Annotated in this window: 49 protein-coding genes (2 of these 49 running past the window's edge); 24 read left to right on the top strand and 25 right to left on the bottom strand. The window is 67.6% G+C overall.

Annotation, left to right across the window (positions count from 1 at the left end; genetic code table 11):
* Positions 1-1,170, top strand: the 3' portion of a protein-coding gene (fhuE, locus tag ABD104_RS13025) for a ferric-rhodotorulic acid/ferric-coprogen receptor FhuE (RefSeq protein ID WP_087841177.1). The gene continues 1,026 nt to the left of window position 1, outside the view; 1,170 of the gene's 2,196 nt are visible here — the last part of the coding sequence; its start codon lies beyond the left edge, outside the window; the stop codon is at positions 1,168-1,170.
* Positions 1,171-1,179: 9 nt separating this feature from the next.
* On the opposite strand, the gene ABD104_RS13020 is transcribed toward fhuE, so the two are convergent.
* From ABD104_RS13020 to ABD104_RS12990, 7 genes are all read right to left on the bottom strand, one after another.
* Positions 1,180-2,586: a GntP family permease gene (locus tag ABD104_RS13020; protein WP_087841176.1), complete on the bottom strand. Its 1,407-nt coding sequence runs from the start codon at positions 2,584-2,586 to the stop codon at positions 1,180-1,182.
* An 86-nt stretch (positions 2,587-2,672) separates the two neighbouring features.
* Positions 2,673-3,317, bottom strand: coding sequence for an isochorismatase family protein (locus ABD104_RS13015; RefSeq protein WP_254914675.1), 645 nt, complete (start codon positions 3,315-3,317; stop codon positions 2,673-2,675).
* 130 nt (positions 3,318-3,447) lie between these two features.
* Positions 3,448-4,572 carry a porin gene (locus tag ABD104_RS13010; protein ID WP_343927640.1) on the bottom strand — a complete coding sequence of 375 codons (1,125 nt, stop codon included), beginning with the start codon at positions 4,570-4,572 and terminating at the stop codon, positions 3,448-3,450.
* A gap of 65 nt (positions 4,573-4,637) precedes the next feature.
* Positions 4,638-5,675, bottom strand: a complete 1,038-nt coding sequence (locus ABD104_RS13005; RefSeq protein ID WP_130359116.1) for an aromatic ring-hydroxylating dioxygenase subunit alpha — start codon at positions 5,673-5,675, stop codon at positions 4,638-4,640.
* Between the two features lie 10 nt (positions 5,676-5,685).
* Positions 5,686-6,672: an ABC transporter substrate-binding protein gene (locus ABD104_RS13000; protein WP_087841172.1), complete on the bottom strand. Its 987-nt coding sequence runs from the start codon at positions 6,670-6,672 to the stop codon at positions 5,686-5,688.
* A 25-nt stretch (positions 6,673-6,697) separates the two neighbouring features.
* Positions 6,698-6,997 carry a recombinase-like helix-turn-helix domain-containing protein gene (locus tag ABD104_RS12995; RefSeq protein WP_087841171.1) on the bottom strand — a complete coding sequence of 100 codons (300 nt, stop codon included), beginning with the start codon at positions 6,995-6,997 and terminating at the stop codon, positions 6,698-6,700.
* A gap of 130 nt (positions 6,998-7,127) precedes the next feature.
* Entirely contained in the window at positions 7,128-7,793 is a 666-nt protein-coding gene (locus ABD104_RS12990) for a TetR/AcrR family transcriptional regulator (protein WP_087841170.1), read from the bottom strand.
* 158 nt (positions 7,794-7,951) lie between these two features.
* Here ABD104_RS12990 and ABD104_RS12985 point away from each other — a divergent pair, with 158 nt between their 5' ends.
* Positions 7,952-8,434 carry a carboxymuconolactone decarboxylase family protein gene (locus ABD104_RS12985; protein WP_087841169.1) on the top strand — a complete coding sequence of 161 codons (483 nt, stop codon included), beginning with the start codon at positions 7,952-7,954 and terminating at the stop codon, positions 8,432-8,434.
* 17 nt (positions 8,435-8,451) lie between these two features.
* On the opposite strand, the gene ABD104_RS12980 is transcribed toward ABD104_RS12985, so the two are convergent.
* Both ABD104_RS12980 and ABD104_RS12975 read right to left on the bottom strand, forming a co-directional pair.
* Positions 8,452-9,471, bottom strand: a complete 1,020-nt coding sequence (locus ABD104_RS12980; RefSeq protein WP_338618720.1) for a LysR family transcriptional regulator — start codon at positions 9,469-9,471, stop codon at positions 8,452-8,454.
* Between the two features lie 49 nt (positions 9,472-9,520).
* On the bottom strand, positions 9,521-10,408 hold the full coding sequence (locus tag ABD104_RS12975) for a LysR family transcriptional regulator (RefSeq protein WP_087841167.1): 888 nt from the start codon (positions 10,406-10,408) through the stop codon (positions 9,521-9,523).
* A 116-nt stretch (positions 10,409-10,524) separates the two neighbouring features.
* On the opposite strand from ABD104_RS12975, the gene ABD104_RS12970 reads away from it, so the two are divergent.
* A complete protein-coding gene (locus ABD104_RS12970) occupies positions 10,525-11,337 on the top strand; it encodes an amidohydrolase family protein (RefSeq protein WP_338618718.1) in 813 nt (270 codons plus the stop codon).
* Between the two features lie 9 nt (positions 11,338-11,346).
* Positions 11,347-12,303, top strand: coding sequence for a tripartite tricarboxylate transporter substrate binding protein (locus tag ABD104_RS12965; RefSeq protein ID WP_087841165.1), 957 nt, complete (start codon positions 11,347-11,349; stop codon positions 12,301-12,303).
* 21 nt (positions 12,304-12,324) lie between these two features.
* Here the strand turns inward: ABD104_RS12965 and ABD104_RS12960 are convergent, their stop codons facing one another.
* Entirely contained in the window at positions 12,325-13,689 is a 1,365-nt protein-coding gene (locus tag ABD104_RS12960) for a 3-deoxy-D-arabino-heptulosonate 7-phosphate synthase (protein ID WP_343927639.1), read from the bottom strand.
* 77 nt (positions 13,690-13,766) lie between these two features.
* On the opposite strand from ABD104_RS12960, the gene ABD104_RS12955 reads away from it, so the two are divergent.
* The 6 genes from ABD104_RS12955 (at position 13,767) to ABD104_RS12930 (ending at position 20,887) form a co-directional block, all read left to right on the top strand.
* Positions 13,767-14,621, top strand: coding sequence for an IclR family transcriptional regulator (locus tag ABD104_RS12955; protein WP_343927638.1), 855 nt, complete (start codon positions 13,767-13,769; stop codon positions 14,619-14,621).
* 86 nt (positions 14,622-14,707) lie between these two features.
* On the top strand, positions 14,708-16,057 hold the full coding sequence (locus ABD104_RS12950; protein WP_343927637.1) for an FAD-dependent oxidoreductase: 1,350 nt from the start codon (positions 14,708-14,710) through the stop codon (positions 16,055-16,057).
* A 19-nt stretch (positions 16,058-16,076) separates the two neighbouring features.
* A complete protein-coding gene (locus tag ABD104_RS12945) occupies positions 16,077-17,042 on the top strand; it encodes a Bug family tripartite tricarboxylate transporter substrate binding protein (RefSeq protein WP_176400840.1) in 966 nt (321 codons plus the stop codon).
* Positions 17,043-17,060: 18 nt separating this feature from the next.
* Positions 17,061-18,479: an FAD-dependent oxidoreductase gene (locus tag ABD104_RS12940; protein WP_343927636.1), complete on the top strand. Its 1,419-nt coding sequence runs from the start codon at positions 17,061-17,063 to the stop codon at positions 18,477-18,479.
* Positions 18,480-18,497: 18 nt separating this feature from the next.
* The gene (locus tag ABD104_RS12935) at positions 18,498-19,877 is read left to right on the top strand and encodes an FAD-dependent oxidoreductase (RefSeq protein WP_343927635.1); all 1,380 of its coding nucleotides are present in this window, start codon (positions 18,498-18,500) and stop codon (positions 19,875-19,877) included.
* A gap of 23 nt (positions 19,878-19,900) precedes the next feature.
* Complete coding sequence (locus ABD104_RS12930; RefSeq protein WP_132980337.1) at positions 19,901-20,887, top strand: Bug family tripartite tricarboxylate transporter substrate binding protein; 987 nt, start codon at positions 19,901-19,903, stop codon at positions 20,885-20,887.
* A 10-nt stretch (positions 20,888-20,897) separates the two neighbouring features.
* Here the strand turns inward: ABD104_RS12930 and ABD104_RS12925 are convergent, their stop codons facing one another.
* Positions 20,898-21,590, bottom strand: coding sequence for a phytanoyl-CoA dioxygenase family protein (locus ABD104_RS12925; RefSeq protein ID WP_343927634.1), 693 nt, complete (start codon positions 21,588-21,590; stop codon positions 20,898-20,900).
* Between the two features lie 165 nt (positions 21,591-21,755).
* Positions 21,756-22,715 (bottom strand): LysR family transcriptional regulator, encoded by a 960-nt coding sequence (locus tag ABD104_RS12920; protein ID WP_087841156.1) that lies wholly within the window; start codon positions 22,713-22,715, stop codon positions 21,756-21,758.
* 131 nt (positions 22,716-22,846) lie between these two features.
* On the opposite strand from ABD104_RS12920, the gene ABD104_RS12915 reads away from it, so the two are divergent.
* Positions 22,847-23,560 (top strand): SDR family NAD(P)-dependent oxidoreductase, encoded by a 714-nt coding sequence (locus tag ABD104_RS12915; RefSeq protein WP_132980340.1) that lies wholly within the window; start codon positions 22,847-22,849, stop codon positions 23,558-23,560.
* Positions 23,561-23,657: 97 nt separating this feature from the next.
* Here ABD104_RS12915 and lpdA read toward each other — a convergent pair whose 3' ends face one another.
* The 3 genes from lpdA to aceE all read right to left on the bottom strand — a co-directional run bounded on the left by lpdA (position 23,658) and on the right by aceE (position 29,980).
* Positions 23,658-25,475 carry a dihydrolipoyl dehydrogenase gene (gene lpdA, locus ABD104_RS12910; protein ID WP_132980341.1) on the bottom strand — a complete coding sequence of 606 codons (1,818 nt, stop codon included), beginning with the start codon at positions 25,473-25,475 and terminating at the stop codon, positions 23,658-23,660.
* 10 nt (positions 25,476-25,485) lie between these two features.
* Positions 25,486-27,153, bottom strand: coding sequence for a dihydrolipoyllysine-residue acetyltransferase (gene aceF, locus ABD104_RS12905; RefSeq protein ID WP_343927633.1), 1,668 nt, complete (start codon positions 27,151-27,153; stop codon positions 25,486-25,488).
* A 112-nt stretch (positions 27,154-27,265) separates the two neighbouring features.
* Positions 27,266-29,980 (bottom strand): pyruvate dehydrogenase (acetyl-transferring), homodimeric type, encoded by a 2,715-nt coding sequence (aceE, locus tag ABD104_RS12900; RefSeq protein ID WP_087839518.1) that lies wholly within the window; start codon positions 29,978-29,980, stop codon positions 27,266-27,268.
* 270 nt (positions 29,981-30,250) lie between these two features.
* Here aceE and ABD104_RS12895 point away from each other — a divergent pair, with 270 nt between their 5' ends.
* The 5 genes from ABD104_RS12895 to ABD104_RS12875 all read left to right on the top strand — a co-directional run bounded on the left by ABD104_RS12895 (position 30,251) and on the right by ABD104_RS12875 (position 37,067).
* Positions 30,251-32,629 (top strand): PAS domain S-box protein, encoded by a 2,379-nt coding sequence (locus tag ABD104_RS12895; RefSeq protein WP_132980343.1) that lies wholly within the window; start codon positions 30,251-30,253, stop codon positions 32,627-32,629.
* Positions 32,629-33,252, top strand: a complete 624-nt coding sequence (locus tag ABD104_RS12890) for a response regulator transcription factor (protein ID WP_087839517.1) — start codon at positions 32,629-32,631, stop codon at positions 33,250-33,252. The genes ABD104_RS12895 and ABD104_RS12890 overlap by 1 nt, the downstream gene beginning before the upstream one ends.
* A gap of 99 nt (positions 33,253-33,351) precedes the next feature.
* A complete protein-coding gene (locus ABD104_RS12885) occupies positions 33,352-33,801 on the top strand; it encodes an FMN-binding negative transcriptional regulator (RefSeq protein WP_343927643.1) in 450 nt (149 codons plus the stop codon).
* A gap of 78 nt (positions 33,802-33,879) precedes the next feature.
* A complete protein-coding gene (gene folD, locus ABD104_RS12880; protein WP_132980344.1) occupies positions 33,880-34,722 on the top strand; it encodes a bifunctional methylenetetrahydrofolate dehydrogenase/methenyltetrahydrofolate cyclohydrolase FolD in 843 nt (280 codons plus the stop codon).
* A 200-nt stretch (positions 34,723-34,922) separates the two neighbouring features.
* Entirely contained in the window at positions 34,923-37,067 is a 2,145-nt protein-coding gene (locus ABD104_RS12875) for a M3 family metallopeptidase (protein ID WP_087839514.1), read from the top strand.
* Here the strand turns inward: ABD104_RS12875 and ABD104_RS12870 are convergent.
* Positions 37,037-37,363: a hypothetical protein gene (locus ABD104_RS12870; protein ID WP_132980345.1), complete on the bottom strand. Its 327-nt coding sequence runs from the start codon at positions 37,361-37,363 to the stop codon at positions 37,037-37,039. The genes ABD104_RS12875 and ABD104_RS12870 overlap by 31 nt on opposite strands.
* 148 nt (positions 37,364-37,511) lie before the next feature.
* On the opposite strand from ABD104_RS12870, the gene ABD104_RS12865 reads away from it, so the two are divergent.
* On the top strand, positions 37,512-37,916 hold the full coding sequence (locus ABD104_RS12865; RefSeq protein WP_087839512.1) for a helix-turn-helix domain-containing protein: 405 nt from the start codon (positions 37,512-37,514) through the stop codon (positions 37,914-37,916).
* A gap of 83 nt (positions 37,917-37,999) precedes the next feature.
* Here ABD104_RS12865 and ilvD read toward each other — a convergent pair whose 3' ends face one another.
* Positions 38,000-39,889, bottom strand: coding sequence for a dihydroxy-acid dehydratase (gene ilvD / locus ABD104_RS12860; RefSeq protein WP_132980346.1), 1,890 nt, complete (start codon positions 39,887-39,889; stop codon positions 38,000-38,002).
* A 152-nt stretch (positions 39,890-40,041) separates the two neighbouring features.
* Between ilvD and ABD104_RS12855 the strand changes: the two genes are divergently transcribed.
* The 3 genes from ABD104_RS12855 to ABD104_RS12845 all read left to right on the top strand — a co-directional run bounded on the left by ABD104_RS12855 (position 40,042) and on the right by ABD104_RS12845 (position 43,042).
* On the top strand, positions 40,042-41,073 hold the full coding sequence (locus ABD104_RS12855) for a hemin-degrading factor (protein ID WP_132980347.1): 1,032 nt from the start codon (positions 40,042-40,044) through the stop codon (positions 41,071-41,073).
* Positions 41,070-41,972 (top strand): ChaN family lipoprotein, encoded by a 903-nt coding sequence (locus ABD104_RS12850; RefSeq protein WP_343927632.1) that lies wholly within the window; start codon positions 41,070-41,072, stop codon positions 41,970-41,972. Before ABD104_RS12855 ends, ABD104_RS12850 begins: the two co-directional genes overlap by 4 nt.
* Positions 41,973-42,064: 92 nt before the next feature.
* Positions 42,065-43,042 carry a Gfo/Idh/MocA family oxidoreductase gene (locus ABD104_RS12845; RefSeq protein ID WP_132980349.1) on the top strand — a complete coding sequence of 326 codons (978 nt, stop codon included), beginning with the start codon at positions 42,065-42,067 and terminating at the stop codon, positions 43,040-43,042.
* Positions 43,043-43,070: 28 nt separating this feature from the next.
* Here the strand turns inward: ABD104_RS12845 and ABD104_RS12840 are convergent, their stop codons facing one another.
* From ABD104_RS12840 to ABD104_RS12805, 8 genes are all read right to left on the bottom strand, one after another.
* Positions 43,071-44,477, bottom strand: coding sequence for a heavy metal sensor histidine kinase (locus ABD104_RS12840; protein WP_343927631.1), 1,407 nt, complete (start codon positions 44,475-44,477; stop codon positions 43,071-43,073).
* Positions 44,477-45,163: a heavy metal response regulator transcription factor gene (locus tag ABD104_RS12835; protein WP_087839507.1), complete on the bottom strand. Its 687-nt coding sequence runs from the start codon at positions 45,161-45,163 to the stop codon at positions 44,477-44,479. Before ABD104_RS12835 ends, ABD104_RS12840 begins: the two co-directional genes overlap by 1 nt.
* A gap of 19 nt (positions 45,164-45,182) precedes the next feature.
* The gene (locus ABD104_RS12830; protein ID WP_087839552.1) at positions 45,183-45,647 is read right to left on the bottom strand and encodes a DUF411 domain-containing protein; all 465 of its coding nucleotides are present in this window, start codon (positions 45,645-45,647) and stop codon (positions 45,183-45,185) included.
* A gap of 98 nt (positions 45,648-45,745) precedes the next feature.
* A complete protein-coding gene (gene copC, locus ABD104_RS12825) occupies positions 45,746-46,129 on the bottom strand; it encodes a copper homeostasis periplasmic binding protein CopC (protein WP_343927630.1) in 384 nt (127 codons plus the stop codon).
* A 41-nt stretch (positions 46,130-46,170) separates the two neighbouring features.
* Positions 46,171-47,136, bottom strand: coding sequence for a copper resistance protein B (locus tag ABD104_RS12820; RefSeq protein WP_343927629.1), 966 nt, complete (start codon positions 47,134-47,136; stop codon positions 46,171-46,173).
* A gap of 10 nt (positions 47,137-47,146) precedes the next feature.
* Positions 47,147-48,862, bottom strand: coding sequence for a copper resistance system multicopper oxidase (locus tag ABD104_RS12815; protein ID WP_343927628.1), 1,716 nt, complete (start codon positions 48,860-48,862; stop codon positions 47,147-47,149).
* A gap of 100 nt (positions 48,863-48,962) precedes the next feature.
* Positions 48,963-51,383 carry a heavy metal translocating P-type ATPase gene (locus ABD104_RS12810; protein WP_343927627.1) on the bottom strand — a complete coding sequence of 807 codons (2,421 nt, stop codon included), beginning with the start codon at positions 51,381-51,383 and terminating at the stop codon, positions 48,963-48,965.
* A gap of 95 nt (positions 51,384-51,478) precedes the next feature.
* A complete protein-coding gene (locus ABD104_RS12805) occupies positions 51,479-53,752 on the bottom strand; it encodes a DUF6351 family protein (protein WP_087839503.1) in 2,274 nt (757 codons plus the stop codon).
* Between the two features lie 107 nt (positions 53,753-53,859).
* On the opposite strand from ABD104_RS12805, the gene ABD104_RS12800 reads away from it, so the two are divergent.
* The 4 genes from ABD104_RS12800 to ABD104_RS12785 form a co-directional block, all read left to right on the top strand.
* Entirely contained in the window at positions 53,860-54,816 is a 957-nt protein-coding gene (locus ABD104_RS12800) for a LysR family transcriptional regulator (protein ID WP_243724616.1), read from the top strand.
* 123 nt (positions 54,817-54,939) lie between these two features.
* Complete coding sequence (locus ABD104_RS12795; RefSeq protein WP_087839502.1) at positions 54,940-56,325, top strand: acyclic terpene utilization AtuA family protein; 1,386 nt, start codon at positions 54,940-54,942, stop codon at positions 56,323-56,325.
* An 8-nt stretch (positions 56,326-56,333) separates the two neighbouring features.
* Positions 56,334-56,675, top strand: coding sequence for an AtuA-related protein (locus ABD104_RS12790; RefSeq protein ID WP_087839501.1), 342 nt, complete (start codon positions 56,334-56,336; stop codon positions 56,673-56,675).
* Positions 56,672-57,313 carry the 5' portion of a Bug family tripartite tricarboxylate transporter substrate binding protein gene (locus tag ABD104_RS12785; RefSeq protein WP_087839500.1) on the top strand. 327 nt of this gene lie beyond the right edge of the window, so the window shows 642 of its 969 coding nt (coding positions 1-642); it begins with the start codon at positions 56,672-56,674; the stop codon falls past the right edge of the window. Before ABD104_RS12790 ends, ABD104_RS12785 begins: the two co-directional genes overlap by 4 nt.

Here is a 57,313-nt window from a genome sequence, read left to right as displayed (position 1 = left end):
CTCTACCTGTCGGGCGCGCCCGACCGGACGACCGGGCTGGGCATGACCACCTTCGCCGGCTCCTATGACGTCAAGACGACGCAGGACGACGTGGCGGTGCAGGCCGACGGTCCGTTCGAGCTGCTGGGACGCAAGCATCAGCTGGCCTTCGGCTACGTCTACGCCAACCAGAAGTTCAACGCCGATGCCCGCGCGGCCAATCCAGCGGGCGGCCTCGCACCGGACTTCAACGCCTGGAACGGCACCTTCCCGGAACCCAGCTGGGGCGCTCCCACCTTCTACGAGAACGGCACCACCACCCAGCAGGCCATCTACGGCGTCGCGCGCTTCAATGTGACCGATCCGCTCAAGGTGATCCTTGGCGCCCGGATGACGAACTACCGGAAGAAAGGCGACGTGGCCTACAGCGGCGCCTACGAGGTCAAGAGCGACAACGAGCTGACGCCCTACGCCGGCGTGATCTACGACCTGAACGACCAGTACTCGCTCTACGCCAGCTACACCGACATCTTCCTGCCCCAGAACGCGCGCGACGTGACCGGCCGCTACCTCGACCCGGTCAAGGGCAAGGCCATGGAAACGGGCATCAAGGGCGAGTTCCTGGATGGCCGGGTGAATGCCTCCGCGTCGGTGTTCCACATCAAGCAGAACAACCTGGCGCAGCAGACCACCGACACCGTGCCCGGGACCAACCCGCCCGAGACCGCCTATCGCGCCGTGGATGGCGCGACCAGCAAGGGCTTCGAACTGGAAGTCGCGGGCGAACTGGCCCCCAACTGGAACCTGAGCGCCGGCTACACGCACTTCCGGGCCAAGGCCGCCGACGGCACGGACGTGAACAGCCTGTACCCGCGCCGGCTGTTCCGCCTGTTCACCACCTACCGCCTGCCGGGCGCATGGAGCGGGCTGACGCTGGGCGGCGGCCTGAGCTGGCAGGGCAAGACCTACACGCACGCGACGAACCCGCTGGGCACGGTCGAGAAGGTCGAGCAGAAGGACTACGCCCTGGTCGGCCTGATGGCGCGCTACGAGATCAACAAGCAGATGACCGCGCAGTTGAACATCAACAACCTGTTCGACAAGCGGTACTACGGCATGTTCGCGGCCTACAGCCAGCTCACCTACGGCGCGCCGCGCAACGTCACGGTCAGCCTGAAGTACAAGTTCTGAGCCCCCGCCTCAGAACCCGCCGAACATCGTCCCCAGCGCGATGACCAGCACCAGCGCCGGCAGCGGAAAAAGGATCGTCACCGCGGCGATGTCTCCATACGACTGCCGGTGCGTCAGCTTGCAGATGGCCAGGAGCGTGATGATGGCGCCGCAGTGCGGCAAGGTGTCCATGCCGCCGGCGGCCATCACGGCCACGCGGTGCATCAGCTCGGCGCTGATGCCCGCCTCGTGGGCCATGCGCAGGTAGTCCTGTCCCAGCGTCTGCAAGGCGATGCTCAAGCCGCCCGAGGACGAACCGGTGATGCCCGCCAGCACGTTCATCGCCACCGCCTCGGAGATCAGCGGATTGCCCGGCGCCACGTTCAGCACCGCGTCGCGGATGATGGCGAACCCCGCCAGGCCCGCGATGATCGCGCCGTAGCCGACCTCGGATGCCGTGTTGAACAATGGCAGCATGAACCCGAACACGCCCTGGTTGATGGTGTTCTTCAGGTTGCTCCAATGCTTGAGCCGCAGCAGCACCAGCGCCGTGCAGGCCGTGGCCAGCGCGATGATCAGCGCCCACAGGCCGACGATCTTCTGCGGCGCCAGATCGGGAAAGCGCTGGGCCAGGAACGAGAAATCCACCGCTGGGAACACCACGTAGGTGAACAAGGCGTTGATCCCCACCACCAGCAGCAGCGGCAGCAAGGCCAGCGGCACGGGCATGACCGACCACCGGGCGTCCTGCTCCGCCTCCGCCGGCGTGCCCTCCCGCGCGTCGTCGTGGTCGCCGTAGCCTTCCCCCGCGGCATGGGCGGCCGCGGCGCGGCGCCGCAGCCACCAGGAGCCGCCGCCGAACATGATCGCGGCCGCGATGATGCCCAGGCCGGGCGCGGCGAAGACGTTGGTGCCGAAGTACGGGATGGGAATGGCGTTCTGGATGGCGGGCGTGCCGGGCAAGGCGGTCATGGTGAAGGTGAAGGCGCCCAGCGCGATCGTGGCGGGGATCAGCCGCTTGGGTATCCGCGCCGCCCTGAACAGGTCGACCGCGACCGGGTAGATCGCGAAGGCCACCACGAACAGGGACACGCCGCCATAGGTCAGCAGCGCGCAGGCCAGCACCACGGTGACGATGGCGTGCTTCTCGCCCACGCTGGCGACGATCCAGCGCGACAGCGTATTGGCGGCCCCCGAGTCGGCCATCAGTTGGCCAAACAGCGAGCCCAGCAGGAAAATGGGCAGGAACTGCAGCACGTAGCCGCTCAGGGCGGTCATGAACGTGCCGGTATAGATGGGCAGCAGCAATGCCGCGTCCCCGGACAGCACCACCGCCAGCGCGCCCATCAGCGGCGCCAGCAGCAGCACGGTCACGCCGCGATAGGCCAGGTACATCAACAACGCCAGGGAAACGACGATGGCGAGCGTGCTGGTCATGGGATTCCTTCGGGCAAGGCCTGACAAAGCCCGATCATCTCATACCGACGCGACAGTCTCCGGTCCGGGCCCCAGGCGCCGCCCTTCTAGGCCAGCCCCCGCAGGTAGGCCAGCGTTTCCTCCAGGCCGACCACGTCGCCGTATTTGGTGTCGAGATCGAACAGGCTTTGCGCGTGCGCCGCGGCCGAGCGGTCGCCCACGCCTTCCTGCACCACCATGGGGCGGAACCCCAGTTGGCAGGCGTCCACGGCGGTGGCGCGCACGCAGCCGCTGGTGGACGTGCCCGTCAGGATCAGCGTATCGACACCCAGGTTCTGCAACCGGGACGCGAGATCGGTGCCGAAGAAACACGACGCGTATTTCTTGACCAACACGATGTCGTGCTCCCGGCGATGCAGCCGCGCATCGACGTGGTGGCCGTCGCCCTCGGCCGCCAGGGACATCGTTCCCTTCTGCTTGATCGCCCACAGCCCCGCGTCGCGCATCTGCGGATCGTCGTAGCGCACGCAGGTGAAGATGACCGGCACGCCCTTCCCGGCGGCGACGTCAAGCAAGGCGTTGGTGGCGGCGACCTGGGCCGAGAGATCGGCGCCCAGCGGACGCGACGGATCGGTGAAGCCGTTGGTCAGGTCCACCACCATCAGCGCGGGCCGCCGGCCGAACCCCAGCCGCACGGCGAAGCCGCGTTCGTGGAAGAAGGCGTAATCCGGGTGCTGCGAAATATCGATCAATTGCTTCGTCCTGGCAGGGTCGATGTCCTCCATTAGATGACGGACCCCTGAAGGCATCCAGAACATTTTTGCTATGCGAGCGGTACGTTTTCGTTATCGCGACGACGACGCACCGCCTTTCGACCGGCGCCTAGAACGAATGCCGCAACCCCACCATCACCCCCACCTGCCCCTGCCCCGCCTTGGGCGACCACGGAACGATGCTGCTGCTGGACACCGAGAACACCGCCCCCGCGCCGCTGTTGCCCATGTGGGCCAGCATGGCATAGGCGGCGGTCCGCTTCGAGAAGCTGTAGCTGGCGCGGCCGACCAGCATCGTGCCCTTGGCCTGGTAGGCATTGGCGATCATGCGCGAGGCCTGCGCGTTCAGGGTCCAGTTGCCGATCGGATAGGTGGCGCCCAGGAAATACAGGTTGGTCGAGACGTCGGCGGCGCTGCCTTCGATGCGGCGGTGCATCCAGCCGGCGCCCAGTTTCAGGTCGGCGATGTGCACGTAGCCGTTGGCCATGTAGCGCCGGTCGCGGCTGTCCGACGAAGCGATCGCGACGCCGGCCACGCCCGGCACCACCACCGCCGGCGCCGCGCCGGGACCGCCCCGCTGTTCGTCGATGGCGGCCGCCACGCCCCAGCCGCCGCCGTCGTACTTCAGCAGCCCCGACCACCCGCGGCACGCCTGGGCATCCCCGGGGCGCTCGCCTCCGCAGTTGCCCGCCGCCGAGGTATCGCGGCCGAAGGAATAGGTCGCGCCCACGGTCAGGCCGCCGAACCTGCCGCGGTAGGCCAGCGAGTTGTCGGCGCGCGCGTTGGGGATGTAGCTGTCGAAGCTCGCCATGCTGAACACCGACGGTCCGATCACGTCGGCATCCATCAGCGACCAGGTCAGCATGGTCGACTGGCGTCCCAGCGTGAAGCTGCCCCACGGCCCCTCGACGCCGACGATCGCGGTGCGCCCGAACAGGCGGCCCGCCTGGCCGGACGAACCGGAATCGGCGAAGAAGCCGCTTTCCAGGTTGAAGATGCCGCGCCAGCCGTTGCCCAGGTCCTCGTTGCCGCGCAGGCCCCAGCGCGACGGCAGTTGTCCGCCGGTCAGCGTGGGCATGCGCATGCCCGATCCGCCGCCGGCGCTGGCGTGGGTGATGTATTCGACACCGGTGTCGATGGCGCCGTACAGCGTCACGTTGCCGGCGGGCGACTGGGCCAGGCAAGGCAGGGAAACGAGGGCGAGCGCGAGCCCCCCTGAAAGCGCGAGTTTCATGGTCGTTCCTGTGGAAAGGAGGATATCGGGCAGGCCCGCCCGAGGGGACTACTCGTCGTTGCCGTTCAGTGGACGGCCGCGGCCTGTTCGGCCTCGACCTGTTCCCTGGCCAGCTTCTCCATCACGCGCCTTACCCGCACGAGACCGAGATCATGGGAATAAAGGTTCTCCTGGCTGCGCGCGTGGCGCGCCAGGCTTTCGATGACCACGCGATCCTGCTCCAGCACGTCCCAATGCAGCCCTTCCAGGCGGTTGCGGTACAGGAAGCGCCAGACGTTACGCTCGAAGCCCTGGGACTTGCGGATGCGCCAGAAGTAGACCTGGCAATTGCCGTCGTCGACGGGCGTGACGAAGCCCACGATGAAGAACTCGCCGCCGCCATACTGGGGACGATAGGGAACGGACAGGCGGATCCACAGCGAGGACGTATGGCCGAACTCGACCCAGTCGAAGTTCACGCCGCGCTGGCCGACCTTCTCGAAGACCAGGCCGCAGTCGGTGTGGCGGATGACCATTTCCGCCTTCTTGTCGCCCTGGGCCATCGAATGCGAGTTCGAATGCAGATAGGTCCCGTGCATGAGATCCATCACGTTGTCGATGGCATAGCGGTAATTGCACTTCCAATTCTGCATGCACAGGAAACCCGAGTATTCGTCGTTCGTCATTTCCTCGGGTAGCGCGAAGGGCCTGGGCTGCCCATGCTCCATGGACCCGAACCACAGGAAGACGGCGCCGCCGTACTCGACCACCGGATAGGACCGCAGGCATTTCCTGCCCACGAGCTGGCTGCTTTCCAGCGCCGGCACATCGGCCACCTTGCCTTCGCCATCGACTTCCACGCCGTGGTACCAGCAGGCAATGCGCTCGCCCAGGTTCCAGCCCAGCGACAGGCGGGCGCCGCGATGCGGGCAGCGGTCCTCGACCGCGCGCACGGTGCCGGCGCGGTCGCGCCACAGCACGATGTTCTCGGAAAGCCGGGTGATGCCCAGCGGGGTGTCGCGCACCGCATAGCTGGGCGTGACGGGGTACCAGAGGTTGCGCAGACCGGTTTCCACGCGGGTCGCGGCGGCAAGGGCCAGGCCGTCCTGGACGATGGGATTCATGGATGTGTTCCTACTGTTTCGCCGGCACGAAGTCGTTCGTGAACAAATCGTTCAGCGGGACCGCGCGCGAGATGATGCCTTCGTTCAGGTAGAACGACTGGAGCGTGGCGACGCGGTCCGGGTCGATGGCGCCCAACCGGGGCTGGCCCTGGTAGACCGTGGCGTTGTACAGCCGCAGGACGGACTCCACATATTTCTCCCTGCCCTGGTACGCGGGCACCGCCTTGACGTAGTCGGCCGTGGCCGCGGCCGGATCGCGCGAGATGTCGGCCAGGCCGCGCAGCGTGGCCTTGACGAACTTGCGGATCAGTTCGGGTTCCTTGCGGATGGTCTCGTCGGACGCCAGGATGGCCTGGGCCATGCTCTTGAAATAGCGGTCCGCCGGAATGAGCTCGACCTTCACGCCGGCCTCCTGCGCGCTGACCGTCCATTCGGGCACCGAGGCCAGCGCGGGAATTTTCTGCTCGGCGAAGAGCTGCCAGACCGAGGGGCCGCTGGCCTGGATGTCGACCGCCGACTTCGGCAGGCCGTTGGCCCGCAGCATGCCCAGCAGCGCGTAGTAGGTCGTGTCGGCGTAGGACATCGCGCCTATGGTCTTGCCCTTCAGGTCCGGGATGCCGCCCGGCACGGCGGCGCGGTTGATGGCCAGGTGCATCAGCGAGGCCCCGCCCAGCACCGCCACCGCCTTGACCGGCACGCCGTTGGGCCGGACGATGATGGGCGTGTCGCCCACGCCGCCGCCCAGCGGCGCATTGCCCGCGCCCACCTGCTTGGCGACGTCGGCGCCGCCCTTGCCGACCACGAAATTGATCTTCAGCCCCTCTTGCGCGTAGTAGCCCTTCTGCTGCGCGATCATCCACGGCGCGAAGGCCGGCAGGCTGGGCGGGGCCGGCAACAGGTAGGTCACGTCCCGGAGGTTTTCCGCCCGTGCCTGCGGGAGCATCAGGGACACGGCGGCGATACAGGCGGCGGCTCTTATGGCGGACAGCAAGCTCATGGTGGCTTCCTCGTGGACGTGGGCCTCAATAGCCGAGGCGGGACATTTCCTGTTCCAGGCTGGCGGCGCTCCAGTCCCGCCCCGAGGGCATGGCGACGCCCGCCGCATTCAGGTGCTCGGCGAACTGCTGTGGCGTCCTGGCGCCGGCCAGATAGGCGCTTTCGATCGCGTCGGCCAGCGCGTTCTCGAAATCGGTAGGGACCGACTCCCGGCTCTGCCACCGAAGGTTCACTCCCTGGCCGGGCGCTTCCACCACGCCCTGGCCCGCGTGCGGGCTGGGCTCGTTCCCCTTCCAACCGGTCAGGTGGACATTGAATTCGGACATATCTTCCTCGCGATGGGGCCGCCAGAAACCGCGCTGGCGCTGGATGCTCTCTATTCCTAAAACTAGGAATAGAGAACAGGTTATCGACCGCGAAAAAAGGTGTCAAGAATTTTCAGACTAGCGAAAACGCCTACTTCACGATGCCGTGCATGATGAGGCGCGTGGCGAAATCCAGGTAGCGCCCGGTCAGGTCCTCGGCCCCCTGCTCGCCGTTGAACAGCACCTTGAGCATGGGCTGGGCATCCACGAAGAACGTGCACAGTCCCAGGAAAGCGACATGCAGGAAACGCGGGTCGATGGCATCGAGCGGCGGGTCGCCCTCGCGCGCGACCAGCAGCGCCTCGCTCAGGGCCAGCCCGCGCGCGGCCACGCCCTGGAGCGTGTCCATGCGCTCGGGCGTATCGGCATGGCTGTAGATCTCGTTGAGCACGAGCTGCAGGAAGCGCGGATTGTCCTTCAGCGCCTCGATCAGCAGCACCAGGCGCTTGCGGATCCGCGCTTCCAGCGGCGCGTCCTGGCCCAGCATGACCTGGCTCCGGGCCTGGAGCTGATCCATGATGTGCGTGGCCGCGGCGCGCATCAGCCCCTGTTTGTTGCTGAAGTAATAGCGGATCAGGGCGGGGTCGACGCCGGCGGCCGTGGCGATTTCGAGCACGCTCAGTTCCTGCGGCGTCTTGGTCTTCATCAGCGCGATCGCCGTGTCGATGATCGCGGCCTTCCCCACCATGGTCTTCTCCGTGGGATGGCCGGCGGAGCGCTTGATGCGTGGCTTCTTGCGGGGCGATGGATCAGGCATACGTGTCGTCGGTGGGACTGGGCAACGCGCAGTGTACCGGTCATTGGTGCCGGACAGGCAACACGGCGGTCCCCGGCGCGGCGCTACCGCCGCCGCCCCGGCGGGCCTACGATGGAGTCGTTCCGCAACCGACGCCTCACACCACCGAGGAAGACATCATGACCCAACGCATCAATGCCCTCGCCCAATCGCCCGAGCTGTTCAAGAAGTTCGTCGAATTCAGCATGCAGATCAAGAAATCCGGCACCATCGAAGCCTCGATCCTGCACTTGGTCGATATCCGCGCCTCGCAAATGAACGGCTGCGGCTTCTGCCTGGACATGCACGTGAAGGAAGCCAAGATCGACGGCGAGCGGGAACTGCGCGTGCACCACGTCGCCGTCTGGCGCGAGTCCCCGTTGTTCTCGCCGCGCGAACGGGCGGCCCTGGCCTGGACCGAAGCCTTGACCCGCCTGCCCGGGCACGGCGTGCCCGACGAGGTCTACGAGCAGGTCCGCGCCGAGCTGTCGGAGAAGGAGATCTCGGACCTGAGCTTCGCGATCATGGCGATCAACGCCTGGAACCGCCTGAACGTGGGTTTCCGGACCACGCCGGGCTCGGCCGACAAGGCCTATGGCCTGGACCGGGCCAAGCTGGACTGAAGCATCGGCGCCACCGGCTAGGCCGCATGTTTCCACGGCGCGGCCAGCCGGCTCGCCGCCGGGTCCGGGCGGTCCGGAATCCGGAAATCCAACGCGCGGATGCGCGCCGTCATGTAGTCGATGAAGGCCCGCATGCGCGCCGGCAGGTGCTGGCGGCTCAGATAGCAGAGGTAATGGCCGCGATCGTCCGGCGCATGATGCGGCAGGCAGGCCAGCAGCGTGCCGGCGCGCAGGTGCTCGCAGACCTGGTAGCCCGCCATCTGCGCGATCCCCTGCCCGTCCAGCACCGCTTGCAGCACCAGGTCCGCGTCGTTGAAGGCCAGCATCGCCTGCGGCGGCCGCGGCATGAACTTGCGCAAGCGGTCGCCCGCCTGGAATTCCCACTCGGCCACGCGTCCGGAAGCCAGGCGAAAGTTCACGCATCGATGGCCGGCCAGTTCGTCGAGGTCGCGCGGCAGCCCGCGCTGTGCGGCATAGTCGGGCGATGCGCACAGCAGCATCGGCATGGGGATCAATCGCCGGGCGATGATCTGGCTGTCCTCCATGCGTCCATCGCGGAACGACACATCCACCCTGTCCGCCGTGAAATCCGTGGGCCTGTCGTCCAGCAGCAGGTCGACCGACACCTCCGGATAGGCGGCGCGAAAGCCGTTCAACAGCGGCGCGACGACCTTGCGGCCGAAACCCGCCGTGGCGCTGATGCGCAGCAAGCCCGAGGGCGGCCCTTCCCGCAATTCCCGCATCTCGTCCAGCGCCTGCACGATATGCTCGACGCCGGGCCGGCAATGTTCGTAGAAACGTTCGCCTTCCCGCGTCAGCGACGTGGCGCGCGTCGTGCGCACGAACAGCCGGATCCCCAACTGGTCTTCCAGCTTCTGCACGCTGCGGCTGACCGCCGACCGGCCGATGCCCAGGCGATCGCCCGCCCTGGCGAAACTGCCTTCGGCGGCCACCGCGATGAAGGCCACCACGCCGGCGTAGCTGGTGGCGAAACTGGAGGCCAGCGCGTCGGGCCCGGGGAATGTGTGCTTGTCCATGCCATTAGGACGAAACAGCGGCCGGCTTTGTGACGCCACGCCGCGGATTTCACGGCCCGACCCCGCAGGCGCGCACGAAATCGTCGGCCAGCCCGGCCACGGAGCGCTTGGGCCAGATGGCACTGACGTCGAAGCTGGGCAGCCGCGTCCCGTCCGCCACCTCGCAATAGCGCACCCCGGCGAAATCCAGCGAACGTATCCAGCTGGGCAGCAGCGCGATCCCGCAGCCGCCCGCCACGCAGGCCAGCACGGTCAAGGTCCGGTTCGCCTCCTGCACGACGTCGGCATCCAGGCCTTCCTTGCGGAACGCATCCATCACCGCCTCGTAGAAGGTCGGCAGCTGGGCATGCGGAAACATCACCAGGCCGGCACGGGCGATGTCGGCCATCGTCACCCTGTCTTTGCCGCCGGGCAGCAAGTCCGCCGGCACGGCCGCCACCAGGCGCTCGCGCATCAGCACTTTCTCGTGCATGACCCCCGACAGGGCCACCGGCGTGTGCACCAGCGCCACGTCGATCTCGCCGCGCGACAAGGCCTGCGCCTGCTCGGCGTTGCTCATTTCGCGCAGCACGATGCGCAGGCCCGGCACCTGGGCGCGCAGGACCCGCAGGGCGCGCGGCAGGATGTCCACCAGCGCGCTGGAAACCAGGCCGACGCGCAGCACGCCCGCCCTGCCCGCCGCGATGGCCTGGGCCGCGTCGATGGCGTTGACGATGCGGAACACGCCGCGCCGCACTTCCTCGGCGATCTGGCGCGCCGCCGGCGTGGGCTCGGCGCCGCGCCGCGACCGCTGGAACAGCTTGACGCCCAGTTCGCGTTCGAGCCGCGCCAGGGATTGGCTCAGGGCCGGCTGGGCCACCCCCAGCCGTTCGGCCGCCTTGCTCAGGCTGCCCGTGTCCAGGACCGCGATGAACTCTTCCAGGCGCCGGATATCCATCACAAGACCTTATAACAAAACATCCGAAAATGGATAGATAAATATAACAAGCGTTTCTAGAATCGGCCCGATTCCGGCACGACGCCCAGGCCGGACACGATTCTGGAGAGCCCTCCGTGGCCAACCCCGCGCCCCTGCTGATCGACGCCCATGCCCATGTCTTCGCCCGTTCGCTGGCGCTGGCGCCGGGACGGCGCTATGCGCCCGAAACCGATGCCTTGCTGGAAGACTATCTCGGGCACCTGGACGCCCACGGGCTGCGGGCCGGCGTACTGATCCAGCCCAGCTTCCTGGGCACGGACAACGGCTACATGCTCGACGCCATCCGCCAGGCGCCGAACCGGCTGCGGGGCGTGGCGGTCGTGGACCAGCATGCGGCGCCGGACGAACTGGAGCGGCTGGCGCGCGGCGGCGTCGTCGGTATCCGGCTGAACCTGATCGGCCAGCCGCTGCCCGTGCTGGACCGCGGCGGCTGGCCCCGCCTGCTGGCCTGCCTGCGGGCGCTGGACTGGCATGTCGAAGTCCATGTCGAGGCGGCGCGCCTGGCCGCCATCGTCGGCCCGCTGCGCGCGGCGCAATGCCGCGTGGTGGTGGACCACTTCGGCCGCCCCGCGCCCGCGACGGGCGCCGCGGACCCCGGTTTCCAGTGGCTGCTCGAGGCCGCCCGCGACGACGGCGTCTGGGTCAAGCTCTCGGGCGCCTATCGCAACTGGTCCGAGCCGGACGGGCCGGCGGCCCGCCAGGCCGCGCGCCTGTTGGTCGAACATGCCGGGCCGGAGCGCCTGGTCTGGGGCAGCGACTGGCCCCATACCCAACACCCCGGCGTGACCTACGCGCAAACCTATCAGGCACTCGCCAACTGGATCGACGACATCGATCTACGCCTGCGCATCCTCGCGGCCAATCCGAGCCGCTGCTTTGCATTCTAAGGAGACACCATGATCCGCATCCCCGCCCTGGCCGCCCTGGCCCTTGCCCTGCCCTTGTCCACCGCGCACGCCGCCTGGCCCGAGAAACCCGTCACCCTGATCGTCACCTATCCGCCCGGCGGCACGGTGGACACGGTGGCCCGCATCATCGGCCCCAGGCTGTCGGCCAGGCTCGGCCAGTCCGTCATCATCGACAACAAGGGCGGCGCAGGCGGCATGATAGGCGGTGCCGCGGCGGCCCGTTCCGCCCCCGATGGCTACACCTTCATGCTCGACGCCTCCAACCACGCGCAGAACCCGGCGCTGCAGAGCAAGATGAGCTTCGACACGCTCAAGGCCTTCGACGCCGTCTCGCTGCTGCTGCGCGTGCCCAACGTGCTGGTGACCTCGCCGCAAGGCAAGATCGCCTCGGTGCAGGACTTGATCCGGAACGGCAAGTCCGCCAACCCCGCCTACTTCGCCTCGGCCGGTCCCGGCTCGGCGCAGCACCTGGCCGGCGAACTGTTCAACGTCATGGCCGGCACCTCGCTCGTCCATGTCGCCTACAAGGGCGGCGGCCCGGCCATGGTGGACGTGATGTCGGGCCAGGTGCCCATCATGTTCGCCAGCCTGGGGTCGGCGTGGACCCACATCCAGAGCGGCAAGCTGCGCCCCATCGCGGTCGGCGGCGACAAGCGCTCGGCGGTGCTGCCGCAGATTCCCACCATCGCCGAATCCGGCGTGCCGGGTTTCTCGTCCTACGAATGGAACGCCGTGTTCGCGCCCGCAGGCACCCCCAAGGCCATCATCGACCAGATGTCGGCCGCGCTGGCCGACGTGCTCAAGGATCCGGAGGTCAAGGCCAAGCTCGAAGGCATCGGGGCCGAACTGGTGGGCTCCAGCCCGGCCGAGCTCGAGTCCTTCCGCCGCGCGGAAATCCAGAAGTGGCAGGACGTGGTCAAGAAGAGCGGCATCACCATCAACTGAGATCCGCGACCGCCGGCAAGATCAGTGCGACTTGCCGGTAATCGCAGCCATCAGGTCGTCCACATGCACCATCAGCCCGCGCACCTGGCGCAGCCGCGGGTACTGATCCAGCACCGCGGCCCAGCCCGGCGCATGCAGCAGCTCGTTCCAGACCGCTTCCAGCCCCCGCGGATCCGGGTCGCGCCCTTCTGTCAGCGCGCTGGCGAACGCCAGGCTGGCCGGCGCCGACAGAAGCTGCATGCGGCTGGCCGCGCCCAGTAGGCGCGGTGTGGGTTCGGCGGGCGCATCGCAGCAATACAGCACCGAACGCGCCACGCCCGCTTCGTCGGCGGACAGCTCGCGCAGCGATGAACCGCACAAACGCACCGCGCCTTCGCTGGCCTGGAACGAATAGGCCACGCCAGCCTCGGCCTGCGCAAGCACACGCACGCCGCGCTGCAGCCGCGGCAGGTCTGTCGTCGCAGCCTCGATGGAGGCCTTGGCTTCGACCAGCAGGCGGACGCTCCAGGCCGGTTCACCATCCATATCCGGCACGCGCCGCAGCAGGACCACATCCCATTCGGTCTTGGCGCGTTCACGGCTGGCGCGTATCGATGAGGGCACCCGCATCGACGTCACCACCCGGTGCACCGCTCCGGCGCCCTCCTCCCGGTCCAGGCGTCCGGCCAACGCTCCGAGCGCCCGGGCGGCAGCCGCCTCGACGGCCTTGCCACGTTTCTGCGAAACGCCCCCTTGCGCGGCGGCCTCGGCGCTTCCCTGGCGCGGCCCATGGCCGTCCCAGAGCGCCTGGTAATGGCGCACGAGTTCGTCCGACGCCAAAGCATCGAGACGTTGCAGGCGGACTAGCGCGGGATGCTCCAGCAGCCTGGCCAGGCCGGCCTGGAGTGGCGTGTCGCTGGCGATGTCCGGCATGCCCAATAGGCGCGGCAGGCCCATGCGGAGATCGCGCCAGGACTCGCGAGAGGCGGCGGTGCGCCATTGCGCCAGGGCTTGCTGCACGGGTCCACCGGGCATGCGCTGCAATCGGGCAGGATGAGCCACGGCATCGACCGCCGCCCGGACCTGCCGGCGGTCCTGGCCGGCTCGCGCGTATAGCGAGGCATATTCGCGCACATGCGCATGCCGGTGTCTGAGCACCATGGCCTGGATGACCGGGTCGCCGCCCTCCGGATGCATCGCTTCGCCGATCAGGCGGGCAAGCGCCCCGGTGAAGACCCGCGTCAGGTCCGCGTCCGGCTCGCCCCCACCCGCGATCGCTTGGCGGGCCCGCTCGATGGCCAGCGCAAGCGTGGCGGACGGGTTGGCGGTGCGCGTGCCTGGAGGCAGACAAGCGTCCGTGGGCAGGCGATAGCGGCGAACCACGGCTTTCAGAAAATCGTCGAGCATCTGGCAGTCATGCCAATACGTTGGTATTTCGATTCGCGTTCAGCAACCGCTTCGGCACCCTACCATACAATTCCCGGGTGAACTCCGCCCCTTCGTCCAAGCCGCGCCGCGTGGCCGTCGCCGCGCGCGGCAAACCCGCCCCCGTCCGATCCAGCGTCAAATCGGCGGACCGCGTCCTCGACCTGCTGGAGCTGCTGGCCAGCACCGGCCGCGCCATGACCCATGCCGAGATCTCACGCCGGACCGGCGTCCCGAAAAGCAGCCTGAGCGCGCTGCTGCGCAATCTTGTCGAACGGGGCTACATCGAGCAATTGCAGGACACGCAGCAGTTCCAGCTGGGCGAAGGCGCCTACGCGCTCGCGCGCCGCGGCGCGCACAACCGCGACCTGCTTCGCGCCAGCGAACCCTGGCTGCAACGGCTCATGCGCGATACCGAGGAGTCGGCCGGCCTGAGCGTGCTGCGCAACGACATGGCCGAACGCATCGCCTCCGCGCAATCGCCAAACGCGGTGCTGTACTCGGTGCACGTGGGCGTCATGCAGCCGCTCTATGCCAGTTCGGCGGGCAAGGTGCTGCTTGCGTGGCTGCCGCCGGCCGAACGCGAAGCCTATCTCCAGCGCGTCAAGCTGCAACCGCGCACCGAGCAGACCATACGCTCCACGACCGTCCTGCGGCGGCAGTTGAACCAGATCCGGGAAGAAGGCGTGGCCTGGTCCTTCAGCGAGTTCACCGTCGGCATCGTGGGCCTGGCCGTACCCATCCTGGACGTACACGGCCGCGCGCTCGCGGCCTTGGGCCTTGCGCTTCCGGCCAGCCGGCTGGACGACGCACGCAAGCGGAAGCTGGAGCTTGCCCTGCGCGCCGCCGCCGCGGAAATCGCCGCGGCCACGGATCGGCCCAGGCCCATCGAAACGAAAAGTGTTCACATATGAGAACACCGTCTGGCGGCAAGCGGCGCTGAGCGCAACACTGCACGGCATGACAGGAGGCACCCGCACAGGGCGCCCGGGAGACATGCATGCCGCCATCCGACACCATCCAGGAAACCCTGAACACGCCCGTCGCGGGCCGCTATGACGTCATCGTCGTCGGCGGCGGCGCCTCCGGCACCGTGGCCGCCATCGCCGCGGCGCGCACCGGCGCGCGCACGCTGCTGGTCGAGCGCGGAGGCTGCCTGGGCGGCGCCGCCACCGCCAATCTCGTGGCGCAATGGGTCGCCTTCTTCCACGGCGAAACGCGCGTGGTAGGCGGCATCCCGTTCGAGCTGGCCGAGCGCGTGCAGGCCGCCGGCGGCTCGGACGGCTTCCACCGCTACGTGATGGGCGAGGCAGCCGGCACGCCGTTCCCGCTGCGCGTGCTGCCCTTCAACCCCGAGACGGTCAAATGGGTGCTGGACGGCGCCGTCAGCGAAGCGGGCGCGGAGGTACTGCTGCACACGAGCTTCGCGCGCGCACTGGTACGGGACGGCGCCATCAGCGGTGTGACGGTCGAGTCCGTGCAGGGACGCCTGGCCCTGCTCGCGCCGGTGGTGGTGGATGCCTCCGGCGATGCGCTGGTATGCGCCAGCGCGGGCGTCCCGTTCCAGGACGATGGCGGCGAGCGCCAGCCCTGCACCCTGTCCTTCCGCCTGTCGAACGTGGACGTGGCGCGCTTCCGGGCGGTGCCTTCCGACGAACGCCGTGCCCGGGTACTGGATGGCTTGCGGCGCGGCGAACTGTTCTGGGAAAGCCTGTCCTTCGTCAGCACGCCCGGCGGCACCGACGCCATCTGCCTGATGAGCCGCATCCAGGACATCGATGCGCTGGATGCCCGCGACGCGTCGCGCGCCGAGCAGGAAGGCCGCCGGCAGATCGCCAGCATCGTGGGATTCCTGCGGCGCGAGATCCCCGGCTTCGAGCACGCCATCCTGGCCGATGTCGCCGAACGCGTGGGCGTGCGCGAGACGCGCCGCATCGAAGGGCGATACACGCTCAGCGAAGAAGACATCATGCAGGCTCGCGGCTTCGAGGACTCCATCGCCCTGGGCGCCGGCCCCATGGACCGCCACCAGCCGGGCGGCACCGGCATCCGCCTGTATGCGCCGCCCCAACCCTTCGAGATACCGCTGCGCACGCTGCTGCCCGCAGGCGTGGAGGGCCTGCTGGTGTGCGGCCGCACCTTGAGCGCGACCCGCGAGGCCATGGCCGGCGCGCGCCACATGGCGACCTCCATGGCGATGGGGCAGGCGGTCGGCACGTTGGGCGCCATCGCCGCGGCCGGCAGCCGCCCTCCCTCGGACGTGCCGGTCTCGCAAGTGCAGCACCGCCTGGCGCAGGACCATGCGCTTTTCCGCCGCGAACAGGTCGTCCGCCAGAACCCGCCCGCCTGAGATTTCCCCGGAGACATCCATGAAAAAAACACGACAAGCCATCGCCTGCCTGGCGCTGCTGGCCACCGCCACCGCGGCGGCCGCCCAGGACTGGCCCAGCCGCGCCACCACGGTGATCAACCCCTTCAGCGCCGGCACGACCACCGATACCGTGGCGCGGGTCGTCGCCGAGGGCCTGCAGAAGAAGTACGGCACGCCCTTCATCGTCGACTCCCGGCCCGGCGCCGGCGGCATGATAGGCACCACGCTGGTCGCCCGCGCGCACCCGGACGGCAGCACTTTCGGCGTCAGCATCGCCGGCCCGCTGGTCCACAACCCCCTGCTCTACAAGCGCATGGCCTACGACCCGGCCAAGGACCTCACGCCCTTGACGCTGGGCGTGCACCAGCCCTGCCTGTTGATCGCATCCCGGGAACTGGGCGTCAAGACGCTGCCCGAGCTCATCGACGTCCTGAAAAAGAATCCCGGCAAATACAACTACTCGTACGTGGGCAACGGCTCGCTGGGCCACCTGGTCATGACGCTGCTCGCCAACAAGAGCGGCACGCAGATCGTTCCGGTGATGTACGCCGGCGCCGTGCAGGCCACCACCGCCGTGATGACCAACGAGGTGCAGATGGGCTGCCTGCCCGCACAGGCCACCATGGCCCAGGTGCGCGGCGACAAGGTAGTGCCGATCGCGGTCTCCACCGCCGAGCGCGCAGCGCTGCTGCCCGAGGTGCCGGCCTTGCGCGAGTTCTACCCGGACATCGTCGGCAGCGCCTGGATGGGGTTCGTCGCACCCGGCGGCATGCCCGCCGCGCTGGCCGGACGCATCAGCGCCGCGATCGGCGAGGTGCTGCGCCAGCCCCAGGTAGTCGAACTGCTGCGCCAGCAACTGATGGAGCCCGCGCCGGGCACGCCCGCGCAATTCAAGGCCTTCATGCAGGAAGAACTGGCGCGCTGGAAACCGGTGATCGTCGACAACAAGATCACCGCCGAATAGCGATAGGGAGAATGTGAGTTGAACAGCAGTAGCATCCAGCCCCTGGGCCGCACCGCCCGGGGCGTGCCGGTCATCGGGGAAGCGGACGTCGTCGTCATCGGCGCGGGGCCGGGCGGCTTCGCGGCGGCGCTACGCGCGCGCCGCGAGGGTTGCAGCGTGATCATCGTCGAGAAATTCGACATGCCCGGCGGCGTCCATACCTCGGGGCTCCAGGGCGCCGCCAACACGGGCGTAGGCGGCATCCATACCGAGCTGATGGAGCGCTTCGCGGCGGCAGGCGCCATCTACACCGCCACCGAGAAGGAACTGCCCGACTGGGCCGGCAATGCGCTGTCCCACTACGACTACTACCTGGAGCCGGGCTCGCCCTTCCGCCGCGCCTCCTTCAATCCGGATGCCGCCGGCAACATCATGCTGCGCATGCTGGACGAGGCCGGCGTGCACGCCATCTACGGCGCCGCCTTCGTGGACGTCGAGATGCAGCCCGACGGCGGGCAACGCCGCATTACCCACGCCATCATCGAAACCGTTCAAGGTCGTCAGGCCATCCGCGGCCGAGTCTTCGTGGAAGGCAGCGGCACCGCCGAAGTCGTGGCGCGCGCCGGCGCCCCCTACGTGCGCGGCGGCGGACGCCAGCCCGAGACCGTGACCACGGACGCCCAGGCGCGCCCCATACCCGGCGGCCTGCTGTGGATCATGAGCGGCATCGATTTCGCGCAGACCGCCGCCTACCAGAAGCGCGAAAACGATCCGGCCCTGAGCAAGCTGATCAACGCGGCCCGCGCGGCCGGCGACATCCCGCCCGAACTGTATCGTCCACGCCTGGCCGACCAGGGCGTCTACGGCGATCACTACATCGGCCATCCGACCGTCGACATGAGCCCCATCCAGGGCCCGGGCACCTTCATCCTGTGGCAGAACGTGCCCTACGAATGGGCGCTGCACATGGACGACGATGCCGAGCACGCCTTCCGCGCCAAGCGCGAACTGCGCCGGCTGATCGATGCCGAGGCCGCCTTCCTGCGCAAATACGCGCCGGGCTTCCAGGACGCCTTCATCTCCCATGTCGGCCGCTACGTGGGCGTGCGGGATGGCCGCCACCCCATCGGCGAATACGTCTTCTCCATCGACGACGCGCGGGAAGAGCGACGCTTCCCCGACGCCGTGACGCGTCCCATGACCAAGACCTTCTTCTGGGACCAGTACGCGAAATACACCTTCGAGGTGCCCTACCGCTGCTTCCTGCCCAAGGAAGTCGACAACCTGCTGCTGACCGGCGCCTCGCTGTCCTTCACCTTCGAGACCATCTTCATGGTCATGCGCAATTTCCCCTGGTGCTGCCAGACCGGCGAAGTGGCCGGCCATGCCGCCGCGCGCGCCATCCGCGAAGGCATAAGCCCCAAGCAGCTCCGCTGGACCGAGCCGCTGCCCTTCTGATCCGCAAGGAGACACGACATGAATGCTTCGGTCATTGCCGAAACCCTGAACACGCCCGTACTCGACCATTACGACGTCATCGTCGCGGGCGGCGGCGCTTCCGGCCTGATCGCCGCGGTCGCGGCGGCCCGCGGCGGCGCCCGCGTGGCGCTGGTCGAACGCGCCGGCTGCCTGGGCGGTACCGCCACATCCGGCATGGTCGCCCAATACATCGGCCTCTTCAACGGCACCGTGCGCTGCGTGGGCGGCATAGGCTTCGAACTCACCCGGCGCATCGAGGCGGCCGGCGGCAGCGACGGCTTTCGCCGCTACACCCTGGCCGAGGCCAGCGCCAACCCCGTCACCATCATCAACTTCCCCTTCAACCCCGAGGTCGTCAAGATCGTGGCCGACGACATGGCGCGCGAAGCCGGCGTGGACGTGCTCCTGCACTCGCGCGTCGTCGGGCCGCTGATGGAAGACGGCCGCGTGGCCGGCCTGTTGCTGGAAAACGTCTCCGGCCGGCGCGCCCTGCGCTCGCGCATGCTGGTCGATGCCACCGGCGATGCCGTCATCGCCGCCGCGGCCGGCGTCCCGTACGTGGGCGAAGAGCCAGAACTGCGCGACAAGCGCCAGCCCCTGACCCTGGTGTTCCGCATGTCCAACGTGGACGTGCGCGCCTTCCGCGCCATCCCGCGCGAACGCAAGCGCGCCATCGCCCTGGACGGCCTGCGGCGCGGCCAATTGGCCTGGGAAAGCCTGTCCTTCTGCAGCACGCCCGGCGACACCGACGCCATCTGCCTGATGAGCCGCATCCACGGCATCGACGCCCTGGACGGCGCGCAGCTGACGCGGGCCGAGCAAGTAGGACGGCAGCAGATCAAGACCATCGTGCCCTTCCTGCGCGAAAACGTTCCGGGCTTCGAGAAATCCGTGCTCGCCGGCATCGCCGAACGCGTAGGCATACGCGAAACGCGCCGCATCGTCGGGCGACACACCCTGACGACCGAAGACATCGTCGGCGGCAAGCGCTTTGCCGACGCCGTCGCCCTGGGCGCCGGACCCATGGACCTGCACGAAGCCGGCGGCACCGGCGTCGACCTGTGGATGCCGCCCGCGCCGTTCGAGATCCCCCTCGCCTGCCTGCTGCCCCAGTCCATCGAAGGCATCGTCGTGACCGGCCGGGCCATCTCCGCCACGCGCGAGGCCAACGGCGGTGCCCGCCACATGGGCACCGCCATGTGCCTGGGCCATGCCGCCGGCGCCTACGCCGCCCTCGCGGCCAGCGGCCAGGCCACGCTGGAAAACCCGGCCGTCGACACGCTGCGCCAGGTGCTGCGAAGCCAGGGCGCCTTGATCTCGGCCGACGAGGCGGTAGCCGCCGCCGATGAAAACGCGGTCCAGGCACGCCCCGCCTGAATCGATTGAAGAAGGAGACAACCATGCAGAACATCGTGCGACGCAAGATACTGGCCACGGCCTTGCTGACGGCCACCACGGCCGGCGGCGCCTTCCCCGCGCTGGCTGCGCAGGACTATCCCAGCAAGCCCATCCGGCTCATCGTGCCCTTCCCCGCCGGCGGCCCCTCGGACACCACCGCGCGGTCCATCGCCGAAGGCCTGGGCAAGGAACTGGGGCAACCCGTCGTCGTGGAAAACAAGCCCGGCGCGGGCGCCATCGTCGGCAGCGAATTCGTGCTGGGCCAACCCGCCGACGGCCACACCCTGCTGATGGCCAGCAACGTCATCTCCACCGGCAAGTGGCTCTACCCCTCCATGAACTTCGAACCCGTGCGCGACTTCCGCGCCGTGGTCGGCGTCTTCCGCAGCCCGCACCAGGTGGCCGTGGCGCCGGACTTTCCGGGCAAGGGCATCCAGGACCTGATCGCCCTGGCCAGGCGCGAAGGCGGACGGATGAACTACGGCTCGGGCGGTTCAGGCACCATGCCGCACCTGGGCGCGGAGCGGTTCAAGCAGGTTACCGGGGTGGAGATGCAGCACATCCCCTACCGGGGTTCGGCGCCGGCCAACGTCGCGCTGGTGGCGGGAGACGTGCCTGTCCACTTCGATATCGAGTTTTCGGTGCAGCCGCTGCTGAAGTCGGGGCGATTGCGGTCGCTGGGCGTGACGGCGTTGAAGCGGTCGCCTCAATTTCCTGATGTTCCCACGCTGGATGAACAGGGAATCAAGGGGTTTGAGCTGTACTCGTGGTTCGGCATCGTGGCGCGTACCGGCACCCCGGACAACATCGTCGCCAAACTGAATCAGGCCATCAACCAGGTGATGGAGACGCCGGAATTCAAGCAGCGGCTGGCGGCGCTGGGAGCCGAGAAGCTCGGCGGACCGCCTGCCGCGTTCGAGAAGATGATCAAGGACGACTATCGGCTCTGGGGCGAGGTGATCCAGAAAGCCAATATCAAGATCGAGTAGGCGCACGGCATCAGGTATCGACGAAGCAGCGAGATGTCGCCATCATTCGCACCTGCTGCGTCGAATTGATCGACGGGGTGTGCAGCAGGCGCATGTCCATGAGAAAGACATCGCCTGCGCGCCCGGACATCTCGACGATCCCGATCCCCAGGTCGTCAAGCTGGCGCTCCAGATCCTCCGCCGTCCTCAATATCCGGCGCAACCGGGATGACGACACATCCGGCCGCATATCGACACGATGGGAGCCCGCCAGTGCCAGCGTTCCCCCACCACCGCTGGCCACGTCGTCGAGCAGGAAGAATGCCTGTATCCCCGGCAAGCGGCCTGGCGGCTTCGCCGCCACGTCCACATGCCAGCTCAAACCTTGCAGCGTCCAGTCGCCTTGACGGGGCGGCGACAGCAGCAGTTCGACATCCTGGACCAGGTTCGGCGCTCGTCCGGCCAGTCGCGTCACCTCGGCCAGCAATTCCCGCGTAACCAGCGATTCATGCAGGCCGGGCAGCCTGACCAGCGAAGACAGCTTGCCGATCTGCTGGAAGACAGGCAGACCGCGCACCGAAGCAGGCATGCCCTTTCCCTCTAACACGCGTTTGAGTTCATCAAGCAGCTTCTGCCGGACCGCCATCATCCGCTTGCGCGGATGAAAGCCCTCCAACCGGACGTAGCCTTGATCGGCGAAGCAATCGGCTTGAGCAGTTTTCATTGGCAAGAATTCCTTGGAGGAACCGACGTCCGCATTCCCGCCACTCGATGCAGGTAAAGCGGCGTACCGCCCTGTGGCCATGCACTGTCTATTCGACTGCTTCGAGGATACACATGGCATCGCCCTCCGCCCAGACCGCTGGCCGCGCAACTGGCGTGGACCACACTAGCGATGGAGTGGCGGCGAAGCTTGAGGCAGATTTCGCGGATAAGCCTCCAGGCAGAGATCCAGCACTTCGGCACGAAACCAGCAATGAGCCGGATCGTGATCGAGGCGCGGATGCCAGATTGCCGAGATATTGAAAGCGGGTATGGGCACGGGCAGTTCGAAGCACTGTAAGCCATTGGCCGCCGCGTAATCCGGCACAAAGGAGTTGCCGACGCATGAATGCGGGACAACGGCCAGCAAGTCCGAATGACGAGCCAGCTGCATGGCGCTCGTATAAGACGGCACCACTATCCGCACCTTCCGCCGCCCATTCGGCGGTTCAACGGCTGCGTCAATCGAACTTTCCGCTTCGCCGGTACGTGAAGTCATCACATGGTCGTATGCGGCCCATTGTTCCACGCTGATGCTCCGTTCACTCAGAAGCGGATGGCCGATGCGGCACACGCCGACATAGCGATCGCGGAAGAGCAAACGCGTACGTACCTCGGGTGCCGAAGTTTTGACGATGCCGATCTCCAGATCAATCGCGCCTTCCCTTAGCGGTTGAGCATTCCAGTCCGGCTTGGGGGCGAAGCGAAGCTGCACACCGGGTGCCGTGCGGCGGATCCGGTCCATCAAAGCCGCGCCAAGCAGGTCGATAAAGCCTTCACCCACTCGCAGGGTGAAGCGTTGTTCCAGGGAGGCAATGTCGAACTGATGCTCGGTACGACTCAGTACCCCCTCTACTTCGCGGGTCAGCGCCGAGAGACGCTGGCTCAGCTGTTCTGCATATGGCGTGAGCACCAGCGTGCGCCCAGCCTGCAGCAACAGGCGATCGCCCGTAACCGCGCGCAGGCGAGTGAGCGTACGGCTCGTTGCAGAAACACTGAGCTTCAGTCGCCGGGCGGCCCCCGTGACGCTACGTTCACTCAGCAATGCATCCAGCGCGGGAAGGAGGTTGAGGTCGACGCGTGTCATGCGCCCAGCATAATCGAAAACCTTCCAGGTATGGCGTCTGGCGCAATCAAGAATTGCAGTCCAGGCGTCTGGTGCAAATTAGAGCCAGGTTCGACAATCCATGGCTTCAATAGTGCGAAAAGGAGAATCCCATGCCCCAAGCATCGGTTCACACCCCCACCGTCCTGCTCATCGGCGCCTCGCGCGGCCTCGGCCACGCCATGGCGGCCGAATTCCTGAAAAACGGCTGGCACGTCGTGGGCACAGTCCGCGCCGGTGGCGGCCGGACTCTCTTGCACGATTTGGCCGATGCGCATCCGGACCGGGTCGACATTGAAATGCTGGACATTACCCGACCCGAGCAGATCCGATCCTTACACGAGCGCCTGTCCGGCCGGATGTTCGACATTCTGTTTGTCAATGCCGGGACGACCAATCCTGACCCGACTCAGACCATCGGTGAGGTCTCGACGGAGGATTTCGTGAATCTCATGATCACCAATGCACTTAGCCCGATGCGGGTGGTCGAGCGCTTGTCCGACCTTGTCACGCCGGCCGGCCTGATCGGGGTCATGTCATCCGGACAAGGCAGTATCGCCGACAACGAATCCGGCCAGCGGGAGGTTTACCGTGGCAGCAAGGCAGCCTTGAACCAATTCATGCGCAGCTTTGCCGCGCGTCAAGCGCAAACGCCACGGGCCATGCTGCTGATCGCGCCGGGTTGGGTGCGCACCGACCTGGGAGGCCCTGAGGGGAGATTGTCGATCGAGGAAAGTGTTCCCGGGGTTGTGAACGTGCTTCTGACCAAACGGGGCCATCCCGGCCTCGAATACCTCGACTATTGTGGTCGAACCGTTCGGTGGTGATCATGGCCGACTCATCAAGGCACCCGTTCCCCTGGCTGCCGCAAAAAACAAAAAAGGCCACACAAAGTGCGGCCTTTTTTTTCAAACTACGACACCCCTACTTCTTCCTGACCGGCGGCAAATCCGTACACACCCCTTCCGCCACCTCGGCCGCCATCCCGATCGACTCGCCCAGGGTCGGATGCGGATGGATGGTCTTCCCGATATCCACCATATCCGCCCCCATCTCGATCGCCACGGCGACCTCGCCGATCATGTCGCCGGCATTCGTCCCCACGATGCCGCCGCCCACGATCCGGTGCGTCTCTTCGTCGAACAGCAGCTTGGTGAACCCTTCGTCGCGCCCATTGGCGATGGCGCGGCCCGAAGCGGCCCAGGGGAACATGCCCTTGGTGACCTTGCGGCCCTGCTTCCTGGCTTCGTCCTCGGTCAGGCCCACCCACGCGACTTCCGGATCCGTGTAAGCCACGGAGGGGATGACGGTGGCGTCGAAGTGGCTCTTCTGGCCGGCCGCGGCTTCCGCCGCCACGTGGCCCTCATGCACGGCCTTGTGGGCCAGCATGGGCTGGCCGACGATGTCGCCGATGGCGTAGATGTGCGGCACGTTGGTGCGCATCTGGGAATCCACCGGAATGAATCCGCGGTCGCCCACCTGCACGCCGGCCTTGTCGGCGCCGATCTTCTTGCCGTTGGGGCTGCGGCCGACGGCCTGCAGGACGAGGTCGTAGCGCTGGGGTTCCTTGGGGGCCTTCTCGCCCTCGAAGGTGACCCAGATGCCATCGGCCTTGGCCTCGATGCCCACCGTCTTGGTCTTCAACATGATGTTGTCGAAGCGGTGTTCGTTCATCTTCTGCCAGACCTTGACCAGGTCGCGGTCGGCGCCCTGCATCAGGCCGTCCAGCATTTCGACGACGTCGAGCCTGGCGCCCAGGGTCGAGTACACCGTGCCCATTTCCAGGCCGATGATGCCGCCGCCGATGATGAGCATCTTCTTGGGCACGCGCTTCAAAAGCAGTGCGCCGGTGGAGTCGACGATGCGTTCGTCTTCCGGGGCAAAGGGCAGTTTCACGGACTGGCTGCCGGCGGCGATGATGGCGCTGGCGAACTGGATGACCTGCTTGCCGTCCTTGCCATGCACTTCGATGTGGTTGGGGCCGACGAAGGCGCCGACGCCAGTCACCACGGTGACCTTGCGGGCCTTGGCCATGCCCGCCAGGCCGCCGGTCAGCTTGCCGACGACGCCGTCCTTGAACTTGCGCAACTTGTCCAGGTCGATTTCGGGCTTGCCGAAGGTGATGCCGTGCTCGGCCATCTTGGCGGCTTCCTCGACCACGGCCGCGGTATGCAGCAGGGCCTTGGAGGGAATGCAGCCGACGTTCAGGCAGACCCCGCCCAGGGTCGAATAGCGTTCGACCAGGGCCACTTTCAGGCCCAGGTCGGCGGCGCGGAAGGCGGCGGAGTAGCCGCCGGGGCCGGCGCCCAGGACCACGACGTCGAAGCTCTGGTCGGCCTTGCCGCCGAAGCTGGCGGCGGCGGGCAGCGGGACGGGGTCGGGATCCGGCTTGTCGGAGGTCGGTTCGCCCAGTTCGTGCATGGCGGCGGGCGCCACTTCGACCTTGGGGAAACCGGTACGCGACTTGCCGTCCGCGGCCGGGGCCGGGCTGGCCGCGGCGGCGCCTTCGGCCGCGTCGACCTCGACGAGCACCGAGCCTTCGCTGACCTTGTCGCCGACCTTGACCTTGATGGCCTTGACCACCCCGCCCTGCGCGGCGGGGATTTCCATGGAGGACTTGTCGGATTCGACGGTGATCAGGCTTTGCTCGGCCTTGATGGTGTCGCCCACGGCCACCAGGATCTCGATGACTTCGACGTCCTTGAAGTCGCCGATGTCGGGTACCTTGAGTTCTATCGCCATCTCGGGCTCCTTACAGCAGGATGCGGCGGTAGTCCGCCAGCACCGAGGCCAGGTAGGCGTTGAAGCGGGCGCCGGCGGCGCCGTCGATGACGCGGTGGTCGTACGACAGCGACATGGGCAGCGTCAGTTGCGGCACGAACTGCTTGCCGTCCCAGACGGGCTTCATGGTGGAACGGCTGACGCCCAGGATGGCCACTTCGGGCGCGTTGATGATGGGCGTGAAGCTGGTGCCGCCGATGCCGCCCAGCGACGAGATCGAGAAGCAGCCGCCCTGCATTTCCGAGGGCGAGAGCTTGCCGTCGCGCGCCTTCTTGGCCAGTTCGGAGGTTTCCTTGGCCAGCTCCAGGACGCCCTTCTTGTCGGCGTCGCGGATGACCGGCACCACCAGCCCGTTGGGCGTGTCGGCGGCGAAACCGATGTGGAAGTACTTCTTCAGGATCAGGTTGTCGCCTTCCAGCGAGGCGTTGAACTCGGGGAATTTCTTTAGCGCCGAGACGACGGCCTTGATCAGGAACGCGAGCATCGTGACCTTGACGCCGGATTTCTCGTTTTCCTTGTTGAGCTGGACGCGGAAGGCTTCCAGGTCGGTGATGTCCGCATCCTCGTTGTTGGTGACGTGGGGGATCATCACCCAGTTGCGGTGCAGGTTGGCGCCGGAGATCTTCTTGATGCGCGACAGCGGCTTGGCCTCGACTTCGCCGAACTTGGCGAAATCGACCTTGGGCCAGGCCAGCACTTCCAGGCCGGAGCCCGAGCCGCCGGCGGCCGCGGGCGCTGCGGCGGCGCCGCCCGCCAGGGCCTTCTTGACGAAGTTGCGCACGTCGTCGGGCGTGATGCGGCCCTTGGGACCGGTGGCGGGCACCTTGGAAAGGTCCACGCCCAGTTCGCGCGCGAACTTGCGCACGGACGGCGAGGCATGGGCCTTGGAAGGCGCGTGTTCGACGGCGGAGTCGGCCGGCACGGGCGGCTGCTTGGCCGCGGGCGCGGCGGCCGGCGCGGCGGGCGCCGGCGCCTCGGCCCTGGCGGCGGGAGCCGGCGCGCTCTCGGCCTTGGCGGCCGGCGCGGCAGCGGCGGCGGCACCGGTCTTGACCTTCACCAGTTGGCTACCCTTGGATACCTTGTCGCCGACCTTGACCAGCACCTCGGTGACTTCGCCTGCGACCGAGGTCGGGATTTCCATGGAGGACTTGTCGGACTCGACGGTGACCAGGCTTTGCTCGGCCGAGACCTTGTCGCCGGCCTTGACCAGCAGTTCGATGACTTCGACGTCCTTGAAGTCGCCGATGTCGGGCACGACCACGGTTTCCTCGCCACCGCCCTGGGCGGGCGCGGCGGCCGGCGCGGCCTGCGGCGCGGCTTCCTGCTTGGCGGCGGGCACGGCGGCGGGCGCTTCGGCCTTGGCAGGCGCCGCTTCCCGCTGGGGCGCCTCGGCGCCGCCGGCGGCTTCGATCTCGACCAGCGGCGTACCTTCGCTGACCTTGTCGCCGACCTTGACCTTGATGGCCTTGACCACCCCGCCGGCGGCGGCCGGGATTTCCATGGACGACTTGTCGGACTCGACCGTGACCAGGCTTTGCTCGGCCTTGATGGTGTCGCCCACCGAGACCAGGATCTCGATCACTTCGACTTCGCTGAAATCACCGATGTCGGGGACTTTCAGCTCGCTCACATTACTCATTCTGTAGTCTCCAGAAAGCCGGACCCCACCGGCGCCCCCGCCGCAGGCAGGCGCGCGCCGGCCGGGCGGGCAAGACAGGGGCAGTCCCTATCTTACCCATCCCGGCCATCGATCACGCGTGTTGAGGGTTGGCTTTCTCGGGGTTGATGCCGTACTTCTTGATGGCCTCGGCCACCTTCTTCACCGGGATCTTGCCTTCGTCGGCCAGCGCCTTCAGGGCGGACAGCGTGACGAAGTGGCGATCCACCTCGAAGTGTTCGCGCAGCTTGGCGCGGAAGTCGGAACGGCCGAACCCGTCGGTGCCCAGCACGTTGTAGGTGCGGCCCCTGGGGATGAACGGACGGATCTGGTCGGCGAAGGACTTCATGTAGTCGGTCGAGGCGACGATGGGACCTTCGGTCTTTTCCAGCACTTCGGTCACGTAGGCGACCTGGGCCTTCTTCTCGGTCGGATGCAGCAGGTTGTGGCGATCGGCGTCCAGGCCGTTGCGGCGCAGCTCGGTGAAGCTGGTCACGCTCCAGACGTCGGCGGCAACGCCCCAGTCCTTCTCGAGCAGTTCCTGGGCGGCGATGACTTCGCGCAGGATGGTGCCCGAACCCAGCAGCTGGACGCGATGCTCGGCCTTGGCCTCGCTCTTCTTCAACTGGTACATGCCGCGGATGATGCCCTCTTCGTCGCCGGCCTTCAGGCCCGGCTGGGCATAGTTCTCGTTCATGACCGTGATGTAGTAGAAGACGTTTTCCTGGTCTTCCACCATGCGCTTGAGGCCGTTCTGGATGATGACCGCCAGTTCGTGCGCGAAGGTCGGGTCGTACGACACGCAGTTGGGGATGGTGGCCGACATCAGGTGGCTGTGGCCGTCCTCGTGCTGCAGGCCTTCGCCGTTGAGCGTCGTGCGGCCGGCGGTGCCGCCCAGCATGAAGCCGCGGGCCTGCATGTCGCCGGCGGCCCAGGCCAGGTCGCCGATGCGCTGGAAGCCGAACATCGAGTAATAGATGTAGAACGGCACCATGATGCGGTTGTTCGACGAGTAGGACGTCGCCGCGGCGATCCACGAGCTCATCGCGCCCGCTTCGTTGATGCCCTCTTCCAGGATCTGGCCGTCTTCCGCCTCGCGGTAGTACATGACCTGCGCCTTGTCCACGGGCACGTACTTCTGGCCTTCGTGGGCGTAGATGCCGATCTGGCGGAACATGCCTTCCATGCCGAAGGTGCGCGATTCGTCGGGCACGATGGGCACGACGCGCGGGCCGAGCGTCTTGTCGCGCAGCAGTTGCGTCAGGATGCGCACGAAGGCTTGCGTGGTCGAGATCTCGCGGCCCTCGGCGGTGGGATCGAGCACGGCCTGGAAGGTCGACAGCGCCGGCGCGGGCAGGTGCTCGTCGGCCTTCTGGCGGCGGTGCGGCAGGTAGCCGCCCAGGGCCTGGCGGCGCTCGTGCAGGTACTTCATTTCCGGCGATTCGTCGGACGGCTTGAAGTACGGCAGTTCGCCCAGCTTGTCGTCCGGCACCGGGATGTTGAAGCGGTCGCGGTAGGCGCGGATGATGTCGTCGTCCAGCTTCTTCTGCTGGTGCGCGGGGTTGCGCGACTCGCCGGCGGCGCCCATGCCGTAGCCCTTGATGGTCTTGGCCAGGATGACGGTCGGGCGGCCCTGGCTGTTCTGCGCGGCGTCGAACGCGGCGTAGACCTTGTGCGGGTCATGGCCGCCGCGGTTCAGGCGCCAGATGTCCTCGTCGCTCATGCGGCTGACCATCTCCAGCAGCTTGGGGTGCTTGCCGAAGAAGTTCTCGCGCACGAACGCGCCGTCGTTGGCCTTGTAGGCCTGGTATTCGCCGTCGACGGTCTCTTCCATGATCTGGCGCAGGATGCCTTCCTTGTCGCGCGCCAGCAGCGGATCCCAGTAGCCGCCCCAGATCAGCTTGATGACGTTCCAGCCGCTGCCGCGGAATTCGCCTTCCAGTTCCTGGATGATCTTGCCGTTGCCGCGCACCGGGCCGTCCAGGCGCTGCAGGTTGCAGTTGATCACGAACACCAGGTTGTCCAGCTTTTCGCGCGAGGCCAGGCTGATGGCGCCCAGCGACTCGGGCTCGTCCATTTCGCCGTCGCCGCAGAACACCCAGACCTTGCGGTTGCTGGTGTCGGCGATGCCGCGGGCGTGCAGGTATTTCAGGAAACGGGCCTGGTAGATGGCCATCAGGGGGCCCAGGCCCATCGAGACGGTCGGGAACTGCCAGAAGTCGGGCATCAGCTTCGGATGCGGGTAGGACGACAGGCCCTTGCCGTCGACTTCCTGGCGGAAATGGTTGAGCTGGTCTTCCGACAGGCGGCCTTCCAGGAAGGCGCGGGCGTACACGCCGGGCGAGGAATGGCCCTGGAAGTAGACCAGGTCGCCGCCGCGGTTTTCGGTCTCGGCGTGCCAGAAGTGGTTCTGGCCGGTCTCGATCATGGTCGCCAGCGAGGCGAACGAGGCGATGTGGCCGCCCAGGTCGCCGCCATCGGGCGGATGCAGCCGGTTGGCCTTGACCACCATGGCCATCGCGTTCCAGCGGATGTACGAGCGGATGCGGTTTTCCAGATCCAGCTTGCCCGGATGCGCCGGCTCCATGTGCGGCGGGATGGTGTTGACGTAGGCGGTGTTCGGCGAGAACGGGATGTAGGCGCCGGAACGGCGGGCCAGGTCGATCAGGCGTTCCAGCAGGTAATGCGCGCGCTCAGGGCCTTCGCGATCCAGAACCGCTTCCAGGGCTTCGAGCCATTCTTGGGTTTCCAGGGTATCTTCGTCGTTGGCGGCGGTTATACCGGCCCCGACCTGAGGAAGAGCGGACATGCCTGTCTCCTGAGTCTCTGTGACATCCGGACGGCTCGTAGCCATCCGAGGGTTAAGTCGCTGTTGGCGGCCTTCGCCTATGTAAAACTAGGGCCCTCGCAACTCCGGCGCGATTCTAGAAGGCAGGAAGCCTTCCATGCAATAAAAATTTCGCTTTACGATATCATTTACCACAATGTGAAATCTACCACGAAACCCGGATAAAAGCATTCTGCGCTGCAATAAAACAGCGGGCCTCCGAACGCACCACACTGTGCGTAAACTTTCTTCATGTCTACCGTTCATCCTTCCAATATTCCCGCCCCGTTCAAGGATCTGGGGCGCCTGCGCCGGCGCAGCTGGTATTGGCTGACGCCCGCCATCGCGCTGGGGCTGTTCGTCTGCGTCATGGGCTCGATCCTGTGGTGGCTGGATGCCCGCGACGACGCCCAGCGCTACGGCACGCTGGTGCGGGACGTCGACTGGGCGCAGCAATCGATGCGCCTGCGCATGCTGGCGGCGCGCGACCGCATGGGCGCGCTGGGACGCGACCTGGTGCGCACCAGCATGACCGAGGGCCGCTTCCTGGACGATGCCCGGGAACTGCAGGTCGAGCATCCCGAGATCATCCACGTGGCCTGGATCAACGCCGACCGCAAGGCGGTCTGGGTCTCGACGCCGGACCGGCGCGCGGGCCAGACCTTCCGCATGAGCGCCCCCGGCGCGGCCGAGCCGGAGGCCTTCCGCGCCTTCGAGATCGCCCGCGACGAGCACCGGCCGGCGTATTCCCGCCCCTACCGGGGGCAGTACAACGAGGTCTACCTGGACCTGTACGTGCCGGTGTTCCAGGACGAACGCTTCCTGGGCACGCTGGCCACGGTGTATTCGGTGGACGCCATCCTGCAGCACCTGATCCCGCAGGAGACCCAGCGCAAGTACAAGGTTTCCATCCTGGACGGCAACGAGATGCCGCTGGTGTCCTCGTCGTCGCGCGCGGACAAGGGCGCCATCAACGCCTACGAAGTGCCGCTGGACCCGCCGGGCAACGGCATGATGCTGAGCGCGCGCGGCTACCGCACGCAAACCGACACCTCGCAGACCATGCTGGTCTGGGTCGTGGTGTCGCTGTCGGCGGTCATCATATGGAGCCTGTTCGCGCTGTGGCGCCACACGCGCTTCCGTTCCCAGGCCGAACAGGCCCTGATCGCCGAGACCGCCTTCCGCCGCGCCATGGAGAACTCCATGCTGACCGGCATGCGGGTGCTGGACATGGAAGGCCGCATTACCTATGTGAACCCGGCCTTCTGCCGGATGATGGGCTGGGACGAGGCCGACCTGCTGGGCCGGCCGCCGCCCTACCCCTACTGGCCCCAGGGCGACCATGCCGCCCAGTGGCGCAACACCGAGATGCTGCTGTCGGGCAACGCCCCCAGCAGCGGCTTCGAGATGGAGGCGCAGCGGCGCGACGGCTCGATCTTCTTCGCGCGGATGTACGTGTCGCCGCTGCTGGACCAGCGTGGCGTGCAGACCGGGTGGATGACGTCCATGACCGACATCACCGAGCCCAAGCGCATCCGCGAGGCCCTGGCCGCCGCCCACGAACGCTTCATGACCGTGCTCGAGGGCCTGGACGACGCCATCTCGGTCACGGCCGAGACCCCCAAGGGCTCGGAACTGCTGTTCGCCAACAAGACCTACCGCCGCGTGCTGGGTTCGCAGCCCACCGGGCACGACGAACTGTCCGCCGGCCGGCGCGGCCGTTTCACCGATGAAGCAATCGAAGTGTATTCCTCGTCCACGCACCGCTGGTTCGAGGTGCGCCATCGCATGCTGCAATGGGTGGACGGACGCCGGGTGCGCATGCAGGTGGCGCGCGACATCACCGAGCGCCGGGCCTCCGAGGAAGCGTCCCGCGCCCAGCAGGAGAAGATCCAGCTCACCAGCCGCCTGATCACCATGGGCGAAATGGCCTCGTCGCTGGCGCACGAGCTGAACCAGCCGCTGACGGCCATCAACAACTACAGCATGGGCGTGGTGGCGCTGGTACGCGCCGGCGATACCGATCCGGCCAAATTGCTGCCGGCCCTGGAAAAAACCACCGCACAGGCCCAGCGTGCAGGTATGATCATCCGCCGCATACGCGAATTCGTGAAGCGGAGCGAGCCCAAGCGCCAGCGGGTCAGCCTGCCCACGATCGTGGATAATGCGGTCGGTTTTGCCGGGATCGAGTCCCGGACCCGGCGGATCGATATCATTCAAAAAATACCCGAACAGTTGCCGGACGTTCTTGCCGATCCTATCCTGATCGAACAGGTGGTCCTGAATCTGATGAAAAACGGCCTGGAGGCCATGCAGGATTCAGAGGGGCGGGAACTGCTGGTGGAAGCGAACGTGCGCGACGACATGGTTGAAGTGGCAGTCACCGATACCGGCCATGGGCTGGCCGACCCCGAACGGCTGTTCGAGCCTTTCTACAGCACCAAGTCGGAAGGCATGGGCATGGGCCTGAACATCTGCCGCACGATCATCGAGTTCCACCACGGCCGGCTGTGGGCCGAAGCCAATCCCGCCGGAGGCACGATCTTCAAGTTCACGCTTCCGTGGGTACGTCCGATCCTGCCGACCGGACCCGCCCCCGAACTGGAATCCGCACCCAAGGAGCTTACCTGATGAGCAATACGCCCCAATCCAGCACGGTCTTCATAGTCGACGACGACGAAGCCGTGCGAGATTCTCTCCGATGGCTGCTCGAAGCCAACGGTTACCGGGTACGGGCCTACGAGAGTTCGGAACGCTTCCTGGCCGAGTACGACCCCGAGGTGATCGGCGTGCTGATCGCCGACGTCCGGATGCCGGGCATGACCGGGCTCGAGCTCCAGGAACAACTGCTCGCCCGCAAGTCCACCCTGCCCATCGTCTTCGTCACCGGCCACGGCGACGTGCCCATGGCGGTCTCCACCATGAAGAAAGGCGCGGTGGATTTCCTGGAAAAACCCTTCAACGAAGCGGACCTGCGCCAGATCATCGCCAACATGCTGGAGCAGGCCCATTCCCGCGCGGCCGACGAAGCCACCCGGCGCGGCCACGAGGCCCTGCTGGCCCGGCTGACCGTGCGCGAACAGCAGGTACTGGAACGCATCGTGGCCGGCCGCCTGAACAAGCAGATCGCCGACGACCTGGGCATCAGCATCAAGACCGTCGAGGCGCATCGCGCCAACATCATGGAAAAGCTGCAGGTCACGACCGTGGCCGACCTGATGAAGGTGGCCCTGCACCATCGGCCGCAGGGATAGCCCCCCTACGCGCTTACGCGCGCCCGGAATGGTGGGGCCCCCAGCCGCTACGCGGCAGCCCCCAAGGGGGCCGGGTCCCGCAGGGCGGTCTGGCGGGAACTGGCGGATTCCCAGGCCGAGAGCCTGGTCGTCTTCCAGGGCCCCAGCGCCTACGTATCGCCCAGCCTGTACGAAACCAAGCGCACGACCCACGAAGTCGTGCCCACCTACAACTACGCCGTGGTGCATGCCCGCGGCCGGATCATCGTGCATGACGATCCCGGCTGGGTGGCCGGCGTGGTGGGCCGGCTGACGCGGATGTTCGAGCAGGGCCGCGACGCCCCGTGGAAGATGAGCGACGCGCCGCCGGCCTTCCTGCAGGAAAGGCTGGCGGCCATCGTCGGACTGGAAATGCCCATCGCGCGGCTGCAGGCCAAGTGGAAGATGAGCCAGAACCGCAGCGAAGCCGACCGGCGGGGCGTGGTGGCCGGCCTGGAAGCGTCCGGGCGGGATGGGGACAGGGCCGTGGCGGCGGTGATGAAGGCGGTGGAAACCGGCACGCCTGGCTGAAGCGTCGGCCCCCGTGCGCTAAAATGCCCCAGGCGCCAGCGCCCTCGTTCCCCCACTCCTCTTTGCCTTCAGACCGCCATGCCCGCACGCCTCATCAACGGCAACGAACTCTCCAAGCAGATCCGCTCCGACATCGCCCAGCGCGCCGCCGAACTCACGCGCCAGGGCAGGCGTCCCGGCCTGGCGGTGATCCTGGTGGGCGACGATCCGGCCTCGCACGTGTACGTGCGCAACAAGGTCAAGGCGTGCCACGACGCGGGCTTCCATTCGGTGCTGGAGAAGTACGAGGCCACGATGACCGAGGCCGAGCTGCTGGCCCGCATCGACCTGCTCAACCATGATCCCGCCATCCACGGCATCCTGGTGCAGATGCCCTTGCCCAGGCACATCGACCCGCACAAGGTGATCGAGGCCATTTCCACCCGCAAGGACGTGGACGGCTACTCCGTGCTCAGCGCCGGCGAGCTGATGGCGGGGCTGAAAGGCTTCCGTCCGTGCACGCCCTACGGCTGCATGAAGCTGATCGAAAGCACCGGCTACGACCTGCGCGGCAAGCATGCCGTGGTCATCGGCCGCAGCAACACCGTGGGCAAGCCCATGGCGCTGCTGCTGTTGCAGGCCAACGCCACGGTCACGATATGCCACAGCGGCACGCCCGACCTCGCCTACCATACCCGCCAGGCCGACGTGGTGGTGGCCGCCGTGGGCCGCCGCAACACGCTGACCGGCGACATGGTCAAGCCCGGCGCGGTGGTGATCGACGTGGGCATCAACCGCGACGAGGCCGGCAAGCTATGCGGCGACGTCGATTTCGCCAGCGTCTCGGAAGTGGCCGGCTGGATCACCCCGGTCCCGGGCGGCGTCGGCCCGATGACGATCACGATGCTGCTGGCCAATACGCTGGAATCTGCTGAGGGGTAGGCCCCCCCCTACGCCCTTCGGGCGCCCCCCAGGGGGCGATGCGGGCGGACCGGCGGAGCCGGATCCACCGCATCCTGGAAACCAACAGGCTGGCAAGGGGCGGCGTTCTTGTCCCCCTGTTCCCGGGATGGTGCCCTCCCCTGGTGTTTCCTTTTTTCACCCCCATCTACGGGGCACAGTCAGCATTCAGGAGTTTCCCCATGGCGCAAGCGTCCGACCTTTCCTCTTCCTCCGCCCTGGCCGGCAATCCGCTCATGGACCTGTCGGGCCTGGCCCGGTTTGATGCCATCCGGCCGGAGCACATCACACCGGCCATCACGGCCCTGCTGGAGCGGGCGCAGAAGGCGGTGGACAAGCTGGAGGCGGACCAGGCCGCGGATGCGCCGGCTACCTGGCACAGCGTGGTCGAGACGCTGGATGAAGGCACCGAGGGGCTGTCGCGGGCCTGGAGCGTGGTGGGACACCTGAACGCGGTGGCCGATACGCCCGAGCTGCGTGCCGCCTACGGCGAGAACCTGCCGCGCGTGACCGAGTTCTGGGCCGGCCTGGGCCAGAACCAGGCGCTGTACGAGCGTTACAAGAAATTGGCGGCCAGCAAGGAATTCCAGCAGCAGACGCCGGCCCGCAAGAAACTGATCGAGAACGAGCTGCGGGGCTTTCGCCTGGGCGGCGCCGAGCTGCCCGAGGAATCCAAGCCTCGCTTCGCCGAGATCCAGGAACAGCAGGCAACGCTGTCCAAGGCTTTCTCCGACCACGTGCTGGACGCCACCAACTCCTATGCGCTGATCGTGCGCGACGAGGCCGAACTGGCCGGACTGCCCGAGGACGTGAAGGAAGCGGCGCGCGAAGCCGCCCGGAAGATTCCGGCCAAGGAAGGCGAAGCCCCGGACGAAGCGCCGGCCTGGAAGTTCACCCTGCACTTCCCCTCGTATTTCCCGGTACTGCAATACGCCGACAACCGCGCCCTGCGCGAGACCATGTACAAGGCGCACGTGACGCGCGCCTCGGAGCTTGGTCCCGAATACGGACAGGGTCGGGCCGAGTGGGACAACACCGCCATCATGCTGGACCTGCTGCGCCTGCGCCGCGAGGAAGCGGGCCTGCTGGGCTATGCCAACTACGGCGAGGTGTCGCTGGTGCCCAAGATGGCCGATACGCCCGAGCAGGTGCAGAAATTCCTGGCCGAGCTGGCCGAGCGCGCGCACCCCTATGCCGAGCGCGACCTGCGCGAGCTGCGGGAATTCGCCGCCGCCGAGCTGGGCCTGGCCGAACTCGAGCCCTGGGACATCGCCTATGCGTCCGAGAAACTGCGCCAGGCACGCTACGCCTTCTCGGAAAACGAGGTCAAGCAATACTTCCCCGAACCCAAGGTGCTGGCGGGCCTGTTCAAGGTGATCGAGACGCTGTTCTCGGTCCGCATCCGCCCGGACGACGCCCCGGCCTGGCATCCCGACGTGCGCTTCTTCCGCGTGGAATCGGCCGCCGGCACGCTGCTGGCGCAGTTCTACCTGGACCTGTACGCGCGCGACGGCAAGCGCGGCGGCGCATGGATGGACGACGCCCGCACCCGCTATCGCCGCCCCGGCGGCGAACTGCAGACACCGGTGGCCTACCTTGTCTGCAATTTCACGCCGCCCAGCGGCGGCAAGCCCTCGCTGTTCACGCACGACGAAGTCATCACCCTGTTCCATGAATGCGGCCACGGCCTGCATCACATGCTCACGCAGATGGAAGACCTGGGCGTGTCGGGCATCAACGGCGTGGAATGGGATGCGGTCGAACTGCCCAGCCAGTTCATGGAGAACTTCTGCTGGGAATGGGCGGTGCTGGAACAGATGACCGCGCACGCGGAAACGGGCGAACCGCTGCCCCGCGCCCTGTACGACAAGATGGTCGCCGCCAAGAACTTCCAGGGCGGGCTGATGACGCTGCGCCAGGTCGTGCTGGCCGCCACCGACATGCACCTGCACACCGACTACGATCCCGACGGCCAGCAAAGCGTGCTGGCGCTGTCGCGCGCGGTGAACGACCGCATGCACGTGCTGCCCCAGCCGGAGGTCTCGCGCTGGATCAACACCTTCAGCCACATCTTCGCCGGCGGCTACTCGGCCGGCTACTACAGCTACAAGTGGGCGGAAGTATTGTCCGCCGACGCCTACGCGGCTTTCGAGGACGCGGCGACCGAGGATACGCTACGGCCCGAGGTCGGGGCACGCTTCTTGCGGGAGATCCTGCAAGTGGGCGGCAGCCGGCCCGCGATCGAGTCGTTCCGCGCCTTCCGCGGCCGGGATCCCAGCATCGAGGCCCTGCTGCGTCACAGCGGCATGGCCGATGCCGTGTCCTGATCGCGCGCGATCAGCAGCTTCACCGCCGCGAGGCCTTCGGAAAGCAGGCTGTGCAGCGACGGCGTGTCCGGGAACTCGAGCAAGGGCCGGGTGCCGTACCGCTGCGCCAGTTCGCGGGCGATCGGCACCGCGATCAACACATGGCGTCGCCGCGCGAGGGCATGGCCCGAGAAGGGGAACAGTTGTTCCAGCGCGGCGATGTCCCAGCCGCGCGGCACGAAGAGCCACGCGATGTGGCCGTCCTGGTCGATCCCGCTGAGTACCAGCAGTTCCGTCACGCCTTGGTGTGTTTGCATGGCACGCAACCCCCGTCGCCTCGGGAGGGCCTGACCCACGCTTCTCCCGCTTGGCGCAATGATTCGTTTTGCTTTTTACGCAAAATATACACGAATAATTTGCGTCTCACGCTTTGCGTGCAGAGCAAGGCATTCGGACAATCACGCCATGGACATAGGTTCGGCGATCCGATATACGCGCGAGAAACTCGGGCTCAAGCTCGAGGCCGTCGCCATGGAAGTCGGAACCGATGCCGGCAATCTTTCCCGCATCGAGACCGGCAAGCAGAAGCCGTCCATCGTACGCCTGGAGAACATCGCCCGGGCCATGAACGTGGGCGTGACCGATCTTTATGCCCTGGTCGAGAACGTCCGCGTGCTTCCCGCCACCTCGGAGCTGCGTGACGGCGACGAGCTGCCCTACGCCGACGACACACGCGCCCTGCGCCGCAGCTTCGCCACGCTGGACGCGCGCAGCCGCAGGCTGGTGATCGAGTTCGCCAAGCTGCTGAATCGCGTGGAAAAGGAAGAACAGGGAACGCCTGCCAAGGAAGTTCCGCCTCCCGCCCCCTGACCGGCCGCTGCGCCGAAAACGAAAACGGCCTCGCTCCTGAAAGCGAGGCCGTCTGTTTTTCGAAGCCGGGCTTCCGGGCTTCCCTAGCGGGCGCGCGGGGCCTTCAATTGCGAGATGTCCCGCACCGCGCCGCGGTCGGCGGAGGTCGCCATCATCCCGTACGCCTGCAGCGCCTGCGACACCACGCGCTGGCGATCGAGCGGCTGCCAGGCCTTGTCGCCGCGGGCTTCCATCGCCTGGCGGCGCCTGGCCAGTTCCGCGTCGTCCACGCGCAGGTTGATGCGGCGGTTGGGAATGTCGATCTCGATGATGTCGCCCTCTTCCACGAGCCCGATGGCACCGCCCTCGGCCGCCTCGGGCGAAGCATGGCCGATCACCAGGCCCGAGGATCCGCCCGAGAAGCGGCCGTCGGTCAGCAAGGCGCAGGCCTTGCCCAAGCCCTTGGACTTGATGTACGAGGTCGGATAGAGCATTTCCTGCATGCCGGGGCCGCCCTTGGGGCCTTCGTAGCGGATGATGACCACGTCGCCGGCATGCACCGTATCGCCCAGGATGCCGTCCACGGCGTCTTCCTGGCTCTCGAAGATGCGCGCCTTGCCGGTGAATTTCAGGATGCTTTCATCGACCCCCGCCGTCTTGACGATGCAGCCCTTCTCGGCCACGTTGCCGTACAGCACGGCCAGGCCGCCGTCCTGGGAATAGGCATGGGCCTTGTCGCGGATGCAGCCGGCAGCCCGGTCCAGGTCCAGCTTGTCGAAGCGCTTGTCCTGGCTGAAGGCGGTCTGGGTCGGCACGCCGCCGGGCGCCGCGCGGAAGAAGGCATGGACGGCTTCGTCGGCGTTCGTCTTGACGTCGTTCGCGGCGATGGCCTCGCCCAGGGTCTTGCTGTGCACGGTGGACACCGAGGTGTCCAGCAGGCCCGCGCGGTCGAGCTCGGCCAGGATGGCCATGATGCCGCCGGCGCGGTGCACGTCCTCGATGTGGTACTGCTGCGTGGCGGGCGCGACCTTGCACAGGCAGGGCACGTGGCGCGAGATGCGATCGATGTCGCTCATCGTGAAATCCACGCCGCCTTCCTGCGCCGCGGCCAGCAGGTGCAGCACGGTATTGGTCGAGCCGCCCATGGACACGTCCAGCGCCATCGCGTTGGTGAATGCCGCCTTGGTGGCGATGTTGCGCGGCAGGACGGAAGCGTCGTCCTGCTCGTAATAGCGGCGGCACAGCTCGACGGCGACCCGGCCGGCGCGCAGGAACAGGTCCTTGCGGTCGGCGTGGGTGGCCACCAGCGTGCCGTTGCCCGGCAGCGACAGCCCCAGCGCTTCGGTCAGGCAGTTCATCGAGTTGGCGGTGAACATGCCCGAGCAGGACCCGCACGTGGGACAGGCCGAGCGCTCGTAGTTCTCGACGTCCTCGTCCGACACGGTGGGGTCGCCGGCCTTGATCATGGCGTCGATCAGGTCCACCTTGATGATCTTCTGGCCGTTCACGTCCTGGGCGGGATGGTAGGCCTCGATGACCTTGCCGGCCTCCATGGGGCCGCCCGACACGAACACGGCCGGAATGTTCAGCCGCATGGCGGCCATCAACATCCCCGGGGTGATCTTGTCGCAGTTGGAGATGCAGACCATGGCGTCGGCGCAATGCGCGTTCACCATGTACTCGACCGAGTCGGCGATCAGCTCGCGCGAGGGCAGCGAATACAGCATGCCGCCGTGCCCCATGGCGATGCCGTCGTCCACCGCGATGGTGTTGAACTCCTTGGCGACGCCGCCGGCGGCCTCGATCTCGCGGGCGACCATCTGGCCCAGGTCCTTCAGGTGCACGTGGCCGGGCACGAACTGGGTGAAGGAATTGACGACCGCGACGATGGGCTTGCCGAAGTCACCGTCCTTCATGCCGGTCGCGCGCCATAGCGCACGTGCCCCGGCCATGTTGCGGCCATGGGTGGAGGTACGGGAACGGTATTGCGGCATGGCGGGACTCGCAAGGAAAATGACGAAACACTCTAGTATAGGGCGGAAAGGCCTTTTGTCGCCCCGCCCTCCCCATCATGCGACCCGCGCCTTACCTTCATTAATAAAAATCATTATCATTACGACCATTTCCCCGTCCCAAGGTTCCCCGCATGACAGCAACCACCCTCTGGCAACGTTACCTGGCCCTCAAGGCCGAGCAGCCCAAGCTGCGCATGCGTGACGCGGCCGCCCGCATCGGCGCCAGCGAAGGCGAGCTGGTCGCAGCCGATCCGTCCGCGACCCGGCTCAAGCCCGACTGGGCCACGCTGCTGGGCGGACTGAAGGCGGCCGGGCCACTGCTGGCGCTGACACGCAACGAGGCCGCCGTCCACGAAAAGACCGGGGTCTACGACCACGTCCAGGTCGAAGGCAGGATGGGGCTGGCCCTGAACCCCGAGATCGACCTGCGCCTGTTCCTGTCGCAGTGGCGGCACGCCTACGCCGTGGGGGGCGAGCGCCCCAGCCTGCAGGTGTTCGACCAGCAGGGCGAGGCGGTGCACAAGATCTATGTGGCCGAGGGCACCGACCGCGCCGCGTTCGAGGCCCTGCTGGCGGCGCACGCCGACAGCGCGCAGCCGGTCACGCCGGAACCACGGCCGGCCCCCGAGCGCAAGGCCGACCAGGACGTCGACGTCGATACCTTCCGCCAGGAATGGCGCGAACTGCGCGACACCCACGAGTTTTTCGGCCTGCTGCGGCGGCATGGCGTGGAACGTACGCAGGCACTGCGGCTCGCTCCCCCCGAGTTCGCGCGGCAGGTCGGCGTCGGCGCCGTGGATGCCGTGCTGGACTCGGCCGCCGGATCGGGGCTGCCCATCATGGTGTTCGTCGGCAATGCCGGATGCGTACAGATCCACACCGGGCCGGTCCACCGCATCGCCCCCATGGGCCCGTGGCTGAACGTGCTGGATCCGGGCTTCAACCTGCACCTGCGCATGGACCTGTTCACCGAGGCCTGGCTGGTGCGCAAGCCCACGGTGGACGGCATCGTGACCTCGCTGGAATGCTATGACGCCGAAGGTTCGCTGATCGTGCAGTTCTTCGGCGAACGCAAGCCGGGCAAGCCCGAGCTGGCGGCGTGGACCGCGCTGGCCGACGGGCTGGCCGCCATCGCGCCGGGCACACCCCGGCCCGCGGCATGACGGCCCGCGCTTGCACGCCGACGCGGCGCGGTGCGGGCACCGCGTCCGGGCTGCTGCCGCTGGCCGGCGCCACCGCCGCCCTGCTGCTGGCCGGATGCTCGTGGCTGCCCGGCAGGGACGACGCCGCCGTCGTCTCGCTCGCGGCCGAGCTGCCGCGCCACCAGGTCGTGCTGCTGGGCGAAGTCCATGACAACGCCCAGGGCCATCGCCAGCGCCTGCAGGCGCTCGCGCGCGCGGTGCGCGCGGGCTGGCGGCCGGCCATCGCCATGGAACAGTTCGATCGCGAACGGCAGGCCGACCTGGACCGGGCCATGCGCACCTGTACCAGCGCCGACTGCGTGATCCAGGCCGCGGCGCCGGCCAAGACGGGGTGGGACTGGGCGCACTACCGCCCCGTCCTGGAGCTGGCGCTGCGCGAGAAGCTGCCCGTGGTCGCCGCCAACCTGTCGCGCGCCGATGCGGGCACCGTCATGAAACAAGGCCCCGCCGCCCTGTTCGATACCGATGAATTGCGCCGGCTCGGCCTGCTCTCGCCTCCGCCCGACCTGCTGGCGGCGCAGCGCAAGGAAGTGGCCGAGGCCCATTGCGGCGCCCTGCCCCCGTCCATGCTGGGCGGGATGGCCATGGCCCAGCTGGCGCGCGACGCCGTGATGGCCGGCGCGATCGCCAGCGCCGCGCGCGTACCCGGCGCTGCCGCCCAGCGGCCTGTCGTCCTGCTGGCCGGCAACGGCCATGTCCGCCGCGACATCGGCGTGCCGCGCTGGCTCCAGCCCGGCACCATCCTGTCGGTGGGCTATACCGAACAGCCCGCGCCGGCGGCTGCCTACGACCGCGACATCGTGATTCCGCCCGCGCCGCGCGAAGATCCGTGCAAGGCGTTCCAGGTCCCGGGCCGCTAGGCCCTCACGGAAGCGCGGCCTAGAATACCGGGATCCCCTCGACCAACGGGCGCGGCCACGGCCGCGCTCCCTTATCACGGAGACCGCGTCCCATGCCTGCCCCCTCGTCCGCCCCCATTCGTCTGTGCATCGCCGGCGAAGGCGCCATGGGCTCGACCCACGCGCGCATCTTCGCGGACATGCCGGGCGTGAAGACCGTGGCCCTGGCGGCGGCCGACATGTCGCGCGGCCGCCAATTGGCCGCGCAATACGGCATTCCCGATTGCAGCGACGACCTGGCCGCCACGCTGGCCCGCCCCGACGTGGACGCGGTGGTGCTGGCCACGCCCTCGGGCCTGCATGCCGAACACGCCGAACTGGCCGCCCGCCTGGGCAAGCCCATGCTGATCGAGATTCCCGCCGCGCTGACCCTGGCCGACACCGAGCGCCTGGCACGCGTGCAGGCCGAGACCGGCGTGCCCATGATGGTGGCGCACAGCCGCCGCTTCGCGCCGCCGCACACCACCCTGCGCGAACGCATCCAGAGCGGCGACTTCACGCTGCACCACCTGGTCTGCGAAACCTATTTCTTCCGCCGCAACAACCTGAACATGTTCGGCGAGCCGCGCACCTGGGTCGACAGCCTGCTGTGGCACCACGCCTGCCACACGGTGGACCTGTTCTGCTGGCTGCTGGACGAATCGGAATTCGACGTCTGGGGCCAGCGCGGTCCCGACCATCCCGAACTGGGCATCCCCATGGACGTCACCGTGGCCATGCGTTCGCGCAAGCGCGGCACGCTGCTGACCATGGCCATGTCGTTCAACAATAAAGGGCCCTTCGGCGGCTTCTATCGCTACATCGGCGAAGAGGACACCTACCGCGCCTTCCGCGACGAACTGACCGACAGCGATGGCAAGGTCGTGGAGATGCCCGGCGCGCAGCCGGCCTTCGAGGCCCAGGACACCGAGTTCATCGCCGCGCTGCGCGAGGGCCGGCCCAGCCGCTGCGACATCGCCTCGGTGCTGCCCGCAATGCGGGCGCTGGACGGCATCGACCGCATCATGCGGGGCGAACCCGCCGCAAGATGACCGGGCAGGCCGCGAGAACGGCGAGTGATTATTGCCCCCTCGCGCCTGCGGCCGATGACGCGGGCAGCGCGTCCTTGGCCGGAAAGACCAGCGTGAACCGGGTCCGGCCGGCAGCCGAGCCGGCGGTGATGTCGCCGCCGTGCGCCACCATGATGGCGCGCGTGATCGACAGCCCCAGGCCCGAGCTTTCCGAATCGGGCCTGGCCCTGGACTTGTCGCCGCGAAAGAAGCGGTCGAACAGAGAGGGAATCAGTTCCACCGGGATTTCCTTGCCATCGTTCTCGACCGCGATCGTGACGGCCGTCGCGTCGCTGGCGACCACCACGTCTATGGCCCCGCCCGGCGGGGTATGGCGCAGGGCGTTCGACAGCAGGTTGCTCAGGGCGCGCCGCAGCATCAGCCGGTCGCCCACGATCCTGCCCCGGCCCGTCAGCCGCATGGCGACGGCCTTGTCTTCGGCCAGGGCCTCGTAGAACTCGAATAAGGCGCTGACCTCGTCCTGCACGGCGATGACGCCGGCGTCGGGCAGGGTGAGGCCATGCTCCATCTTGGCAAGGTAGAGCATGTCGGACACCATGCGCGACAGGCGCTGCAACTCCTCTTCGTTGGACGCGAGGATCTCGCGATACTCCCCGGCCTCGCGGGGCTGCGCAAGGATCACATGGGTCTGTGTCAGCAAGTTCGTCAGCGGCGTGCGCAGTTCGTGGGCCAGGTCGGACGAGAACTCCGACAGCCGGCGGAAATCGTCCTGCAATCGCGCCAGCATGGCATTCAAGGTCGACGCCAGGTCAGCCATCTCCAGCGGGACGGCCTCCACGGGCATGCGCTCGTCCAGCTTCTGCGCCGTGACGGCGCGGGCGCGGACGGCCATCGCGCGTAGCGGCGCGAGTCCGCTGCGGGCCGCCCACCAGCCGAATACGCCGCTCACGAGCGCGGACAGCAGCACGTACAACACCAGTGAATGGAGGAAACCGTGCATGAAGTGCGCGTGGATTTCCGTCGCCAGGCCGACGATGACATGGATCTCGCCCCCCGCCCCGCCCACCGTGATGCGCAAGCCCCGGTACTCGGCCCCGTCCTGGCGCCAGGTGAACTCCTCCTTGCCGGCCGGCAGGGCGCGCGCCGCGTCCAGCGCCTGCCGGAACTCGACGCCGTCGGTGGCGTACAGGCTGGCCCCCTCCCCAGTCCGGACCAGGGCCACCAGCCCGGGATGGTTCTGGAGCGCCGCGCCCAGGCGCGCCGGCATCGCGGCGGGCGCGGCATCCTGGACGATCTTGCGGACCAGGTTCGCCTTTTCCTCGAGCACGGCGAAATCCTCGTGCGCGAAGTGCTGGTCCATCGATGTGGCGATCAAGGCCCCCAGTCCCAGCAGCACGGTGGCCGACGACAGCGAGAAGAAGGCCGTCAGCCGCGTGGTCAGGGAAAACGGACGCATCAGCGCAGGTCCTCGGGTTCTTCAAGGACGTAGCCCATGCCGCGGACGGTCTGGATGAGCTTGGCATCGAACGCGTCGTCGATCTTGGCCCGCAGCCGGCGTATGGCCACGTCGATGACGTTCGTGTCGCTGTCGAAGTTCATGTCCCACACCTGGGAGGCGATCAGCGAACGCGGCAGCACCTCGCCGCGCCGGCGCACGAACAGCTCCAGCAGCGCGAATTCCTTGCTCGTCAGGTTGATGCGGCGGCCTGCGCGCGTGGCCCGGCGGCGGACGAGATCCAGCACCAGGTCGCCGACCTGGATGCGGTCGGTGGCGATCTGTCCGCTGCCCCGGCGCAGCAGGGTCCGCACGCGGGCCAGCAGTTCGGAGAACGCGAAGGGCTTGACCAGATAGTCGTCCGCGCCCAGCTCCAGGCCCTTGACCCGGTCGGCCACGCTGTCGCGCGCGGTCAGGAACAGGACGGGCACGTTGTTCTCGACGGCGCGAAGGGTTTGCAGGATGCGCCAGCCGTCCACACCGGGCAGCATCACGTCGAGCACGATCAGGTCATAGGGCTCGCTCAACGCCCGGTACTGGCCGTCCAGGCCGTTGTCCGCCAGGTCGACCACGAAGCCCGCCTCGGTCAGCCCTTGCCGGAGATATTCACCGGTCTTGGCCTCGTCTTCCACGACCAGTAGTTTCATGGTGGCGCCCCGTCACGCATCAGCGATAGGCCTGGTAGACACTGGACCGCCCGCCGGTCCGCACCAGCAGGACATCGTAGGCGGACTTACGGCCACCGTACTCGGGTCCGTCCATGCCGGGCGATCCCAGGGGCATACCGGGTACGGCCAGGCCGATCGCCGAGGGGCGCTCGCGCAGCAACCGCTTGACTTCCTTCGCGGGCACGTGCCCCTCCAGCGCATAGCCGTCCACCACGGCCGTGTGGCACGAGCCCTTGTCGTCCGGGATACCGAGGCGGCGCCGCTCCACGGAAGGATCGTCGACGTCATGGGCGACCACCTGGAATCCATTGTCCCGCAAGTGCTTGATCCAATCCTTGCAGCATCCGCAGGTCGGCGTCTTCCAGACCTCCACGGTGTTCGTCTTCTGCGCCCAGGCGCCCAGTGGAAGCAAGGCCGCCCCGATCAGGAGCGTACGGCGCGACCGGCTTGCGTATTTGTGCATCATGCATGGTTTCCTTCAAGATCCGGTGGGCGGGCCGAGCGTTCCCCGCCACGCCGCCAACAACAGGATAGCGGGTCGCCCAGCCCGTCGGCCATCGCCTACTTCACGCTGAACGAGAAGTTGCCGGTCATGGGGTGCGTATCCGACGAGACGGCCCGCCACTCCACGCGATAGGTGCCGGCCGCCAGGGGCTTGGCCGGCGTGATCAGCATCGTCTTGGGATCGGCATCGCCCGAGACCCGGGCTTCCACCGGCATGGGCGCGTGGCTCATGCCGGCCATGCCCGTCATGAGCAGCCTGGCGCCCGAGAACTGGGTGACCAGCGCTTCGGAGAAACGCAGTTCTATCCTCGCTGGCGCCGTGGTCTCGGCCTTGTCCCCGGGAGTCGAGGACAGGAGTTCGGGATGGGCCTGGGCCGCGGCGGCGGCAAGCAGCCCGGCAGTCAGGACAGCGGCGTTCAGGACGGTACGAGCATTGGACATGATGGACCTTGAAACGGATAGGAAAGAAGAATGGAGGCGATTCAGAACCACATGCGCACGCCGACCACGAACCGAGTGTCGCTGCGGCGCTCTCCGTGCGCCCGGGCATGGTCCGCGGTAGTCCCGTAGGTGCGGTTCCAGGTCACGCCGATGTAAGGGGCGAATTCGCGGCGGATTTCGTATCGCAGGCGGACGCCCAGCTCCGTGCTCGACAGGCCCGACCCGATACCCCGCCCATGGTCGTTCTTCCCGAAGAAGTTGATCTCGGCAGCGGGCTGCAGGATGAGCCGGTTCGTGAAGAGGATGTCGTACTCGCCCTTCAGGCGCGCGGCGGTCTGCCCGTTCTCGCCGGCAAAGACCATGGCGGAGGCCTCGAAGTTGTAGAGCGCCATTCCCTGCAGGCCGATCGCGGCCCAGGTTTGCGACGAACCCGGCTTGAAGTCGTGGCGCACCCCGCCCACGACGTCCCACCAGGGGCTGATGGCATGCCCCCACAGTGCCTGGACCTCGGCCTCGTGGAGCTTGCCGCCCGCGCGCTCGCCTTCCGAACTGAGCCACAGGCGATCGATGTCGCCACCTATCCAGCCCTTGAAATCCCAGTTCAGCGCGTTGCCGCCGCGCGCATCCTGCCATTCCAGCCGATCCACCAGGAACAGGGAATTGATGCCCTTGTCGTGCACGGCGTGGCCCGCCGTATCGAAGGCGGCGGCCTGGCGGTCGGCATCGGTCAGTTGGGGAATGGGCGTGCGGCTTTCCGCGGGGGCGGCATCCATGCCCTGCATCGGCGCCTGGTCCATGCTTTGCATGGGCGCGAGGTCCATGTTCTGCATGGTCGAGTGATCCATGCCCGGCATGCTGGAATGGTCCATGCCCCGCATCTGGGAGTGGTCCATGTGCGAATGGTCCATCCCTTGCATCTGGGCCCGCGCGGTCGATGTGCCACCCAGCGCCAGGCCGATGAGCGCGGCGGCCAGCGCCGCCGCGTTGCGATGATTGGAAAAGATCATGGCCGGCCCCTTACTCTTGCACCCGCACTTCACGGAACATGCCGGCTTCCATGTGGTACAGGAGGTGGCAGTGATAGGCCCAGCGGCCGAGGGCATCGGCGGTCACGCGGTAGCTGCGCCGCGAGCCCGGCGGCATGTCGATGGTGTGCTTGCGGACCATGAAGTTGCCGTGCTCGTCCTCCAGGTCGCTCCACAGTCCGTGCAGGTGGATGGGATGGGTCATCATCGTGTCGTTCACCAGTACGATCCTGACCCGCTCGCCGTACTTCAGCACCACGGGCCGGGAGTCCGAGAACTTGATGCCGTCGAATGACCAGGCGAATTTCTCCATGTGTCCGGTCAGGTGCAGCTCTATCGTCCGGCTCGGCATCCGCCCGTCCGGATCCTGGAACGCGCTGCGCAGGTCGGCATAGGCCAGCACGCGGCGGCCGTTGTCGCGCAGGCCCATGCCGGGGTCGTCCAGCTTGGGCGTGGGAATCATCGTCTGCATGTCCACCAGGGGGTTGCCCGCCTCCGAGGCGGGGTGGGACTGCATGCCGCCCATGGCACCATGCCCGTGATCCATGCCTTGCATCTGCCCATGATCCATGCCCGCCATGCCGCCATGGTCCATGCCCATGTCCTCCATGGCCAGGATGGGCCGAGGATCCAGGGCCGGCACCGGCGCGCGCACGCCCTCGCGCACGGCCAGCGTGCCGCGCGCGTACCCCGTGCGGTCCATGGACTGCGCGAAGATGGTGTAGGCCTCCTCCGCGGCAGGCTCGACGATCACGTCGTAGGTTTCGGCCACGGCGATACGGAACTCGTCCACCGCGACCGGCTTGACATGCTGCCCGTCGGCAGCCACCACGGTCATCTTCAGGCCGGGAATGCGCACGTCGAAATAGGTCATGGCCGAGCCGTTGATGAAGCGCAGGCGCAGGCGTTCGCCCGGCTTGAACAGCCCCGTCCAACCGCCGTCCGGGGCTTGTCCGTTCAAGAGATAGGTGTAGGTGTACCCGCTGACGTCGGCGATGTCGGTCGGATTCATCCGCATCTCGGCCCACATTTTCCGGTCCGCGATCGTCGCCGACCAGCCCTTCTCCCGCACGTCCCGGAAGAAATCGCCGACGGTGCGCTTGTGGAAGTTGTAGTAGTCGGACTGCTTCTTCAGCGTGCGCATGATCCGCGCCGGGTCCTCGTCGGTCCAGTCCGACAGCATCACGACGTATTCGCGGTCGTAGGCGAACGGCTCCGGTTCCCGGGCATCGATGATCAACGGCCCGTAGACGCCCGACTGCTCCTGGAATCCCGAATGGCTGTGGTACCAGTAGGTGCCGTTCTGGCGCACCTTGAAGGTGTAGACGTACATGCCGTCGGGCGCGATGCCTTCGAAGCTCATCCCGGGCACCCCGTCCATGTTGGCGGGCAGCAGGATGCCGTGCCAGTGGATGGAGGTGGACTCCTTCAGTTTGTTGCGCACGCGCAGGGTGACGGTGTCGCCTTCGCGCCAGCGCAGCAACGGCCCGGGTATGCCGCCGTTCACGGTCATCGCGGTGCGCGGGCTGCCGGTGAAGTTCACCGGCGTCTGGCCGATCTGAAGATCGAATTCGGTGCCGGTCAGCACGTGGGGGTCGCCCGGCCCGATGGCCGCCCACACGGGCTTGCGCCAGAGGCCCAGCGCGCCCAGCGCGCCGCCCGCGGCCAGGGCGGTGACGAAAGTCCGCCTTGAAGTCTTGATGTGCATGCGATATCCGATGAATCCGGTCAGGCCGCCACTCTAGCCAGCGGCCCCCCACCCCAGCCTGACCCGAAGATTACGTTTGTGTAATGTTGGCCCCGCGCCTTCAGGCGCGGCCCTTCCAGCGCCGCAGCAGCAAGGCGTTGGAGACCACGCTGACGCTGCTCAGCGCCATCGCCGCGCCGGCCAGCACCGGGCTGAGCAGGCCCAGGGCCGCCAGCGGCACGCCGACCACGTTGTAGACGAAGGCCCAGAACAGGTTCTGGCGGATCTTGGCGTAGGTGCGGCGGGAAATGTCGATCGCGTCGCCGACCAGCGCGGGATCGCCGCGCATCAGCGTGACGCCCGCGGCATGCATGGCCACGTCCGTGCCGGTCGACATCGCGATCCCCACGTCGGCGGCGGCCAACGCCGGCGCGTCGTTGATGCCGTCGCCCACCATCGCCACCACGTGGCCTTCGGCCCGCAGGGCGGCAATGGCTTCGGCCTTGTGCTCGGGCAGCACTTCCGCGCGCACGTCGTCCACGCCCAGCGCCTGGCCGATGGCGCGCGCCGCGCCGGCGTTGTCCCCGGTCAGGAGCACGCTGCGTATGCCTTGCTCGCGCAGGGATTGCAGCGCCGCATCCGAGGTCGGCTTCAGCGTGTCGCCGAAGGCCAGGAGACCCAGCAGCACGGGCTGGCCGCTCACGCTCGCCACCCAGGACACGGTGCGGCCTTCGCCTTGGAGCGCCGCGGCGCGCTGCGCCAGCGGCCCGGTCTCGACCCCCAGCTCCTGCATGTAGCGGCCGCTGCCCAGGCGCAGCTCGCGCCCCTCGACCGACGCTGCCATGCCGCGCCCCGCCACCGCCCGCGCCTGGGTGGCGGCCGGCACCACGATACCCTCGCGCTGGGCCTCGGCCATGACGGCGCGCGCCAGCGGATGTTCGCTGCCCGCCTGCAGGGCCGCGCTGGCGGCCAGCAGGTCGCGGCGCTCGCCCTGCGCCGGTTCGGCGGCGACCAGTTCGGGCTTGCCTTCGGTCAGCGTGCCGGTCTTGTCGAACGCGACGACCTTGACGTTGTGCGCCACTTCCAGCGCCTCCGCGTCCTTGATAAGGATGCCGTGGCGCGCCGCCACGCCGGTCCCGGCCATGATGGCCGTGGGTGTGGCCAGTCCCAGCGCGCATGGGCAGGCGATGACCAGGACCGCCACCGCATTGAGGATGGCCAGCTCCCAATCGCCGGTCGCGCCGCCCCAGGCCAGCAGGGTCACGGCGGCGATGGCGACGATCACCGGCACGAATACTTCGCTCACCCGGTCCACCAGGCGCTGGATGGGCGCCTTCTTGGCCTGCGCCGATTCGACCAGCCGGACGATGCGGGCCAGCATGGACTCCGCGCCGACGGCGGTGGTGCGGACCACCAGCAGGCCTTCGGCGTTGACCGAGCCGCCGGTGACGCGGTCGCCGTGCTGCTTGTCCACCGGCAGGCTTTCACCGGTGATCAGCGACTCGTCGACCTGGCTGGCGCCTTCGACCACTTCGCCGTCCACCGGCACGCGCTCGCCCGGACGCACCACGACGAGATCGCCGGGGTGCACGGAGGCGACCGGCACCTCGACCTCGCCGCCGTCGCGCCGTACCCGCGCCACCTCGGGCCGCAGGGCGTTCAGGGCGCGGATGGCCTCGGTGGTCTGCCGCTTGGCGCGGGTTTCCAGCCACTTGCCCAGCAGGACCAGCGTGATCACCACCGCCGAGGCCTCGAAATACAGATGCGTGGCCCCATGGGTGCCATGGCGCAGCAGTTGATAGACGCTCAGGCCGTAGGCGGCGCTGGTACCCAGCGCCACCAGCAGGTCCATGTTGCCGGTGCGCGCCCTCAAGGCCTTCCAGGCACCGCGGTAGAAACGCGCGCCCAGCCAGAACTGCACCGGCGTCGCCAGCGCCCATTGCACCCAGCCGTTGGGCATCCAATGGATGCCGAAGGGCATCAGCAGCATGGGCACGACCAGCGGCAGCGAAAGCGCTCCCGCCAGGGCGATCGGCCACCACGTCGGCAGGCCCGCGGCGGCCGCCTCGGTAGCGGGCGCGGACTGCGCGGACAGGCGCGCCTCGTATCCGGCCTGCTCCACCGCGGCGATCAGCACCGCCGGATCGACCTTGGAGACGAGCGAAACCCGGGCGGTCTCGGTGGCGAGATTGACCTCGGCACCCGCCACGCCCGGCACCCGGGCCAGGGCCTTTTCCACCCGCGATACGCACGAGGCGCAGGTCATCCCGCCTATGCTCAGGTCCACCGATCCGGCCGGGATCTCATAACCGGCCTTCTCGACCGCCGCGCGCAGCGTGGCGGCCTGCACCGGGGCATCGGCCTCGACCTCGGCCGTCTCGGTGGCCAGGTTGACGCTCGCGCGCCGCACGCCGGGCACCTGCGACAAGGCACGCTCGACCCGGCCGACGCACGAGGCGCAGGTCATGCCCTCGATGGGCAGGGTCCAGTTCACAGGGGCATCGCCCGGGCCGGCCACTGCCGGCGTTGACTGTCCACTCATGGTTTCCTCGCGATACTGGGGTGATGCTTCGCAGTATCAAGCTTCCCATGATGGCAAAGTCAAGCGCCGGATCCGGGGCCGGCAACCGGGTCGGTTCAGGCCCCTTCGCCCGGCGCCGACGACGGTGCCTGGCCCAGGGGCTTGCCGCCAGGCCCGTCCATGAAGCTCTGCCAGGGCTCGGGAGCGGCCTGGCCGGCCCCGGGCTTGCCGTAGTCGCATACGCCGTGCGGGAATACCGCCTGCAAGCGCGCCCACTGTCCGCTGCTGAAGGCCACCGCGAAATCGGCCCGCGCCAGCGGTTTGAGCGCGCACTTCATGATGTCGCTGGCCAACCCCTCTCCCGCCGCGACGCGGGTATCGCGGAACACCGGCCACTCGTCCACGCCCGGGCTGTAGACTTCTGCCGCGCCCGCCCCCGACACGCTCGAGGCGGAGGTCGGATCGGCGCCGGTGTTGCAGTAGTCGGAATCGGTGCTCCACGCGGCCACGTCGGCCCGCCAGCACGCATCCACCGCGATGGCCGGCTTGTTGGCGATGATCTTCTCGCGCAGCGTCTTGCCCGAGGTATCGGCCTCGACCTTGCCCAGCCATTCGTTCATCGCGTCGAAGCGGCGCGCGTTGTAGTCGGGCGGCGTGGACTTATAGCGCCAGATGACGTGGTTCGCGTAGTCCCCGTGTTCGCGCAGGATGCGGTTGCGGATCACGTAGCCGCGGAAATCGTAGTGCTCCTCCCGCACGTTGAAGCTGATGGACTGGATGATGGCCACCTCGCCCAGGCGCTGGCCGTGCGCGACCCTGCCCGACCGGTGCGCGATTTCCGCCGCGCCGGGGTCGGCCGCCATCCGCGCGGGCTGCCACTGGCCATTGATGTCGTAGCCGCCCACCTGTTCGTTCAGCATCACGAACTGCTCGGGCGAGATCTTGCCGCTGTTGACCGCCCGGAAGCCGTAAAGAATGCCGATGTTGTCGATCGGGGACTTGGCGTAGCCGGTCGCGTCCCGCGGCCCGAATACCGCGATATTGAAATCCTGCAGCGTGCAGCGGATGCCCGTGGTATTGCCGGGCGACCAGACGTTCCAGTGCGTTCCGCAACCCGCTCCGCCCACGGTGGGATCGAGATAGAACGGCGTGCGCGAAGCCATGTTGGTGTTGGCCGGCCCTTCGCACACCTGATCGTAGACGTGGCCGTTGACATGGGCCTTCTCCATGATGGTGAACGGGAACCCGGCAGCCTTGCGTGCATCGTAGAACCGCTTGAGCAGTCCGCAGTCGGCGAATTCCCGGCCGGTGGTCCAGGTGTCCTGCCATCCGTCCGCCGGCAGCAGTCCCTGCAGCAGGCCGGGATAGTTCGAAGCATGCAGGTGCTGCTGGTGCGCGCCGCCCGAGCTGCCGTCGGCCATGGTGTAGCGGATCTCGCCGTAGTTCTCGGTGATGTATTCCTTGAGCATCATCACCGTCTCGGCCGACGTGACGTCGTTGCAATGCGTGCCGTACTGCGTCATCTCGGACGACGCGACCATGAACCCCCGGCTCAGGGCCACGTCGTCCAGCACGCTGCCCGGATTGCCCTGGGTGCGGCTGTACTCGCAGCCCGATCCGAACTTCCAGTGCAGCTTGCCGTTCCACGAGTCGGGCCGGGCATACGGCGTCCAGCCCTTGGTCGGATCGGCAGGGTTGGCCAGGTAGGCGATGTCGTACTTGCCGCGATTGATCACACCGCGCTCGATGCGGACGATATACGGCACGGTCTTGCCTTCATCGGTCGTCACGCTGGCGATCTGCGCCGATGCCGGCGGGTTGGCGGGATCATAGACGGCGAACTGTCCGGCCTTGGTCCGGTACTGGTAGCGGAACACCGGCGCGGCGATATTGCACTGGTCGTCGAGCGGATTGCCCAGATCGGGATTGGTCGGCGTCGGCGCCGCGACCTTGGTCGTGCACTCCCAATAGCCGACCTGCGCGCCGGAAATGACGGGGCCGCCATTCGGATGGTTCCTGATCCCCAGATGGGCGGTGGCGCCGTCGTCCGTCCGCGCGACCAGCATATTGTCGCCGTTGGCCAGCCCTTCCACCCGCCCCATGTAGCGGCCGTTCCCGCGCACCGCGAACGCGCCGGTCACGTCCTTGCCGTTGAGCAGCATGCGGATCTGCTCGAAACGCGTGGTGGATCCCTCGGGAACCTTGACTTCGACCAGTGCCTGTCCGCCGGACACCAGGTCGGCCCGGTTCCCCAGCACCGATATTCGCAGGCTCGCTGCGCCCGGGGCCGGCGGTTCCCCATCGCCGGACGTTCCTCCGTCCCCGCCGCCGCAGCCCGCCAGCAGCACTGCCAGCGACAGGCCGGTCAGCGTGAATGATGCCCTTTTCATTGAAGTCTCCTCATCATCGTTAGCGTTGTCGTGTCACCCACAGCGACCGGATAGTAAGATTTGTCAATCATCGAGGGCATCGCTTTTTTTTGATGGAGTGATCGAATATGCAGATAACCGATCTGAATCTCTCCACGCGCCAGGTCCGCGCATTCACGGCCCTGGCCGAGCACAGGAACTTCACCCGCGCCGCCGAGCAATGCCATCTGTCCCAATCGGCGTTCAGCAGCCTGATCCGCACGCTGGAAGACTCGCTGGGCGTGCGCCTGTTCGATCGGGACACGCGCCGCGTCGAGCTGACGCCCGAAGGCCGGCTGTTCCTGGGAGGCGCCACGCGCGTGCTGGCCAGCCTGCGCGATGCGCTCGAGGACCTGGGCGAGCACGCCGCCGGCCGGCGCGGCCGTGCCGGCGTCGCCGCGCTGCCTTCGCTGGCGGCAGGCTGGATGCCTGGCGTGCTGGCGGCGTTCCACCAGGAATATCCCGGCATCCAGGTGGACGTCGCGGACGTCCTGTCCGAAAGCTGCATAGAGTTCGTGCGCGGCGGCCGGGCCGACTTCGCGCTGGCCTCGATGCGTTCCGTCGGGCCGGACCTGCAGGCGGACCCGTTCTGCCGCGATGGCTTCTACCTTGTCTGCCGCAAGGACCACCCCCTGTCACGCCGGCGCCGGCTGACGCTCGCGGCGCTCAGCGGCGAACCCTTCATCCACCTCGCCCAGGACAGCAGCGTGCGCCAGCATATCGAGGCGGCCATCCATCCGGCCAGGATGAACGGCATGATGGAACTGGACCAGTTGAGCACCGTGGCCGGCATGGTGCGGGCCGGCCTGGGCATCACCGTCGTGCCGGCATTGACGCTGTTCCACTTCGACAGCGACGACCTGACCGCGCTGCCGGTCGAGACCCCGGGACTGACGCGGGAGGTATTCGTCATCCGGCGCCGCGACCGCAGCCTGTCCATAGGCGCGCAGGCGCTGCTCGCCTTCATGATGCAGCGCCGGCCGCAGCCGGGGGAACGGCGCGCGAGCCGGCGCGGAACCGCTCTTGCGCGGACCCGGGGCCGGTAATCGGTTTCTTCAATCAGTCATCCCAAATAATCCATTTCCCGGAATATTGCACGCGCCTTTATCGTCTCGCTCATCCGCGGGTCCCGGATCCGGATCCGCTTCCACCACCATGACCGGGTGTGCATGCATTCATCTTCTACGTCCGCTGCGTCCAGCCTGCACATCGGCGCCGGCGCGGGCTTTTCCGGAGACCGCTGGGATGCCGCCGTCCCCGTGGTACGTACCCTGCTGGCGCACGACGGCCCTCGCGCCCTGATCTTCGAAACCCTGGCCGAACGCACCCTGGCGCTGGCGCAATTGCAGCGCAGGCAGAACCCCGACTCGGGCTGGGAACCGTCCCTGGAGCACTTCGTCGCCCCCGTCCTGGCCGATTGCGTGCATGGCGCCATCCCCATCATCGGCAACTTCGGCGCGGCCAACCCCCGCGGCGCGGCGCGGCAACTGCAACGGCTGGCCGCTTCCCTCGGACTGCCGGCGCTGCGCGTGGCCATCGTCAACGGCGACGACCTGCTGACCGCGCTTACCCCCGACCAGATGCGCGCACTGCTCGACCAATCGTCGATCGAGCGTCCCCTGGTCAGCGCGAACGCCTACCTGGGCGCCCGTGAAATCGCCGCGGCGCTGCGGGCCGGCGCCCAGGTGGTGGTCACCGGCCGGGTCGCGGATCCCGCCCTGGCGCTCGGCCCCATGCTCGCCCATTTCGGCTGGCCCGAGGACGACTGGGATCGCCTGGCCGCGGGGACCATGGCCGGACACATCCTTGAATGCGGCGGCCAGGTATGCGGCGGCTATTTCGCCGATCCCGGCTTCAAGGACGTGCCCGACCTGGCCGGACTCGGCTTTCCCATCATCGAGATGCACGAGGACGGGCGCTTCGTCGTCACGAAGGCCGCGAACACCGGCGGCTGCGTGGATCGCCGGACCGTCGTCGAGCAATTGCTGTACGAGATCCACGACCCCGGCGCCTACCTGACGCCCGACGTGGTGGCCGACATCACCGAGGCCGAAGTGCGCGAGGTCGGCATCGACCGGGTGGAGATCACCGGCGTGCGGGGCCACCCCCGGCCCGCCACCCTCAAGGCCACGCTTTGCCACGAGGGTCCGTGGCTGGCGGAAGGGGAAATCTCGTATGCCGGCCCCAATGCGGCCGCGCGCGCGGCGCTGGCGGCCGACGTCGTGCGCAAGCGCCTGCATGCGCTCGGCCTGGGCGGCCTGAGGGTCCGTGCCGACTTCATCGGCGTCGCCAGCGTGTTCGGCGACGACGAGGGCCGCTGGACGGCCGCGGCGGGCGTCCCGGCCTCGCCGGTGGAGGACCTGCGGCTGCGCATCGCGGCGGCGGCCGCCACCCGCCAGGACGCCGAACGGGTCGCGCGCGAGGTGCTGGCCCTGTATACCTGCGGGCCGGCCGGCGGCGGCGGCGTGCGCACGACCGTCACGCCCCGGCTGGGCAGCGGCTCGTGCCTGGTGCCGCGCGAATGGCTGGCGCCGACCTGGGAGTTCGCCGCATGAAAGACGCCATGAACTCCCGCACCGTGCTCCTGCACAGACTGGCCCACGCCCGCACCGGCGACAAAGGCAATCGCGCCTCCATCAGCGTCATCGCCTACGACCCCGCCGACTGGCCGCTGCTGGTCGAGCAGGTCACCGAGGCCCGCGTGGCCGGCCTCTTTGCTTCGCGCGCGCCGACCCGGGTCAGGCGCTACCTGCTGCCGCGCCTGGCGGCGATGAACTTCGTGCTGGACGACGTGCTGGACGGCGGCGTCAACGACTCGCTGAACCTCGACACGCACGGGAAGACGCTTTCCAGCCTGCTACTGACGCTTCCCATTTCCATCAACAACAAGGAGGAGACATCATGAACACCCATCGTCGCCGGCAGCTTGCCGTGCTCGGCCTGGCCTTGCTTGGCGCATCCGCCGCCAGCGCCCAGAGCTTTCCCGACAGGCCCATCACCTTCGTCGTGCCCTTCGCCGCCGCCAGCGCCACCGACCAGATCGCGCGGGCGCTGGGCCAGGCCGTCTCCGAGGCGACCGGGCAGCCGGTGGTGATCGAGAACAAACCGGGCGCCAACTCCTTCATCGGCGCCCAGGCCGTGGCCCGCGCCAAGAACGACGGCTACACGGTGCTCATCACCACCAACACCACCCATGCCGCCAACGAACACTTGTTCAAGAAGCTGCCCTACGACCCCGTCAAGGACTTCGAGCCGGTAACCCTGCTCGGCAAGGGCGGGCAGATCATGGTCGTGCCGCCCAGCCTGCCGGTCAACAACGTGAAGGAATTCATCGCGCTGGCGAAGGCCCAGGCCGGCAAGCTGTCGTTCGGCTACGGAAGCTCGTCCAGCCGGGTGGCCGGAGAGCTCTTCAAGCAATCGACGGGGACGGAAATCGTATCGGTGCCCTACCGCAGCAATCCCATGGGCGTCACCGACCTGCTCGGCGGCCAGATCCAGGTCATGTGGACCGACATGACGACCGGACTGCCCCAGGCCAAGAGC

It is taken from the genome of Pigmentiphaga daeguensis (assembly GCF_039523035.1).
Taxonomy (GTDB): Bacteria; Pseudomonadota; Gammaproteobacteria; order Burkholderiales; family Burkholderiaceae_B; genus Pigmentiphaga; species Pigmentiphaga daeguensis.
Note: the sequence above shows the minus strand (reverse complement) of the source record. Positions and strands in the feature narration are given on the sequence as shown.

Bases quoted from the DNA above. Each gene is read 5' to 3' on its own strand.
- ABD104_RS13020 (WP_087841176.1), bottom strand. From the start codon at position 2,586: ATGACCAGCACGCTCGCCATCGTCGTTTCCCTGGCGTTGTTGATGTAC.
- ABD104_RS13010 (WP_343927640.1), bottom strand. From the start codon at position 4,572: ATGAAACTCGCGCTTTCAGGGGGGCTCGCGCTCGCCCTCGTTTCCCTG.
- ABD104_RS13005 (WP_130359116.1), bottom strand. From the start codon at position 5,675: ATGAATCCCATCGTCCAGGACGGCCTGGCCCTTGCCGCCGCGACCCGC.
- ABD104_RS13000 (WP_087841172.1), bottom strand. From the start codon at position 6,672: ATGAGCTTGCTGTCCGCCATAAGAGCCGCCGCCTGTATCGCCGCCGTG.
- ABD104_RS12995 (WP_087841171.1), bottom strand. From the start codon at position 6,997: ATGTCCGAATTCAATGTCCACCTGACCGGTTGGAAGGGGAACGAGCCC.
- ABD104_RS12990 (WP_087841170.1), bottom strand. From the start codon at position 7,793: ATGCCTGATCCATCGCCCCGCAAGAAGCCACGCATCAAGCGCTCCGCC.
- ABD104_RS12985 (WP_087841169.1), top strand. From the start codon at position 7,952: ATGACCCAACGCATCAATGCCCTCGCCCAATCGCCCGAGCTGTTCAAG.
- ABD104_RS12980 (WP_338618720.1), bottom strand. From the start codon at position 9,471: ATGGACAAGCACACATTCCCCGGGCCCGACGCGCTGGCCTCCAGTTTC.
- ABD104_RS12975 (WP_087841167.1), bottom strand. From the start codon at position 10,408: ATGGATATCCGGCGCCTGGAAGAGTTCATCGCGGTCCTGGACACGGGC.
- ABD104_RS12965 (WP_087841165.1), top strand. From the start codon at position 11,347: ATGATCCGCATCCCCGCCCTGGCCGCCCTGGCCCTTGCCCTGCCCTTG.
- ABD104_RS12960 (WP_343927639.1), bottom strand. From the start codon at position 13,689: ATGCTCGACGATTTTCTGAAAGCCGTGGTTCGCCGCTATCGCCTGCCC.
- ABD104_RS12950 (WP_343927637.1), top strand. From the start codon at position 14,708: ATGCCGCCATCCGACACCATCCAGGAAACCCTGAACACGCCCGTCGCG.
- ABD104_RS12945 (WP_176400840.1), top strand. From the start codon at position 16,077: ATGAAAAAAACACGACAAGCCATCGCCTGCCTGGCGCTGCTGGCCACC.
- ABD104_RS12935 (WP_343927635.1), top strand. From the start codon at position 18,498: ATGAATGCTTCGGTCATTGCCGAAACCCTGAACACGCCCGTACTCGAC.
- ABD104_RS12930 (WP_132980337.1), top strand. From the start codon at position 19,901: ATGCAGAACATCGTGCGACGCAAGATACTGGCCACGGCCTTGCTGACG.
- ABD104_RS12925 (WP_343927634.1), bottom strand. From the start codon at position 21,590: ATGAAAACTGCTCAAGCCGATTGCTTCGCCGATCAAGGCTACGTCCGG.
- ABD104_RS12920 (WP_087841156.1), bottom strand. From the start codon at position 22,715: ATGACACGCGTCGACCTCAACCTCCTTCCCGCGCTGGATGCATTGCTG.
- ABD104_RS12915 (WP_132980340.1), top strand. From the start codon at position 22,847: ATGCCCCAAGCATCGGTTCACACCCCCACCGTCCTGCTCATCGGCGCC.
- lpdA (WP_132980341.1), bottom strand. From the start codon at position 25,475: ATGGCGATAGAACTCAAGGTACCCGACATCGGCGACTTCAAGGACGTC.
- aceF (WP_343927633.1), bottom strand. From the start codon at position 27,153: ATGAGTAATGTGAGCGAGCTGAAAGTCCCCGACATCGGTGATTTCAGC.
- aceE (WP_087839518.1), bottom strand. From the start codon at position 29,980: ATGTCCGCTCTTCCTCAGGTCGGGGCCGGTATAACCGCCGCCAACGAC.
- ABD104_RS12895 (WP_132980343.1), top strand. From the start codon at position 30,251: ATGTCTACCGTTCATCCTTCCAATATTCCCGCCCCGTTCAAGGATCTG.
- ABD104_RS12890 (WP_087839517.1), top strand. From the start codon at position 32,629: ATGAGCAATACGCCCCAATCCAGCACGGTCTTCATAGTCGACGACGAC.
- folD (WP_132980344.1), top strand. From the start codon at position 33,880: ATGCCCGCACGCCTCATCAACGGCAACGAACTCTCCAAGCAGATCCGC.
- ABD104_RS12875 (WP_087839514.1), top strand. From the start codon at position 34,923: ATGGCGCAAGCGTCCGACCTTTCCTCTTCCTCCGCCCTGGCCGGCAAT.
- ABD104_RS12870 (WP_132980345.1), bottom strand. From the start codon at position 37,363: ATGCAAACACACCAAGGCGTGACGGAACTGCTGGTACTCAGCGGGATC.
- ABD104_RS12865 (WP_087839512.1), top strand. From the start codon at position 37,512: ATGGACATAGGTTCGGCGATCCGATATACGCGCGAGAAACTCGGGCTC.
- ilvD (WP_132980346.1), bottom strand. From the start codon at position 39,889: ATGCCGCAATACCGTTCCCGTACCTCCACCCATGGCCGCAACATGGCC.
- ABD104_RS12855 (WP_132980347.1), top strand. From the start codon at position 40,042: ATGACAGCAACCACCCTCTGGCAACGTTACCTGGCCCTCAAGGCCGAG.
- ABD104_RS12850 (WP_343927632.1), top strand. From the start codon at position 41,070: ATGACGGCCCGCGCTTGCACGCCGACGCGGCGCGGTGCGGGCACCGCG.
- ABD104_RS12845 (WP_132980349.1), top strand. From the start codon at position 42,065: ATGCCTGCCCCCTCGTCCGCCCCCATTCGTCTGTGCATCGCCGGCGAA.
- ABD104_RS12840 (WP_343927631.1), bottom strand. From the start codon at position 44,477: ATGCGTCCGTTTTCCCTGACCACGCGGCTGACGGCCTTCTTCTCGCTG.
- ABD104_RS12835 (WP_087839507.1), bottom strand. From the start codon at position 45,163: ATGAAACTACTGGTCGTGGAAGACGAGGCCAAGACCGGTGAATATCTC.
- ABD104_RS12830 (WP_087839552.1), bottom strand. From the start codon at position 45,647: ATGCACAAATACGCAAGCCGGTCGCGCCGTACGCTCCTGATCGGGGCG.
- copC (WP_343927630.1), bottom strand. From the start codon at position 46,129: ATGTCCAATGCTCGTACCGTCCTGAACGCCGCTGTCCTGACTGCCGGG.
- ABD104_RS12820 (WP_343927629.1), bottom strand. From the start codon at position 47,136: ATGATCTTTTCCAATCATCGCAACGCGGCGGCGCTGGCCGCCGCGCTC.
- ABD104_RS12815 (WP_343927628.1), bottom strand. From the start codon at position 48,862: ATGCACATCAAGACTTCAAGGCGGACTTTCGTCACCGCCCTGGCCGCG.
- ABD104_RS12810 (WP_343927627.1), bottom strand. From the start codon at position 51,383: ATGAGTGGACAGTCAACGCCGGCAGTGGCCGGCCCGGGCGATGCCCCT.
- ABD104_RS12805 (WP_087839503.1), bottom strand. From the start codon at position 53,752: ATGAAAAGGGCATCATTCACGCTGACCGGCCTGTCGCTGGCAGTGCTG.
- ABD104_RS12800 (WP_243724616.1), top strand. From the start codon at position 53,860: ATGCAGATAACCGATCTGAATCTCTCCACGCGCCAGGTCCGCGCATTC.
- ABD104_RS12795 (WP_087839502.1), top strand. From the start codon at position 54,940: ATGCATTCATCTTCTACGTCCGCTGCGTCCAGCCTGCACATCGGCGCC.
- ABD104_RS12790 (WP_087839501.1), top strand. From the start codon at position 56,334: ATGAACTCCCGCACCGTGCTCCTGCACAGACTGGCCCACGCCCGCACC.